The sequence below is a fragment of the Glutamicibacter sp. NPDC087673 genome, assembly GCF_044743255.1.
Taxonomy (GTDB): Bacteria; Actinomycetota; Actinomycetes; order Actinomycetales; family Micrococcaceae; genus Glutamicibacter.
The window spans coordinates 1-42,724 of record NZ_JBIUWB010000012.1; the positions used below are offsets into that span (position 1 = coordinate 1).

The 42,724-nt window shown below is 61.4% G+C and carries 38 protein-coding genes, 1 pseudogene and 1 riboswitch; of the genes and pseudogenes, 24 read left to right on the forward strand and 15 right to left on the reverse strand.

The genetic code is table 11. The features are described from left to right. The 3 genes from ACIOTL_RS17765 to ACIOTL_RS17775 all read left to right on the forward strand — a co-directional run. On the forward strand, positions 1-1,584 hold a 1,584-nt coding region (locus ACIOTL_RS17765; RefSeq protein WP_400344156.1), incomplete at its 5' end, for an LPXTG cell wall anchor domain-containing protein. A 116-nt stretch (positions 1,585-1,700) separates the two neighbouring features. Next, positions 1,701-2,456, forward strand: coding sequence for a DUF5819 family protein (locus ACIOTL_RS17770; RefSeq protein ID WP_332498790.1), 756 nt, complete (start codon positions 1,701-1,703; stop codon positions 2,454-2,456). Further along, positions 2,447-3,520: an HTTM domain-containing protein gene (locus tag ACIOTL_RS17775; RefSeq protein WP_332498789.1), complete on the forward strand. Its 1,074-nt coding sequence runs from the start codon at positions 2,447-2,449 to the stop codon at positions 3,518-3,520. Before ACIOTL_RS17770 ends, ACIOTL_RS17775 begins: the two co-directional genes overlap by 10 nt. Before the next feature lie 101 nt (positions 3,521-3,621). Here the strand turns inward: ACIOTL_RS17775 and ACIOTL_RS17780 are convergent, their stop codons facing one another. The 3 genes from ACIOTL_RS17780 to ACIOTL_RS17790 all read right to left on the reverse strand — a co-directional run bounded on the left by ACIOTL_RS17780 (position 3,622) and on the right by ACIOTL_RS17790 (position 6,796). Beyond that, complete coding sequence (locus ACIOTL_RS17780) at positions 3,622-5,004, reverse strand: NAD-dependent succinate-semialdehyde dehydrogenase (RefSeq protein ID WP_332489117.1); 1,383 nt, start codon at positions 5,002-5,004, stop codon at positions 3,622-3,624. Positions 5,005-5,276: 272 nt separating this feature from the next. Continuing rightward, entirely contained in the window at positions 5,277-6,338 is a 1,062-nt protein-coding gene (mgrA, locus tag ACIOTL_RS17785) for an L-glyceraldehyde 3-phosphate reductase (RefSeq protein WP_332489116.1), read from the reverse strand. A 296-nt stretch (positions 6,339-6,634) separates the two neighbouring features. Next, positions 6,635-6,796: a hypothetical protein gene (locus ACIOTL_RS17790; protein WP_166650864.1), complete on the reverse strand. Its 162-nt coding sequence runs from the start codon at positions 6,794-6,796 to the stop codon at positions 6,635-6,637. A 150-nt stretch (positions 6,797-6,946) separates the two neighbouring features. Between ACIOTL_RS17790 and ACIOTL_RS17795 the strand changes: the two genes are divergently transcribed. Both ACIOTL_RS17795 and hrpB read left to right on the forward strand, forming a co-directional pair. After that, positions 6,947-7,732: an alpha/beta hydrolase gene (locus ACIOTL_RS17795; protein ID WP_332595056.1), complete on the forward strand. Its 786-nt coding sequence runs from the start codon at positions 6,947-6,949 to the stop codon at positions 7,730-7,732. Further along, entirely contained in the window at positions 7,729-10,287 is a 2,559-nt protein-coding gene (hrpB, locus tag ACIOTL_RS17800) for an ATP-dependent helicase HrpB (protein ID WP_400344162.1), read from the forward strand. Before ACIOTL_RS17795 ends, hrpB begins: the two co-directional genes overlap by 4 nt. Positions 10,288-10,357: 70 nt before the next feature. Here the strand turns inward: hrpB and ACIOTL_RS17805 are convergent, their stop codons facing one another. Both ACIOTL_RS17805 and ACIOTL_RS17810 read right to left on the reverse strand, forming a co-directional pair. After that, the gene (locus ACIOTL_RS17805) at positions 10,358-11,590 is read right to left on the reverse strand and encodes an acyl-CoA dehydrogenase family protein (protein ID WP_365943118.1); all 1,233 of its coding nucleotides are present in this window, start codon (positions 11,588-11,590) and stop codon (positions 10,358-10,360) included. Between the two features lie 102 nt (positions 11,591-11,692). After that, positions 11,693-12,382 (reverse strand): TetR family transcriptional regulator, encoded by a 690-nt coding sequence (locus ACIOTL_RS17810; RefSeq protein ID WP_332489113.1) that lies wholly within the window; start codon positions 12,380-12,382, stop codon positions 11,693-11,695. Positions 12,383-12,543: 161 nt separating this feature from the next. Here ACIOTL_RS17810 and ACIOTL_RS17815 point away from each other — a divergent pair, with 161 nt between their 5' ends. Then, entirely contained in the window at positions 12,544-12,975 is a 432-nt protein-coding gene (locus tag ACIOTL_RS17815) for a DoxX family membrane protein (protein WP_105659096.1), read from the forward strand. A 104-nt stretch (positions 12,976-13,079) separates the two neighbouring features. Beyond that, positions 13,080-13,262, forward strand: coding sequence for a hypothetical protein (locus ACIOTL_RS17820; protein WP_105662724.1), 183 nt, complete (start codon positions 13,080-13,082; stop codon positions 13,260-13,262). Positions 13,263-13,340: 78 nt separating this feature from the next. Here the strand turns inward: ACIOTL_RS17820 and ACIOTL_RS17825 are convergent, their stop codons facing one another. The 3 genes from ACIOTL_RS17825 to ACIOTL_RS17835 form a co-directional block, all read right to left on the reverse strand. Further along, positions 13,341-14,795 (reverse strand): DHA2 family efflux MFS transporter permease subunit, encoded by a 1,455-nt coding sequence (locus ACIOTL_RS17825; RefSeq protein ID WP_105659094.1) that lies wholly within the window; start codon positions 14,793-14,795, stop codon positions 13,341-13,343. 61 nt (positions 14,796-14,856) lie between these two features. Beyond that, positions 14,857-15,855 (reverse strand): PhzF family phenazine biosynthesis protein, encoded by a 999-nt coding sequence (locus ACIOTL_RS17830; protein WP_286134418.1) that lies wholly within the window; start codon positions 15,853-15,855, stop codon positions 14,857-14,859. 95 nt (positions 15,856-15,950) lie between these two features. Beyond that, positions 15,951-16,496 (reverse strand): hypothetical protein, encoded by a 546-nt coding sequence (locus ACIOTL_RS17835; protein ID WP_286172315.1) that lies wholly within the window; start codon positions 16,494-16,496, stop codon positions 15,951-15,953. Positions 16,497-16,707: 211 nt separating this feature from the next. Here ACIOTL_RS17835 and ACIOTL_RS17840 point away from each other — a divergent pair, with 211 nt between their 5' ends. Further along, on the forward strand, positions 16,708-17,802 hold the full coding sequence (locus tag ACIOTL_RS17840; RefSeq protein ID WP_133834859.1) for a mechanosensitive ion channel family protein: 1,095 nt from the start codon (positions 16,708-16,710) through the stop codon (positions 17,800-17,802). Between the two features lie 69 nt (positions 17,803-17,871). Here ACIOTL_RS17840 and ACIOTL_RS17845 read toward each other — a convergent pair whose 3' ends face one another. Continuing rightward, a complete protein-coding gene (locus tag ACIOTL_RS17845; RefSeq protein ID WP_286134416.1) occupies positions 17,872-18,516 on the reverse strand; it encodes a YqaJ viral recombinase family protein in 645 nt (214 codons plus the stop codon). Between the two features lie 64 nt (positions 18,517-18,580). Beyond that, positions 18,581-18,841, reverse strand: coding sequence for a thioredoxin (locus tag ACIOTL_RS17850; protein ID WP_133834858.1), 261 nt, complete (start codon positions 18,839-18,841; stop codon positions 18,581-18,583). Between the two features lie 132 nt (positions 18,842-18,973). Here ACIOTL_RS17850 and ACIOTL_RS17855 point away from each other — a divergent pair, with 132 nt between their 5' ends. The 3 genes from ACIOTL_RS17855 (at position 18,974) to ACIOTL_RS17865 (ending at position 22,288) form a co-directional block, all read left to right on the forward strand. Then, positions 18,974-19,717 carry an ABC transporter ATP-binding protein gene (locus ACIOTL_RS17855; protein WP_332489111.1) on the forward strand — a complete coding sequence of 248 codons (744 nt, stop codon included), beginning with the start codon at positions 18,974-18,976 and terminating at the stop codon, positions 19,715-19,717. Further along, entirely contained in the window at positions 19,714-21,039 is a 1,326-nt protein-coding gene (locus ACIOTL_RS17860) for an FtsX-like permease family protein (RefSeq protein WP_133834856.1), read from the forward strand. Before ACIOTL_RS17855 ends, ACIOTL_RS17860 begins: the two co-directional genes overlap by 4 nt. Before the next feature lie 190 nt (positions 21,040-21,229). Then, positions 21,230-22,288: an ABC transporter substrate-binding protein gene (locus ACIOTL_RS17865; protein ID WP_400344168.1), complete on the forward strand. Its 1,059-nt coding sequence runs from the start codon at positions 21,230-21,232 to the stop codon at positions 22,286-22,288. Positions 22,289-22,294: 6 nt separating this feature from the next. On the opposite strand, the gene ACIOTL_RS17870 is transcribed toward ACIOTL_RS17865, so the two are convergent. Continuing rightward, positions 22,295-23,095 (reverse strand): MBL fold metallo-hydrolase, encoded by an 801-nt coding sequence (locus tag ACIOTL_RS17870; RefSeq protein ID WP_400344170.1) that lies wholly within the window; start codon positions 23,093-23,095, stop codon positions 22,295-22,297. A 20-nt stretch (positions 23,096-23,115) separates the two neighbouring features. Here ACIOTL_RS17870 and ACIOTL_RS17875 point away from each other — a divergent pair, with 20 nt between their 5' ends. Genes ACIOTL_RS17875 through ACIOTL_RS17885 form a run of 3 tightly spaced genes read left to right on the forward strand, consistent with a single transcriptional unit; the run spans position 23,116 to position 27,179 of the window. After that, the gene (locus tag ACIOTL_RS17875) at positions 23,116-24,165 is read left to right on the forward strand and encodes a FecCD family ABC transporter permease (RefSeq protein WP_400344172.1); all 1,050 of its coding nucleotides are present in this window, start codon (positions 23,116-23,118) and stop codon (positions 24,163-24,165) included. Further along, a complete protein-coding gene (locus ACIOTL_RS17880) occupies positions 24,162-25,268 on the forward strand; it encodes an iron ABC transporter permease (RefSeq protein ID WP_359195781.1) in 1,107 nt (368 codons plus the stop codon). The genes ACIOTL_RS17875 and ACIOTL_RS17880 overlap by 4 nt, the downstream gene beginning before the upstream one ends. 3 nt (positions 25,269-25,271) lie before the next feature. Beyond that, positions 25,272-27,179 carry an SIP domain-containing protein gene (locus ACIOTL_RS17885; protein ID WP_400344175.1) on the forward strand — a complete coding sequence of 636 codons (1,908 nt, stop codon included), beginning with the start codon at positions 25,272-25,274 and terminating at the stop codon, positions 27,177-27,179. Positions 27,180-27,254: 75 nt separating this feature from the next. Here ACIOTL_RS17885 and ACIOTL_RS17890 read toward each other — a convergent pair whose 3' ends face one another. Then, complete coding sequence (locus tag ACIOTL_RS17890) at positions 27,255-27,647, reverse strand: MarR family winged helix-turn-helix transcriptional regulator (RefSeq protein WP_181148955.1); 393 nt, start codon at positions 27,645-27,647, stop codon at positions 27,255-27,257. A 191-nt stretch (positions 27,648-27,838) separates the two neighbouring features. Between ACIOTL_RS17890 and ACIOTL_RS17895 the strand changes: the two genes are divergently transcribed. Further along, positions 27,839-29,683 (forward strand): ABC transporter ATP-binding protein, encoded by a 1,845-nt coding sequence (locus ACIOTL_RS17895; protein WP_400344177.1) that lies wholly within the window; start codon positions 27,839-27,841, stop codon positions 29,681-29,683. On the opposite strand, the gene ACIOTL_RS17900 is transcribed toward ACIOTL_RS17895, so the two are convergent. Then, on the reverse strand, positions 29,680-30,165 hold the full coding sequence (locus tag ACIOTL_RS17900) for a MarR family winged helix-turn-helix transcriptional regulator (protein WP_105659082.1): 486 nt from the start codon (positions 30,163-30,165) through the stop codon (positions 29,680-29,682). The two genes, ACIOTL_RS17895 and ACIOTL_RS17900, sit on opposite strands and share 4 nt — an antisense overlap. 142 nt (positions 30,166-30,307) lie before the next feature. Between ACIOTL_RS17900 and ACIOTL_RS17905 the strand changes: the two genes are divergently transcribed. Then, positions 30,308-30,883 carry an NADPH-dependent FMN reductase gene (locus tag ACIOTL_RS17905; RefSeq protein WP_400344180.1) on the forward strand — a complete coding sequence of 192 codons (576 nt, stop codon included), beginning with the start codon at positions 30,308-30,310 and terminating at the stop codon, positions 30,881-30,883. 123 nt (positions 30,884-31,006) lie between these two features. Then, a complete protein-coding gene (locus ACIOTL_RS17910) occupies positions 31,007-32,116 on the forward strand; it encodes a glutathione S-transferase family protein (RefSeq protein WP_133834850.1) in 1,110 nt (369 codons plus the stop codon). Between the two features lie 69 nt (positions 32,117-32,185). Here the strand turns inward: ACIOTL_RS17910 and ACIOTL_RS17915 are convergent, their stop codons facing one another. Then, positions 32,186-32,494: a hypothetical protein gene (locus tag ACIOTL_RS17915; protein WP_400344183.1), complete on the reverse strand. Its 309-nt coding sequence runs from the start codon at positions 32,492-32,494 to the stop codon at positions 32,186-32,188. Positions 32,495-32,611: 117 nt separating this feature from the next. Between ACIOTL_RS17915 and ACIOTL_RS17920 the strand changes: the two genes are divergently transcribed. Next, entirely contained in the window at positions 32,612-33,541 is a 930-nt protein-coding gene (locus ACIOTL_RS17920; RefSeq protein ID WP_400344186.1) for an RNase H family protein, read from the forward strand. A 63-nt stretch (positions 33,542-33,604) separates the two neighbouring features. Here the strand turns inward: ACIOTL_RS17920 and ACIOTL_RS17925 are convergent, their stop codons facing one another. Continuing rightward, positions 33,605-35,053, reverse strand: a complete 1,449-nt coding sequence (locus tag ACIOTL_RS17925; protein ID WP_400344189.1) for an APC family permease — start codon at positions 35,051-35,053, stop codon at positions 33,605-33,607. Positions 35,054-35,318: 265 nt separating this feature from the next. On the opposite strand from ACIOTL_RS17925, the gene ACIOTL_RS17930 reads away from it, so the two are divergent. From ACIOTL_RS17930 to ACIOTL_RS17955, 6 genes and pseudogenes are all read left to right on the forward strand, one after another. Continuing rightward, on the forward strand, positions 35,319-36,491 hold the full coding sequence (locus tag ACIOTL_RS17930; protein WP_133834846.1) for a serine hydrolase domain-containing protein: 1,173 nt from the start codon (positions 35,319-35,321) through the stop codon (positions 36,489-36,491). Between the two features lie 35 nt (positions 36,492-36,526). After that, positions 36,527-37,315, forward strand: a complete 789-nt coding sequence (locus tag ACIOTL_RS17935; RefSeq protein WP_400344192.1) for an SGNH/GDSL hydrolase family protein — start codon at positions 36,527-36,529, stop codon at positions 37,313-37,315. A gap of 102 nt (positions 37,316-37,417) precedes the next feature. Next, a riboswitch (glycine riboswitch) is annotated at positions 37,418-37,515 on the forward strand. A gap of 164 nt (positions 37,516-37,679) precedes the next feature. Beyond that, positions 37,680-40,526: an aminomethyl-transferring glycine dehydrogenase gene (gene gcvP, locus ACIOTL_RS17940; protein WP_105659075.1), complete on the forward strand. Its 2,847-nt coding sequence runs from the start codon at positions 37,680-37,682 to the stop codon at positions 40,524-40,526. Between the two features lie 13 nt (positions 40,527-40,539). Further along, positions 40,540-41,667, forward strand: coding sequence for a glycine cleavage system aminomethyltransferase GcvT (gene gcvT / locus ACIOTL_RS17945; protein ID WP_400344195.1), 1,128 nt, complete (start codon positions 40,540-40,542; stop codon positions 41,665-41,667). Between the two features lie 60 nt (positions 41,668-41,727). Beyond that, entirely contained in the window at positions 41,728-42,108 is a 381-nt protein-coding gene (gene gcvH / locus ACIOTL_RS17950) for a glycine cleavage system protein GcvH (RefSeq protein ID WP_105659073.1), read from the forward strand. Next, positions 42,108-42,724, forward strand: a pseudogene (locus ACIOTL_RS17955) (serine hydroxymethyltransferase); the annotation flags it as partial. The gene gcvH and the pseudogene ACIOTL_RS17955, both read left to right, overlap by 1 nt.

Below are 42,724 nucleotides of genomic sequence, written 5' to 3' on the forward strand. Positions count from 1 at the left end.
GCGAACACCGATGTGAACACTGCGGATAACGCTGATGCGAACACCGATGCGAACACGGATGTGAACACTGCGGATAACGCTGATGCGAACACCGACGTGAACACTGCGGATAATGCTGATGCGAACACCGATGTGAACACTGCGGATAACGCTGATGCGAACACCGATGTGAACACTGCGGATAACGCTGATGCGAACACCGATGCGAACACCGATGTGAACACTGCGGATAACGCTGATGCGAACACCGACGTGAACACTGCGGATAACGCTGATGCGAACACCGATGTGAACACTGCGGATAACGCTGATGCGAACACCGATGTGAACACTGCGGATAACGCTGATGCGAACACCGATGCGAACACCGATGTGAACACTGCGGATAACGCTGATGCGAACACCGATGTGAACACCGATGTGAACACTGCGGATAACGCTGATGCGAACACCGATGCCAACACGGCGGATAACTCGGCTGAGAACACTGGCGACAACACTGCGGACAACACTGAGCACCCGATCGTCAGCGTTGTGCCTGATTCCGTTACGGAAGGCGACGAAGTTACCGTGATTGGTGACAAGTTCACTCCGGAAGGCAACGTCAAGGTAATCATCCGAAACTCAAATGGTGAAGAAACCCCAGTACATGAGGGCGAAGTCATCGTTGATGAAGATGGTCGATTCGAGTACAAGTACGATACCGATGGCTTGCCTGAGGGTATCTACACCGTTGAAGTGACGGACGAAGAAACCGGAAAGACTTACACTGAGTACTTCCAGGTAACTCCGGACGATGCCGCTGAGAACGAAGTTCACATCGATATCACCCCTAATCGTTTGGTCAAGGGTGAATCGGGAATCGTAACGGGTAAAGAGTTCACCGCAAATGGCGAAGTCAAGATCGAGCAGAGCCAGCTGGGCGACACCAGCTCGGACGTAGCCAAGATCGCTGCTGCTGCCATGCCTGAAACCGTTACCGCTGACGACAAGGGCGACATTAGCTTCGAGGTCGACTCGACTGATTTGGCACTTGGTAGCTACTTGATCGTTGCAACTGATGTTGAAAGCGACGCATACGGGTTCACGACCTTCACCGTTGTGGCTGACGATTCGACTGACGTGAACACGGCCGACAACACTGCGGATAACGCTGATGCGAACACCGATGCGAACACTGCGGATAACGCTGATGCGAACACCGATGCGAACACTGCGGATAACGCTGATGCGAACACTGCGGATAACGCTGATGCGAACACCGATGCGAACACTGCGGATAACGCTGATGCGAACACCGATGCGAACACTGCGGATAACGCTGATGCGAACACCGATGCGAACACCGATGCGAACACTGCGGATAACGCTGATGCGAACGCCGGTGCCAACACGGATGCAAACACCTCGGATAACTCGGACTCTAAGTCGGATGACTCTAAGGGATCCAAGAAGGATGACTCCAAGAAGGATCGCCTTGCGGATACCGGTTCTAACGGAGCCCTCTGGATCAGTGCAGGTGCACTAGCACTTGTACTGCTCGGAGCTGGTGTGGCTGTCTTCGCGCGAAAGCGTTCAGCATAGTCGAACTGCAGTAATTTGAAATAGGAGGGGCATCTAAACGATGCCCCTCCCATTTCGCTTTCAAGTAGTCTTTGCAACAATTCACGGGTGTCGAAGAATTTGGAGACAATAGCCTGATGAGGCAACAGAAAACTAAGCCCAAGCTGTTTACAGTGTTGGTGCTTTTAATTGCGGGTGTAGCCGCGTTAGGGCATATCGGAGCCACATTGGCGTTCACGGGTCCTTCAACACCCATCAAGTCATCATTACAGCCCGAATTGAACAAGTATTTTCTAGGGCCGTTAGATCAAGGCTGGAGCCTTTTTGCTCCTGGGCCCTATTCGCAAGATGAATATTTCACAATGCGTGTATGTCTTTCTAGCGCGGAAATTTGTGCCAAGGGTAGCCAACACGGTGCGAAATTCTCAGAGTGGCGCGACGTTACAGACGAAGAAATGGAAAGTCGTGCCGGCAACATGTTTGCCAATCGTGAGACAAAACAATCCAAATCTATTCACGGACGGCTATGGAGTGCGGCTTCGGATTTGACTGCGGATTCTCGAGCGGAAATCTCTAGACCCTTTATTCAGGGAACGCCCGTTTTTGGTGTGGAACTCAACTCAGCGGAGGCCCGCGAGAAGTATTCTGCAACAGAATTGAGCAATCTTCGAGCCTATAAACGTATGGAAGATACGGCCGTCGGATTCGCGTCACTCTACGCAATAGAACAGTGGGGCGGAGCATCAATGGTGGAAATTAAGCTCCGACGTGAACCAATTGTTCCGTTTGCTCAGCGGAGCGATGAGAACGCAACAACAAAACCTCGCGAAACCTACATCGGATGGCGAGATACCAAGGAATTTAGTCAAGCGGCGGTGTCGGTATGGAGCTGAAACGTGAAACAAGCAGTGCTCCTTCGATCAGCCAATGGATTTCTAAGAATCGCGATTTCGTCCCCAAAGCACTGAACTGGGTCTACGGGTGGTTTACCGAAAACCGGCATGCACCATACGGTCTTGCAGTCATGCGCATGTCGTCGGGACTCTTCATTCTGGGTTGGTTAATTGCCAACATACCAGTCGCAGCTAAGATCTGGGGACCTGGTTCCGAGTACCTTGAACCCTACCGTTCTGTACTTGGGTACCAGTGGCCTTTGGATATTCTGCGTGACGCGGGACTCGGGTTCTTCGTCTTTTGGTACGTGATGGCCATCGTGTTGGCAATCGCATTTGTAGTTGGTTGGCAAACTAGATTCGTCACGCCGCTCTTCTTCATTTTTTATACGGCGATTAACGCACAGAATACGCCGGTTTCGGATGGCGGAAATTATTTCATCCGTATCATGCTGATCTATCTGATTTTTGCTGACTTGTCCAAGCACTGGTCTGTCGATTCTTGGCTACGTAAACGCGCGAGGAAAACGAAGAAAGAATTCGAAGCCGTTACGGTGCTGCACAACCTTGCGTTATGCCTGGTCGTAGCCCAACTTTGTATTGTCTATCTTGAAGCTGGTCTGTACAAGGTTCAAGGCACACTTTGGCAAAACGGTACAGCTATGTACTACCCGGTTAGTTCCGAGGCGTATGGTGTCTTCCCTTGGCTTAGTGATTTGATCACTACGAATTCGTGGATCGTTGCCTTGATCACCTATGTGACAGTGCTTGCTCAAATTGCATTCCCATTCATGCTGTTCCATAAGATCAGCCGGAGAATTGCGCTGATTACTATTCTTGGGATGCATATCGGCATCGCAGTTGTTATGGGCCTGCCTTTCTTCTCAGGAATTATGGCTTCCGCAGACGCTGTGCTGGTGTCTAGCGCGACCTGGTTGACGATTCAGCGCTGGTTCTCAGCGTTGTGGAGGGGTCGGTTCCGTGCGAAGAAGCCGTCGCTGACGGTCTCCGAACAGAACGAAGTTGGCGTGGGATCAGGCGAGAAAGTCTCTTCCAACGCCTAGGAGAAGAAGCACTAGAAAATAAACTTAGGGGCGAACCGTTTTGGTTCGCCCCTAAATTTATGTATCTCTTAGTTCAGGCAGCCGTTGCGGGCCTACCCAGATTATTCGCCTACGTAGAACAGGCGCTTGTTCACGAATTCGTCCATGCCCAGCGGGCCAAGCTCGCGGCCGAAGCCCGAACGCTTCACGCCGCCAAATGGCATTTCTGCACCCTCTGCGCTGGCTGCATTCACGTTGGTCATGCCGGACTGCAGCTTCTGAGCCACCCTGGAGGCACGCTCGACGTCGGTGGAGTGCACCGAACCGCCCAAGCCGTAAATGGTGTCGTTGGCCAGCTCAGTGGCTTCCTCGTCGCTGGATACCTTGTAGACCACTGCTACCGGGCCGAAGAGCTCCTCGTAGTAGGCACGCATCTCCTTGGTGATGCCGGTGAGCACCGCAGGGGAGTAGTAGGCCGAAGGGCCGTCGTGCAGCACGCCGCCGGCGTGCAGGGTAGCGCCCTTGGCCACGGCGTCCTGGACCTGCTCGTGCAGGGACTCTGCCGCCTTGCGGGAGGACAACGGAGCGAAGGTGCCCTCGGCTTCCGCCATCGGGTCGCCAGGCCGCAGGCCTTCGGCACGCTTGGTCAGTTCGGAAACGAACTCGTCATAGATGTCTTCCATGACGATCATGCGCTTGTTCGAGTTGCAGGCCTGGCCGGTGTTGTCGATGCGGTAGCCCCAAGCGGTATCCACGATGCCCGGTACGTCATCGGAGTCCAGGACAACAAATGGATCCGACCCGCCCAGCTCCAGTACGGCCTTTTTCAGGTTGCGGCCGGCCTGCTCGCCGATAATGGCGCCAGCGCGCTCCGAGCCGGTCAAGGAAACACCCTGGATCCTGGAATCGGCGATGATGGTGGAGATCTGGTCGTGGGTGGCGAAGAGGTTGTTGTAGACGCCGGCCGGCACGCCAGCCTCATCCATGATTTCCTGGATGGCCAGTGCTGAACGCGGGCAGGACTCGGCATGCTTCAAGATGATGGTGTTGCCCAGCATCAGGTTAGGTGCCGCGAAGCGCGCTACCTGGTACAGCGGGAAGTTCCACGGCATGATGCCCAGCAGCGGGCCAACCGGGCGCTTCTGAACGACGGCCTTGCCGCCGGAGAAGGACTTGATCTCCTGGTCCGCTGCCAAGGCTGGTCCCTCGGTGGCGAAGTACTCGAAGATCTCCTGGCAGAATTCAGCTTCGCCCACGGCCTCGGACAATGGCTTGCCCATTTCGGTGGTCATGATCCTGCCGAGTTCTGCTGCGCGCTCGGCGAAGAGCGTGCCTACCTTGGAAACAATCTTGGCGCGTTCGTTGATGTCAACGTCCTGCCATGATTCGTAGGCGCTCTGCGCGGCAGCCAGCGCCTGTTCGACTTGCTCATCGGTGGCCGCGGCGAATTCCTCGACGACTTCACCGGTTGCCGGGTTCAAGACCTTGTAGGTTGGGGCGCTCATCAATGCTCCTGTCGTATGCACAAAAGTGGTCAGCGTAAGCCGTGTGGATCTAACGCTAGCGGACTCCACGCAATAAATGAATGTAATTCACTTCATATTGCGTCTACTCCGAGCTTATCCGCAGAAACAACATTCAGCCACCAAGGAACAGCAGGTATTTGGCTTGAGCAGAAGTTGCAGACGGAAGCGAATGAAAAAGCCGCGGTTTCCAAGACTTGTCTTGGAAACCGCGGCTCAAGAACACAGGTATTACCTGTGTGATCAGTGGATTACTAGCCGATAGCGGAAGAACGCCACCAGTCGATTCCGGCATCGCCCTGGGCGATCTTGGCAATCTGGGCCAATTCCGCCTCGGAGAACTCAAGGTTGTCCAGCGCGCCCAAGTTCTCGTCGAGCTGCTTGGTGGACGAGGCGCCGATCAATACCGAGGTTGCCGCGCCATCGCGCAGCAACCAGGCCAGGGCCATCTGCGCCAGCGACTGCCCGCGCGTCTGCGCAACCTCGTTCAGGTTGCGGACCTTGGCCAGGTTCTGATCGGTCAGCTGGGCTTCGAGCGAACGGCGTCCGCCCTGGCGAACCACATCAGTGGTTTCCAGGTACTTATCGGTGAGCAGGCCCTGGGCCAGCGGGGTGAAGGCAATGGTGCCCATGCGTTCCTTTTCCAGGGTTTGCAGCAGGCCGTGCTCTACCCAGGGGTTCAGGATGTTGTACGACGGCTGATGGATTACCAGCGGGGTTCCCAGGTCCTTGGCGATTGCGGCAGCCTCGGCGGTGCGTTCTGCCGAGTACGAGGAGATGCCCACGTAGGTGGCCTTGCCCTGGCGAACCAGGGTATCCAAAGCGCCGATGGTTTCTTCCAGGGGAGTCTTCGGATCGAAACGGTGCGAATAGAAGATGTCCACGTAGTCCAGATTCATCTTCTTCAGCGAGGCTTCGCAGGAGGCCAGCAGGTACTTGCGCGAGCCGAAGGTGCCGTGCGGGCCTGGCCACATGTCGTAGCCGGCCTTGGATGAGATGACCAGTTCGTTGCGGTAGGGCTTGAAGTCCTTTTCCATCATGCGGCCGAAGTTCTCTTCGGCTGAACCTGCCGGAGGACCATAGTTGTTGGCCAGATCGAAGTGGTTGATGCCGTTATCGAAAGCGTGGCGCAGGATCTCGCGCTGGGAATCGAATGGACGGTTATCGCCGAAATTCCACCACAGTCCCAGGGATAGCGGGGGCAAGCGCAGGCCGGAATCGCCAACGCGGCGGTAGCCGAAGTGCTCATAGCGGTCTGCGGCAGCAGTGTAGGGACGATGCAGTTCCGGGATGGACGGGAGGCGTTCGTATTCCACGAGGCACCTTTCTGCCAGGTCAAGCGCTGGCGAGCGGAAATCGATTTGACGTCATTTTCCACAATAGGCCAGAGCCTGAACTAAATAAATAGCGCAAAGGTGAATCCGCTGTGTGCGTAAAGGTTTCGTGGATTTGGATTAAATGATGAACCGACCCGCCAGGCCAAGGAGGTAACGCCAGTGCGGATCGGTTCATCTAGATCACTCGCACCTTGAGAAGGTAATAACCACACTAGGAGCTGAAACTTGAAAGTAGCTGAATGCGAGGTGTGCGGTCTCTTGGGAAAAGGCTTTTGCTAATAATTCGAGGGCGGATCCGAAGCCGGGAATGACTCGTCTTCCCACTCTTCGACGAGAGCTTCATCGTGCTCGTCATGGCGCTTCTTTTCTTCTGCGGCCAGTCGCAGCTTTTCCTCTTCAGCGCCACCGGGCTGCCCAGCAGCTGATTGTTCAGGCATGATCTTCCTCCCAACTTCCGTGGGCCACCCCCTGCGGATGGCTGGACCCTGTGTCTTCAGTGTTCACCTATTAGCCGCGGATGTCGAGGGCGGCGGCCAACACTGATTTCGCCTTCACCGTCAATACAGGATTTAATCGAAGGCATGCCGATGATCAATAATCCCGCAGATGGTTCCGAAATCTTCTTTGACGATGACGGGGCTGCCGGGGAGCCGATTCTCTTCCTCCATGGCTCCGCCCTGTCCCGGTCCATCTGGAGAGGGCTCGGCTACACCAAGGCGTTGGGCCAGGGGCACCGCACCATCCGCATGGACCTGCGCGGGCATGGCAAGTCGGCCAAATCCCACGACGTGGCCGACTACACCATGGACAAGGTGGCCGGCGATATCCGCGCGGTGATGGATCACCTGGGCATCGGACGTATTCACATTGTCGGCTACTCTTTTGGCGCACGCACCGGGCTGCACATGGCCATGCACCACCCAGAGCAGGTGATCTCGCTGATCATGCTCGGCGGCACCTACGAAATTACCCCCGGCGAAATCGGGAAGCTCTTCTTCCCCGGCTACCTCGAGGTCCTGCGCAATGGCGACATCGAAGGATTCGTCACCGGGCAGGAAAAGAATGGACGCCTGGATCCAGCAACCCGCATGGCCTTCAAGTCCAACGACCCGCTGGCCCTGGCTGCCTACTACGAGGCGGCCGAGACCCTGCAGAACATCAACCTGTCCGAGCTGGGCAAGATCAGAATCCCGACCTTGCTGCTGATCGGCACCCGGGACCAGCCGCGCTTCGACCAGAACAAGATCATGGTCCGCACCTTGCCCAACGCGCGCATGGTGGCCTTGCCGGGGCGAACCCACGGCAGCACCCTGTTCCCGATTGAGCCTGTGGTCAAGGCCATCGAGTCCTTCTGGGCTGGACGCCAAGCATGAGTTCGGCCCGCTTCGACCTGAACAGGATTGCTTCAGGGCTGGCTTTCGGTCCCAGCAGGGAGGAACTCCATGAATCCTTGGCGGCTAATCCTGCCCAGCCGTTGGTGATCCAGGCGCCACCGGGATCCGGCAAGACGACGATAGTTCCACCCACGGTAGCCAACGCCCTGGACCAGGCAGGACTGGCTGGCAAGATCATCGTGACCCAGCCACGTCGTGTCGCTGCCCGGGCTGCTGCCCGTCGCCTCGCCCAGCTTGATGGATCGGTTCTGGGGAAGCGCGTTGGCTTCGCCGTGCGCGGGGAACGGCAGTCTTCGGCGCAGACCCGCGTGGAATTCGTGACCGCAGGCCTGATGCTGCGCAGGTTGCTGGCCGATCCGGATCTTGCCGGTGTGAGCGCGGTGATCATTGATGAGGTCCACGAGCGGTCGATCGATACGGATTTGTTGCTGGCGATGGCCAACCAGGTCAGCGAATTGCGTGATGACCTGTCGCTGATCCTGATGAGTGCCACCTTGCACGCCGGGGAACTCTCGGCGCTGCTGGCCCGTGGCCATGCCGCTCCAGTGCTCAGCGCCCACACCGCGCAGTATGCCGTGCAAGAAGCTTTCGACAGCTTCGCCGGAATCCGGAATACCGAACGCGGACTGAATGATGACTACCTGCGCCACGTTGCCGCCGTCGCGGTACGCCACAGCGCGGAAGCCAACGCAGCAAGCGCAACCCCGGTGGACACCTTGGTGTTCGTCCCCGGGGTACGGGAAGTCGACCGCGTCTGCTCGCAGATTGCTGCCTCCGGAGTGCAAGCCCTGGCCTTGCACTCGCAGATCTCTTCCAAGGAACAAGACCGGATCCTCAGTGAGCCGGAGGCTGGCAGCGCCCCGCGGATCATCGTCTCCACCTCCATTGCCGAATCGTCGGTGACCGTGCCGCGCGTGCATCTGGTGGTGGACGCCGGCTACGCCCGCGAGCCGCGCCGAGACAGCTCGCGTGGTTTCTCGGGGTTGATGACCGTGGTGGCCAGCCGTTCCGCGGCCACCCAGCGGGCGGGCCGGGCAGGACGACTCGGGCCGGGCAAGGTGGTGCGGACCTTGGACCCCAAGTCCTTTGCCGCCGCCCCGGCGCACTCCACACCGGAAATCCGCACCGGCGACCTGGTCGCCGCCGGCTTGTCGCTCGCGGCATGGGGGACCCCGCGTGGCGAGGGGCTGGCCATGTGGGAAGCGCCGCCGGCTAGCGCCATGGCCAGCGACGAGCAGATCCTGCGCAGCCTGGACGCGGTTGACGGCACCGGGCAGATCACCGCCCTGGGCGAGCAGATGATGAAGGTTCCAGCAGACCCGCGTGCCGCCCGCGCGTTGCTCGAAGGCAGCCGGATTTTCGGCACCCGGGCTGCCTCGGATGCTGTCGCATTGCTGGCCAGCTCGGAACGCATTGCCAGTGCGGACCTGAATGAATTGCTTGCCGCGGTGCGCCGGAGTTCGCATCCGGCGCACCGTGCCTGGAAGCATGAAGCGCAGCGCCTGGAAAAGCTCCTGGGCAGTGCGGAAAACCGCACCGGGCGGCAGCCTGCACCGGCAGCTGCGGCCCTGGCAGGCGTGTGCGCTTTGGCCTACCCGCAATGGATTGCGCGCAAGGTCGGCCCGGAGGAATACCTGTTGGCTTCGGGGACCCGGGCAACCTTGCCGCGCGGCAGCCAGCTGATGCATGAGGAATTTCTTGCGGTCGCCGAGGTCTCCCGCGCCGGATCCAAGGCGGTGATCCGACGGGCCGTTGGCATCGAACTTGGCACTGCCGTCGACCTGTTGCCGCAGATGCACCAGAAGCGCGAAGTGGCGGAGCTGGTTGACGGCAGGATCACCGCTCGCCAGATCGAGAGCTTTGGCGAGATCGAGCTGGCGGCCCATCCGGTCAAGGCCACCGCAGAGCTGGGCATGCAGGCTGTTGCCAGCGCCATAGCTACGCAGGGGATAGCCTTCTTCGGCACCCATGAAAAGTTTGATGCTTTGCGCCGGCGGATGGCCGTGGCCCATCGCCTGCTCGGCGAACCCTTTGCCGCGGTGGATGACCAGGCCCTGATTGCCTCGGCGGGCAACTGGCTGCAGCCGGTCTTGCGGCAGGTAGCCGCCGGCAAGAACGCTGCCAAGGTTGACCTGTATTCGGCATTGCGGACCTTGCTGCCGTGGGAGCATGCCCATGATTTTGATTCGCTGGTGCCCGAACGGCTCCAGGTGCCTTCGGGATCAAGGATTTCCGTGGCCTATCCCGAGGTCGGTGAAACCGGTCCAGCGGTCGTCGCCGTGAAATTGCAAGAATGCTTCGGGCTCGATGAGTCGCCGCGGCTGGTCAAGGGCAAGCTTGCCGTCCAGTTCCACTTGCTTTCGCCCGGTGGCAGGCCGCTGGCGGTGACCGATGACCTGGTTAGCTTCTTCAATGGGCCCTATGCCCAGGTGCGGTCTGAAATGCGCGGGCGCTACCCGAAGCATCCTTGGCCGGAGAATCCATGGGACCACGTGGCAACGGCAAAGACCAAGAACCGATTGGGCCGGCAGTAGGCAAAAGCACGCCGGGGCCGGGGCCCGGAAGAACGAGCCAGGTCCCGGCGTGCTTTCCGGCGCCCAGGTTCTAGGCGAACGCTGAGAAGCCGGTGATGTCGCGGCCCATGATCAAGGCCTGCACGGTTTCGGTGCCTTCATAGGTGTGGATTGCTTCCACATCGGCGAAATGGCGGGCCACGCGGTTGCTGGTCAGGATGCCGTTGCCGCCGAGCAGGTCGCGGGCGTTCGCTGCGATGGCGCGTGCGGTGCGGGTAGCGGTGTACTTGGCCAGCGACGCCTGCGGGCCGGTCAGCTCACCGGAAGTTTCGCGCTTGGTCGCCTGCATGACCAGAACCTGGATAGTAGCCAGTTCGGACTGCATGCGGGCCAGGCGCTCCTGGACGATCTGGCTGGCGGCCAGCGGACGCCCGAACTGCACGCGCTGCTTGGCGTAGCTCACGGCCGACTCGTAGCAAGCGGTCGCGTGGCCCACGGCAGACCAGGCGACACCCAGCCGGGTGGCGAACAGGACCCGTGAGGTGTCCTTGAAGCTCTTGGCTTCGGGCATCACATCGTGGTCCGGAACGAAGACGTTCTCCATGCGGATATGCGCCTGCCAGATAGCGCGCAGGGAGAGCTTGTTTTCGATGGTGGTGGCCTTGTAGCCTTCGGCATCCTGGTGCACGATGAATCCGCGGACCTTGCCCTCGTCGTCGCGGGCCCAAACGATGCTCACGCCGCCGACCGAGCCGTTGCCGATCCATTTCTTTTCACCGCTCAGGCGGTATCCGCCCTCGACCTTGGTGGCACGGGTTTCCAGCGAAACCGAATCGGAACCGTGAGTTGGTTCAGTCAGCGCGAAAGCGCCTGGAAGTTCGCCGCGCAGCATGGGGATGGCGTACTTCTGGATCTGCTGGGCATTGCCGCAGTACAGCACGGAGCGCAGAGCCAGACCGCCCTGGACGCCAACAATGGTGGAGACCGAACCGTCGCCACGGGCCATCTCCATGTTGACCAAGCCGGCAGCCAGCGGGCTCATTTCCTCGTAGCCTTCCAGATTCAGGCCATCGCGCAGCAGATCCGCATCGCCGAGCTTCTTGAGCAGATGCAGCGGGTAGTCGGCCTTGTCCCAGTACTCGTGGATGTCGTCCTTGACCTCGTCGAGGATGAATGCGCGGGCCTTGGCTCGCCACGCGTTGTCCGCTTCGCCTACTTCGGCGAAGATTCCGGTCGGATCGATATTGACGTCTCCGGACCACAGGTCGTATTCGGGTTCGACAACGCCGGCGGGAAATTCAAAACCGGTCTCCAGCTGGGACATTTCAGATGCTCCTAATAGCTACGGTGAAAAAGCTTCACTCCTAGACTAGTGGAACGCAGTGCCATGTCAAGAAACTTGGTTTCAAGAGTTGGGTGGAATCGATTAGTTTCCGTGCTCTTTGAGCGCGCGGGAGACGGCCTGGAGAATCGCCTGCTCATCGGCGCCGGCATCCAGCACGGAAACCACCACGCTGGGGGCCGCAGGCTTGGGGGCGGCCGCTGCCTGTCCGGGGTCGAGCAGATCTGCGAAGCGGTTCAGGAACTGGCGCACATCGTTCGCCAGCTTGGTGCGGTCCGTGCTATGCGCGTCTTTCAGCCAGCTGCGCAAATGATCGTTGTGGATCGCAACCAGGCCAGCGCTAACGCCCAGGCACAGCGATTTCTCCGTGGCGCTCTTTGCCAAATCGCGACGGTTCAGGAACCCGTAAAACGCCCGTTCATAGCGGTGAGTGGAGACCAGCTCGCGCTCTCGCAGCGACGGCACCGAGGAGAGCAGCTTGTGGCGCAGCTGGGCGCCTTCTGGGTTGACCGTGTACTGGTCGAAAACCACATGCGCGGCATCGATGAGCGTAGTGATTGCATCAACCGACGAGGCGGCCAGCGTGGTCTCGACGTGTGTAATGATCATTTCCTGGTCGGCGAAGACCATATTCTCTTTCGACCCGAAACGGCGGAAGAAAGTGGAACGGGAAATGCCAGCGGCAGCTGCCAGCTCGTCGACGCTGGTGGCATCGAAGCCCTGGGTAATGAGTAGATCAAGGGCTGCTGGGGGTACTGCGGAAGAAGCGATCATGATTCACGAATTTAGCACGATTCAAGCTGGGAAATTCTTGGGTTCAGCTATGCGCGCCGCGCAAATGATTGTGAACTACTGCGCCCATGACTACGCTGAACATCAGGGCGTTCCATGCCGGAACGCCATTCTTGGACGAAATGAAAGAGAAGTGAGGGCCCATGGGAATCTCGATTGCAAACGCCGCGCTACGTTTGGTCAGTGGTGCGTTCATTCTCAACAGCGGCATCAACAAGTTGCGCATCGATGAAGCCAGCGCCGCAGGCCTGCAGCAGATGGCAGCCAACGGCGTGCCTCAGCTGGCCGAGCTGGAACCGGCAGTTTTCGGCAAGGCCGTATCCATCGGCGAGATCTCGCTGGGTAGCGCCTTGCTGCTGCCGCTGATCCCATCGCGGCTGGCCGGCTTGGGCCTGGGCGCATTCTCCGGTGTGCTGCTGGCTTCCTACCTGCGCACTCCGGGCATGACAGAATCCGACGGCATCCGCCCAACCGCGGATGGCACCGCCCTGGCCAAGGACGTATGGCTGGCAGGTATCGCTGTGGCATTGATTCTTGGTCGCAAGGGCGCCAAGAAGATCAAGAAAGCAAAATAAGCGGACGGAATCGCTTGAGCAAAACACTCGGCACGCCGTAAGTTGATCTTGGAGACTGCGGTTTTCAGCGGCCACATTTGAACTACAAGCTAAGAGGAGAACCAATGGGTTTCTTAGATGATGCAAAGAAGAAGCTGGGCGAGGCAGTCGAAAACGCGAAGGACTTCGCAGGCGACGCTACCGAGAACGTGAAGAACTTCGCAGCGGACGCCCAAGAAAAAATCGGCGAGAAGGTCGATGAATTCAAGAACGGCGATAGCAACGAAGAACCTGAAGACAAGGTCTAGCGACCACGAAGCCAGCGCCTGATCCAGCGACTTTCGAGTCCCGGACCAGGCGCTGGCTCCGTTAAGAGCTGCCTCTGGCTAGTGGCGCTGCGCCTTCTTGCCATCGCTGAGGAACGCTACAACGAGCACAGCAGCCACGCCGATGAAGCCCGGCAGCATCAGTGCCTGTCCCAGGCCAACAGACGTGGCTTCCATGATCACCGCAGGATCCTTGGAATCTGCCTGCGCGATCTGTGCCGAAATGCGGGCATCCATCATCACCGCGATCAGCGCAGAACCAAGCACTGAACCGATTTGCCGGGTGGTGTTGTAAATCCCTGAACCGGCACCCGCATCACGCGCGGTCAAGTCCTTGGTGGCTGCCAGCGACAGCGATGGCCAGATCATGGCTGAACCGATGCCTTGAACCGCTGAAGGAATCAGCAGCATCCACAGCGGGATATCGGCGTGCATCATGAAGGCGTAGACCACCGTGGCACCGCCAAACAGGAAGAACCCGGGCACGGCCAAGATCCGCGGGCTGAGCTGATTGACCTTCTTTCCCAGCTGCGGCGCGAGGAAGATCGCCACGAAAGCCATCGGAGAAATCATCAACGCGGATTCGGTGGGAGTCAGGCCTCGGACATTCTGCAAGAAGAACACCATCGGCAAGGCGATGGTCGCGATGGTCAGGCCCATGAAGGTGATCGCGACATTGGCCAAGGAGAAATTGCGGACCTTGAACAATCGCAGCGGAACCAGCGGTTCAGACGTGGTCTTGGACTGCCACCAGATGAAGGCTCCCATCAGCACCGCGCCGATGATAATCAGATGCCACGAATTCAGCGGGCCAATGAATGGTTCCCAATTGGTGGCATCGCCTTCCTGGATGCCGAAGACCAAGCAGAACATGGCCAACGCCGAAAGGATGACGCCGAACCAGTCGAAGGAATGCGCTTGGGATTCAAGGGCTGGCACGAATTTGAAGACCATGGTCAAGCTGACTACCGCGATGGGCAAGTTGATGAAGAAGATCCATTCCCAGCCGATGGAGTCCACCAGCAGACCGCCGGCAATCGGACCGATCAGCGAAGCGATGCCCGCCACTGCACCCCATAGGCCCATGGCTGCACCGCGGTGCTGATAAGGGAAGAGGCGGGTAATGAGCGTCATCGCCTGAGGGGAAATCATCGAAGCGCCAAGGCCCTGGACGGCGCGCGCCGCCACCAGCGAGCCGAGGGAATCGGACAAGCCGCACCACAGCGAGGCCAGCGAGAAGACCACCATGCCGATGAGGTAGATATTGCGCGGACCGAAGCGGTCACCGAGGCGCCCGGTGACCAGCAGCGGCACCGCGAAGGTGAGCAGGTACGCGCTGTTGACCCACAAGATGCTGGAGATATCGGCGTCCAGCGACGTCATGATGGAGGGCATTGCGGTGGACACGATCGTGGTGTCCAGCAGGATCATGAAGAAGCCGATGACCAGTGCCCAGAGGGCACGCCAGGCGGCTTTCTTGTCGAAGTGTGTTTCGGGATTCGCAGTTTCAGGCACTGGTCAAGGCTAGTCCCTATCAGCCCTGTGCGGAACGGATAGCGAAACTATGCATAGGAAATCAGTCGAAACTCACATCGCCCGAGATGCGGGTGGCGACATCGCCACTGACCCAGACGCCTTTTTCGGTAGCTTCAATATGCAAGATCGCTTCGCGGCCCAAACGCGTGCCCTGGCGCACGGTATAGCGCTGGGGTGCATAACCGGTCTGCGTCAGCCAGATGCCGAACGCAGCATTCAGCGAACCGGTGGCAGGGTCTTCCGGAACAGCCTCGCCGGGAATGAAGGCACGGACCTCATAGTCCGCCGGAGGCTGCAGCACCACATTGCGGAAGCGCTCTTCGGAACGCTCAAAATCAGAGAAGTCCAGCGGACGCAGCTCTTCGCGGGTACCGGAAACGCGCGGCATGACCGATCCGCGCGGTTGCCACACGCTCTGCGAAACGCTGGCTGCGGTGTAGGGGCCGATGACGCCTACTTCCAATCCCTGCAGCGCCTCATAGTCAGGTTCGATGCCCAGCACGATATCGGCGTCACGCAGCACCAGGCCCGCAGGATGCGGACCGTTGACCAGCCACTGGTGGTCCACCACGTCTTCTTCGCGAATGCCCAGCCCGGCAATCGCCCATTGCAGGACATCTGGTTCCAAAGGGCCCGACCTGGTCAGCGGGGGTGCGAGGAAGGCCAAGCGCCGCGAGTGGCGGTCGCTGCTTTCCCGTTCCACACGCACCGGAATCAGTCCGGCACCGCATTGCTGGATCAGATGGCCTGCGGGACCAGCCTCGCCACCGGACTCCAGCCAAGCATGAGCCGCGCCCAGCGTCGGATGGCCAGCAAAGGGCAGCTCGGTGCTCGGGGTGAAAATGCGAATGGCGTAGTCCGCTTCCTCATCAGTGGGCTCGACGAAGAATACAGTTTCCGCAAGATTCATCCACTGCGCAAAGTGCTGCATCTGGTCATCGCTCAGGCTGTCGGCATTGAACACGACTCCCAGGCCATTGCCGTTGAAAGCAGTGGGTGCAAAGACATCAACCTGCTGATAAGAGAATGTGCGCGACATACTTAGCATGGTGGCACATTAATCAGCAGGTTGACCCGGTGTTACGTGGTACGTCACGCAAAAAGTTGCGAACGCATCAAGGAAATGAACCTTCTTTACCAATGGTGCGCAACATCGATGACCAAGCGTGAACCGTCGCCAGGTCCAGGCAGTGCGAACACGCGCATGGGCAGCCGTGCCCTGGTCGAGAGCCCCACTTTGGTTTGGCCTTCAAAGCTGCCCAGCCACACCAATTGGCGGAACGTCGTGTAGCCCAGATTCTTCACTTCGGCGCCCGGGTTGAAATCCTCGGTTGCCGGGGCCTGCACCAGGATTTCCAGGTTGGCACCGCCAGTGGTGTCCACCTGCAGGCCGGAACCGATTCCGGTCAGTTCGCTGACATACCTGGCTGAATGGCTGGCAGCTGGTCCTGCGAGATCGATGACCAGCCGGTCAAAGCACAGGTGCCGTCCGGTCCGAAGATTTTCCACTGCGGAATGCGTGGACAAGGAGCTGGTTTTGGCCAAGGATCCCCAATAAACCGTTGGGCAGGAAGCAGACGCGAGGGCGGCCGGAGCGGGGGCCGCCGCGGAAGCGGGCGTCACCACGAGCAAGGCTGCCGCCACCGTGCCTAGAACGATTCCAATTTTTCCGTTGCGCATATGGATCACCGTCTCTCTTGGTTTGCGCCCGCAGGCAGAGCGGACTGCCAGTGAATCAACTAAAGGCCTGGAATGCGGCAAGCGCAAGGGCAGAAAAGAATTGGAACCACTCTGAGACGCTTCTGCAATGGAGCCGGAGAACTCCCGGGCCGTAGGGCGGAAGGCAGGTTCCACACAGCATTTATTTAGCGCCATATGACATGCTTTAAACATGTCACCTACCCCCGTTGAACCCATCGGCGAAACCGTCGAGGAAGTCATTACAGCCTCAAGCTTCCTCCCCGAATCGTTGCAATTTTGGGTTGTCCTGCTCATCGGTGCGCTCGTAGCCGCAATCCTGGCGTTTGTTTTCAGCGGCGTTGCCCGCCGCGTGCTGCGCCGGATCGGCGTGGACGAAGCCGACGTGAAAGCCACCAGATTCCCGTTCTTCGGCCTGGTTACCTCGATTATTGCCAAGTCGGCCTTCGCAGTCTTCTATCGAGAACGCACTTGGTACAACCCCTGGCAGTTCGCCATCCTGATCATTCTGGTCTTCTTCCTCACCTGGTTCATCATCAAGCTGGTGCGCGTGATTGAGACCGGCATGATGGCACGCTTCGAGGCGAGATTCGGTCCAGGGCGCAGGCTGGCCAAGGTCCAGACGCAGGTCGGCCTGATGCGACGGGTACTGGTTGCGGTGCTCTGCATCATTGCAATCGCCGCGGTGCTGCTGACGATCGAGCAAGTCAGGGCGCTGGGCGCCGGCCTGTTGGCCTCGGCTGGCCTGGCTTCGGTGGTCGTTGGCCTGGCCGTGCAGTCAACGTTGGCGAACGTATTTGCCGGTTTGCAAGTGGCCTTTACCGACTCGATTCGCGTGGACGACACAGTGGTAGTCGAGGGGGAACGCGGCACGGTAGAGGAGATCACCCTCTCCTACGTCGTGGTGCACCTGATCGACGGGCGCCGGATGATCCTGCCATCGACCTACTTCACCACGACGCCATTTGAGAACTGGTCGCGGCGCAGCACGGAGATCTCCGGAAACGTAGCACTGCAGCTGAAGCTCAATGCGCCGATTTCCTACCTGCGCCAGCGTAGCAGCGAACTGCTTGAAGCCTCCGACTGGTGGGATGGCCGGGACAATGAGCTGCTCGTGACCGACGCGCAAAACGGCTTGCAAACAGTGACCATTTATTTATCCGCGCGCAACGCCGGGGACCTGTGGAACCTGCGCAATATGCTTCGGGAGAAGCTGCTGGCCGAGCTGGTGGAAAACTACCCTGATTGCCTGCCGGATCCCCGGATGATTCCAAGCAACCCGGTCTAGCGGCATAACGGAAGCCGCTGATCCCAGTACTGTGAACTGGGATCAGCGGCTTTTGCCGTTTCCGGGGACCTAGAGCCGCAACGCAGCGGGTCCGTAGTCGTTGTAGCGCTCCTGGCGGGCCGTCGCTTCGCGCAATGCCGAGATGAGCGACTCGGCCTTGCCGATGAGATCCTGGATCAAGTCATCGTCACGTTCCACCCAAAGGTATTCGGGAACCGCGCGCACCGGCACGAAATTATCGTGCTCTTCCCAAACGAACAACGTGCGTTCGGCCCCGATCACATGCTGCTGCCAGAGCACCTGGCGCAGGTAGCTCTTGGGGATCTTCTTGAAGGGCTTGTTGGTGGTCTTGATTTCAGCCAAAACCGGAACTCCCGATGCATCGAAACCCAAGCCATCGGGAGTCGCCAGATGGAGTCTCGAATGCTGCGAGTGGAAGAGCTGGGAGGAGGGGAAAATATTGAAATTCTCTTGGACCCAGGCAGCGATGACCGGTTCGCGCTTGCGCCCGTGATCGGTGTAGGGATTGCCGGAGAAGCCATTGCCGTAGAGCTTGTCCCATGCGGCGTTCTTGATGGACTTCTCGGTGGACAACTTGGCCACGTCCGTTGCGGTGATGCCCTGGGCCCGTGCGCGGAGCCACTCAATGCGGTTGGAAGAGTCGGCTAGAACACGTTCGAAGCATTCATGTTGGACGCCGGGCACAGTAATCACTTGACCTATTCTTCCCCATGAATGGGCAAGAACCGTGCACCTTGGGCTTCGAGCTGGCGTGAGACTAGTCGCTGGCTTCAGCGATAGCGGTCAACAGCTGATTGATAGTCGGTGTCTGGCTGGCACGGAATTTCTCCGTGCCTTCCTGCAATAGCCGAATGACCGGGGTGCTGGTGATTCCCATTTCCTCGCCGCGCTCAACCTGCTCCACGACATTGATCTCTTCGACCTCCAACGCGGGCAGCAGTTCCTGCACGCGGGCGACAGCCAGCCGCGTGCGCACGCACGGTGCGCAGAATGGTTGCGTATACAGTTCCAGCTTCATCTGTTGCCTACTGCTCCTGCTGTCGTCGTGAACCAGCTGCCGGCTGCTCCTACCGGGGGATGAGCCTGGCCGGAGGCTACTTGGAACCCTGCGCTGATGTGCGCGGGTGCCATTTGTTGAAAACATTGGGTCATGCTTGAAAATTCCCTTGGCCATCCTCCCGTACTCGCCGCTCACGGACTCTACCGCAGCTTCGGTTCCACCACTGCACTGAACGGCGTCGATCTGCAGATTTCACTGGGCCAGTCCCTTGCCATCATGGGCCCCTCGGGTTCCGGAAAATCCACGCTGCTGCACGCCTTGGCCGGTATTGAACTTCCCGACGCCGGCAGCATCATGCTGAACTTCCCGGGCCGTGCACCGGTGGATATCCAGGGGCTCAAGGATAAGGCGCGCACCAGGCTGCGCCGTGAATCCTTCGGCTTCGTCTTCCAATCCGGACTGCTGATTCCCGAGCTCACTGCCGAAGAGAATGTGGCCATGGCCTTGATGATCAACGGCGTGCCACGCAACGCCGCCATTTCCAGTGCCGGGGCGGCCCTGGCGGAACTGGGCCTGGCAGGAATGGAGCAACGCCGCATCGGCCAGCTCTCCGGCGGGCAGCAGCAACGAGTAGCCATTGCCCGCGCGCAGGTCACCGGGGCGATGGTGGTCTTTGCCGATGAACCTACCGGCGCGCTGGATTCAACCACGGGCTTCGAAGTGCTGGAGATCTTGCTGCAATGCACCGTCGGTGCCGGAAAATCCCTGGTGATGGTGACCCATGATCCCAATGTCGCCGCGCGCTGCGACCGTGTAGTGCAGCTGCAGGACGGCCAGCTGATCAGCGACAGTCTGCACCCATCGGCCACCGTGGATGGCGGTGCCCAGAAGTGAATATCCTGCACCTGTCATGGATGCTTGGCCGGCCGGCGAAGTCCCGGCTGGCACCACTGATCCTGACCGCCAGCGCCTACGCCATGGTCAGCGCGATCCTGCTGATCGTGCTGGGAGGCGCCTACTCCTTTACCAGTTTCGAATCCGCGGCCCAGGGGATGTACCTGCCATTGGCAGCCTTCGCCGTGGTGCTTCTGGTAGTCCCATTGCTGGTGCTGGGATCGGCCGCTGCCCGGCTCTCCGCGCGGTCCAATGACCGCGCCCTGTCGTCCTTGCGCTTGCTCGGCGCGACCGGGGCGCAGATCGGCCTCGTGGCCGTGCTGCAAGCCGCCGGCACGGCGTTGGCCGGCGCACTCGCCGGAATCGTGCTCTACCTCCTGGCCGCACCATTGGCTTCGCTGATTCCGTTCCAAGGTGCGCCGATCGGTTCGGCCATCTATTTGCCGCTGTGGGTGCTGGCGATAGCAGTAGTCGCTGTCGTGCTCCTCTCGGCAGGCAGTGCAGCTGCCGGCTTGCGCAAATTGGTGATCACCCCGTTGGCGGTGGCAACCCGCAGCACGGTGCCCACCCCCAGCTGGCTGCGCGCGGTGATCACCCTTGCCGGCATTCTGGTGCTGTACATGGTGTTCTCCAACATGGGCCAGTTCGTGCAGTCCATCGCCGCGATCATCGCAGTGGTGGTTGGCGGTTTCGGCTTCGGCCTGCTGGTGATGAACCTGGTCGGTCCGTATCTGGTGGCGAAGGTGGGCAAGGCCAAGCTGCGCAAGGCCAGAACTCCGCAAGAGCTGCTGGCAGCCCGCATGATCCTGGAAAGCCCTGCCGAATCCTGGCGCCAGGTATCCGGGGTTGCCATGGCTTCGTTCGTCGCGGTGGTGGGCGGCAGCGGGGCCGCCTTGATGGAGCTGACCGGAAGCGAACTCGATCAGGGCACCTGGCTGGAGCATGTGCCGGCCGATGTCACCACCGGCGTGCTGGTGACCTTGGCGATCAGCTTCATCTGCGTGGCCGCTTCGGCGGCGATCTCCCAAAGCGCCAGTACCCTGGATCGCGCTGAGCTGTATCGCGGGCTGAACCGGTTGGGCATGCCCTACGAAACGATGAACGCCGCGCGCACCAAGTCGATCATGATCCCGGCGCTGGCTGCCTCGATCGGTTTCGCCATCGCCTCCACGGTGCTCGTGCTGCCCCTGGCCGGGGCCGCCATCCTGCTCAAGCCGCTGACGGTCATCACGGTAATTGTCTCCGTGTTACTCGGCTTGCTGCTGGTGCGGGGAGCAATTTTGGTGGCTGATCCGCGGAAGCTGCTAGCAACTAGAGAATAAAGTCTCTGGTCAGCCCACCGAAAAAACCGCCCGATTTGGTTAGGGTCACTTCAGGGTCGGTGATTAGGGACGTTTCGTGTTGCGTAATGCGCAGAGAAACGCGTATCGTGGCATACGGCCCGGATAGGCTTGCCTAACCTAGCTAAACAAAACGTTGACAGAACCTCGCATAGTCTGGAATCACCGACCCATGAAAAATTCACGTCGCGCCGGAATTTTCGCCGCTTCAACTGCCATCCTCGCCTTGGGCCTAACCGCCTGCGGCGCGTCGAGCAACTCAGCGGATCCGTCGGCTGACACTTCAGCCAAGGCCGCAGAAGACTTCACTCCGGTCACCATCGAGAACATCTATGGTGAAACCACGATCGAAAAAGTCCCGGAACGCATCGCGACCATCTCGTGGGTCAACGCAGATACCCTGCTGGCTCTGGATACCGTGCCGGTCGGCATGGACACCGACACCTACGGCATGAACGAGAACAACTCCACCGCATGGAAGGACGCCGCTCTGGAAGAGCAGGGCGCTTCCATCGGCTCCGAGAAGGCGCCCGTGCAGTACAAGGTGGGCGATGACATCGACTACACCGGCATCGCCGCCAGCAAGCCCCAGGTCATCTTCGCTCCATACTCGGGGTTGAAGAAGGAGCAGTACGAGAAGCTGCAGGAAATCGCTCCGGTCGTTGGCCCCATCGAGCCTAACTACCTGACCAGCTGGGAACAGGTCACCGAAGTTGCCGGCCAGATGCTGGGCAAGGAAGAAGAAGCCGACGCCCTGATCGAAGAGATCGAAGGCAAGCTGGCCAAGGTCGGCGAAGACAATCCAGCGCTGAAGGACACCACCTTCATCGCAGCTGACCTCTCGGCGCCGGATACCGCCTACATCTACTCCGAAGGCGACACCCGCCCGCGCTTCCTGAGCGCACTGGGCATGACCCAGGCCGACTACGTGCAGAAGAACGCCGCCAAGGACACCTTCTTCTTCACTGTCTCCCCGGAAAAGGTCAACGAGTGGGATTCGGACATCGTCTTCGCTTCGGCTGTTGCGGGCAACACCATGGAAGACGTCGTCAAGGGCCAGCCGCTCTACGGCCAGATCCCTGCCGCGAAGAACGATGCCGTGGCACTGCCAGGCACCGATGAAGCAACCCTTGCAATCTCCGCGGCTTCGCCGCTGTCCATCGAATGGGCACTGGATAACGTAGTTCCCGGCATCGTGAAGGCTGCCGACAACGCAGCTGCCGCGAAGTAGCTCCGGCTAGGGATTCACTGACAGATAGTGCAATTGGGCTTCCAGGGAATGGGTAGCTGCGCCCACCAAGCGCGCATCGAGGTCGGGGTAGACATGCTCCAGCAATTCAGCTGGCTGCGTGTGGACCCCGGCCTTGCCGAGTTTCTGCAAAGCCGCACGCACCTGGTCCAGCCGCGCATGCCGATGCTTGATGTACATCTGCAGCAGCGGATGCGAGGAATCATGCTGCTCGCCGTGCGCCGGATGCAAAGCCATATCGGGCAGCGCGAGCAGCCGCTGCAGGGAATCCAAGTAGTCGGCCAGTGTGCCGTCCGGGTGTTCCAAGATGGTGGTGCCCCGGCCCAGCACGGTATCCCCGGTGAACAAGTGGGCAGCCCCGCCCTGGCGGATGAAGCACACCGAGTCCGAGGTGTGGCCAGGGGTGAAGACCACCTGGATGCTGGCCCCGGCGGCACTGATCGTTTCGCCATCGGTGAAGACCGGGGCATCCCGGCAGTACTGCTCCAGCATGGCACGCACCGGCGCACCGGTCATCCGGTAGAGCGCATCGATGCCTCCCGTGTGATCGGCATGCCGATGGGTAATGAGCACCAGCTGGATGTCGAAGGCCGTCAAGGCCTGCAGATGGTCCTCGTGCTCAGGGCCCGGATCAATCAGGACGACCGGAGTTCCAGGAACAAGTTCATCCACAGCAGGGTCGAACAGCAGATAGGAATTAGTCCCGTCCAACGTCATTTCAGAAGGGTTCTGCGCGCGAAGCAGGCCGATGCCTGGAGCGATAATAGTGGGCAAGGGAAGAAGAGCCATAGCAATGAGTGTAGGAACCAATGACCGCGACTGAAAGTATTACGCGCCAAGCACCGGGGGCCAAGTCGCCAAAAGCCGGCCGGAAGCTCGGCGCCTTGCTGCTCCTTGCCCTGTTGCTCGGGCTGGCGCTGTTCGCTTCGCTGCTGCTGGGCGCGCGAAACGTCTCGATGGGCACCGTGCTCGATGCCATCTGGAATTTCGATCCCTCCAATGGCGACCAGGGCGTGGTCGCGTCCCGTTTCGCCCGCACCGTCGGAGCCATCGTGGTTGGCGCTGCCCTGGGTTTGGCAGGCGCCGGATTGCAGGGCCTGACCCGCAACCCGCTGGCCGATACCGGGATCCTGGGCTTGAACGCCGGATCCTCCATGGCCGTGGTGCTGGCGATCGCCTTCCTGGGCGTCAGCTCCCTGGCTGGAATCATGGTGGCCGCCTTCCTCGGCGCTGCTGGGGTGATGGCCCTGGTTTATCTCGTGGCCAACGTGGGCCGTGAAGGCGCCACGCCCATTAAGCTTGCGCTGGGCGGTGCCGCCATGGCTGTGGGCGTGGGCGCGATTACCAATGCGATCCTGATGATTTCCGATGCCACCATGGACCGTTTCCGCATGTGGCAGATCGGCACGTTATCCAGCAGCGGCATCGACACCTTCCTCGGGGCCATTCCCGTGGTGGCCGCCGGCGCACTGATCGTGCTGTCCACCGCCAAGGTATCCAATGCAGTGTCCATGGGCGATGACACCGCGATCGCCTTGGGCTTCAACTTGAACCGCGCCCGGCTGATCGGCTCCATCGGGGTGGTCATTCTCGCTGGCACCGCCACCGCCGTGGCCGGGCCCATCGCCTTCGTCGGCCTGATGATCCCGCATGCCGTGCGCTTGCTGGTCGGTTCCGACTACCGCTGGCTGATGCCAGCGAGCCTGATCGCCGGGCCGATCCTGCTCTTGCTGGCTGATACGGTGGGACGAATCATTGCCCCGCCCAGCGAGATCCAAGTAGGCGTCATGTGCGCCATGCTGGGTGGACCGATCTTCATCATCATGATGCGCAGCGGCATGAAGTCGGTGAGCCTGTGAGCACGAGCGAAATGGCAGCAGCGAACATGACCCAGCCCCGCAGCACCACGGAAACGGCCGGACCGGCGACGGCCCCGGCCTCGAAAGCCGCACCGGCGCTGGCAGCCCGCCGCAGATCCCGGGTGCGCCGCACCGCATTGTGGATGGCCCTGGCCCTGGTGCTCGCCGTGGCGGCCTACCTGTTCTGGGGGCGGGACCGCCTTCCAGCTGCCGAAGTCTTCCAGGTGCTCAGCGGTGAAAAGGTGCCGGGCACCAGCTTCATCATCATGTCCGACCGCCTGCCGCGCATTGCGGTGGGTGCCCTGGCCGGTGCGGGCTTGGGCATTTCCGGTGCCTTGTTCCAGCGCTGGCTGGGCAACCCGCTGGCCAGTCCCGACGTGATCGGCGTGGGCTACGGCGCATCGGCGGCCGCGGTTTTCGCGATGATCACCCTTGGCTATACCGACTGGAAGCTCAACGCCTTCGCACTGGCCGGCGGGCTGCTGGTCGCTGCATTGATCTACTGGCTCTCGGCCTCGGGCAAGCGGACCGGTCCCCGGCTGATCCTGGCGGGCCTGGCCATCGGCGCGATGCTCCAGGCGCTGATCCAGTACCTGCTGACCCAGGCGCAGGTGAATACGGCCAGCGATGTGATGCACTGGCTGACGGGTTCGCTGGCCTCGAGCAACTGGGAGAATGCGCTGCTGCTTTTGGCGTCCCTTGGCGCCATCGGCATCCTGTTGCTGCCCCTGGTGCTGCGCCAGCTGAAAATGCTGGAGCTGGGCGAGGACACCGCGGCGGCCCTGGGGCTGCACGTGGGCTGGGCCCGGGCGATCTTGGTCTTTGTTGCGGTGGCCATGGGCGCCTTGCCGATTGCGGTCACCGGGCCGATGGCGTTCGTTGCCTTCCTGGCCGGCCCGATTACTGCCGCGCTGACCCGCGGCCCGATCAACATCCTGCTTTCCGGCCTGACCGGGGCAACGCTGGTGACTGTTGCCAATTTCTTTGCCGCGAACCTGTTCGCGGATCTTTCGCTGCCGGTGGGCGTTATCACCGGCGCATTCGGTGCACCCTTCCTGATTTGGATTCTGGTGCGCGCAAACTCAACTGGAAGCGGGGCATAACCCATGGCCACTTTGCAGGCAAGCGATCTGACCCTGGCCTATGACAAGGTCACCATCGTCGACGAGCTGTCGCTGGATATCCCTGCCGGGCAGGTGAGCATCGTCGTCGGCGCCAATGGCTGCGGCAAGTCCACCCTGCTGCGCGCACTGTCGCGGCTGCTCAAGCCAGCCGGGGGCCAGGTGCTCCTGGACGGGGCGGATATCCACTCCAAGCCGGCCAAGGAAGTCGCCAAGACCTTGGGCTTGCTGCCGCAATCGCCCACCGCTCCGGACGGCATCACCGCCCGCGAGCTGATCAGCCGCGGCCGCTACCCGCACCAGGGCCTGTTCAAGCGCTTCTCTGCCGAGGACGAGACAGCGGTTAATCGCGCCATGGAGCTGACCGGCACCACCGAGCTGGCCGACCGCTCGGTGGACGAGCTCTCCGGCGGTCAGCGCCAGCGCGTCTGGATCGCCATGGCCCTGGCGCAGGAGACCGACCTGCTGCTGCTCGACGAGCCGACCACCTTCCTGGACGTGGCGCACCAGCTCGAAGTCCTGGATGTGGTCAGCGAGCTGAACCGCAGCCGCGGGATCACCGTCGTGATCGTGCTGCACGATTTGAACCTGGCCGCCCGCTACGCCGACTACCTGGTGGCGCTGCGCCACGGCAAGATCTACGCTGCCGGCCATCCCAACGATGTGGTCACCGAAAAGACCGTCAAGGATGTTTTCGGCATGCCCAGCCGCGTGATCCCCGACCCGGTGGGCGGCACTCCGCTGGTGCTTCCCATTGGCCGCCACCGGGTGCTGCGCACCGAGCAGGTGCTGGCTTCCCAGGGCATTTTCCGTACCGAAGCTTCTGCGAAGAAAACTGCGATGAAGCAGGCGGCAAATGTGAAGCAAGCTGCCCAAGCAGCCGCCGCGCTTGATCCGCAATCGGAGCGCCCGGCCCATGAGCATGTGCCGACGTTGGCCTTTGATACCACTGTTGTCAATAGCCAGCAGCTCGCGCCATCCTTCCGCCGGGTGACCGTCAGCGGCGAGGACCTGGAGTACTTCGGCACCAACAGCCACCCGCTGGATATGCGCATCAAGCTCTTGCTGCCACCGGCCGGCGGTACTGCGTTGACCGACGAGATCGCCTCGATGCGACCCGGGGCGATGACCAGTCCTGCCGAGCAGCAGGGCTGGTACAAGCGCTGGTTGTCGATTGATCCCGATACCCGCGGCCACATGCGCACCTATACCGTGCGGGCCTTCCGCGAAGCCGGGCACCGGGACAATATCGGGGCCACAGCCGAGCTGGATATCGACTTCGTGATGCACGGGCACATGGTTGACGGCCAGCTCCAGGGCGGGCCGGCTACGGAGTTCGGCGACCGGGCCAAGGTGGGCGACCAGCTGTTGCTGCTGGGCCCGAACAAGACCCTGAACGACTCCAGCTACGGCGGCATCGAGTTCCGCCGCGGCGAGGCAACCCGCGTGGTGCTTGCCGGTGACGAAACCGCCGCCCCGGCGATTTGCGCCATCCTCGAAGCCTTGCCCTCCAACGTCACCGGCCATGCGCTGATCGAGGTCCCGGAGACCACGGATATCCTCGGTGCCTCCACCCGCTCCGGCGTCTCGGTGCAGTGGCTGACCCGTGGCAGCCATGAGCATGGTGAATTGCTGCAGTCGGCCTTGCGCCAGGTAGTCGCGATTCCAGCAGCCGGCGTGGTCCATACCAACGCCGAGCCGGAAGATATCGATGTTGATGCGGACATCCTGTGGGAGACGGGCCAGGAAAATTCCGCACCGTTCTACGCCTGGATTGCCGGTGAAGCCGGCACGGTCAAGGAAATGCGCCGTTATCTGGTGCGCGATGCCGGAGTGGACCGCAAGCAGGTAGCCTTCATGGGCTACTGGCGCCGCGGGAAGACCGAGAACTAGCCAGCAGCGGCAACCAGCGCCCGAGGCCCCGGCACGCGTATGCCGGGGCCTCGGGTTCTATCCGCTAGCTGGCAGCTAGTTTTCTTTCGCCGGATTCTTGCAAGCGCCGCGCACCGGCCGCGGGTTCTCGCGGTCCAGGATTGCCAGCAGCCGGGTGAGCTCGGCGCGGTCCTCGTCGCCGAGCTTGTCGAAATAGCCGTCCATGCTCGAACGGCGCAATTCGGCGAGCTCGCCGAGCTGGGCGCGGCCCGTGGCACTGAGCGCAATCAACGTGGCGCGGCGATCGGCCGGATCGGGGGTGCGCACGACAAGCTCCTTGGCTTCCAGCTGGTCGACTACCTCGGTGGTCGAGCGCGCGGCGATGTGCAGCTGTTCTGCGAGCTGCGAGTTGCGCAGCCCGATCCTATCGGCGCGGGACAGCAAGGTCAGCACCCTCGATTGGTGCGGAGTGATGCCCAGGGGAGTCAAGCTGTCCCTCCATCTGCCGCGAAGCATGCGTGAAGCGTGGAGGAAAAGATCTGCCAAGTCAGGCTTGGGCTCTTCGTTCTGCATATGTTCAAGGATAGTGTGTTTCTGGGAACAATTTCAAGATGCAACCACATAGTGAGGTTCCCTCTGTTATTCTGGACTTGAGAAATCCAGAGGTAGAGGGGGAGTCCATGATTGCAATGGGAATGCCGGGGCCGCATCCGGGCGGTGGCGGGCAAGGACGGTCCGGCAACGCCGCCCGGGACAAGCAGCGGCTCACCGAGCATCCGGTGTCCCTGGCTCGCATCGCCGCGCTCTTCCGGCCCCATCTGGGGTCGGTGATTGCGGTCATGGCGCTGATCGTGGCAGCGTCGGTCATCGGCCTGGCCCAGCCGTTCATCATCCGCGAACTCATTGATGACGCGATTCCCAACAGCAATATCCGATTGCTGCTCTTGGGTGCCGGGGGACTGGTGCTGATCTCCCTGGCTACCGCGATTCTGGAAGTCGTCCAGACCTGGCGGGCAACCCTGATGGGCCAACGCGTCATGCATGGCCTGCGGACCGGGCTGTTCACGCACCTGCAGAAGCAATCCCTGGGATTCTTCACCAACTCGCGCTCCGGGGACGTGCAGTCGCGCCTGGTCAACGACGTGGGGCAGATGCAATCGGTGATTACCAATTCGGCCACGAGCATTGCCTCGAACCTGACCACCGTTGTGGCCACCGCCTGCGCGATGGTGGCGATCTCGTGGAAACTGAGCTTGATCTCATTGGTCGTGCTGCCGCCAGCGGTGCTGCTTGCCAAGCAAACCGCGAAACTGCGCCGCGCCGTGACAGGAAAGCGCCAGCGCGAGATGTCGAACCTGGCTTCGCTGATCGACGAGCGCCTGAGCATCTCGGGGGTCCGCCTGGCCAAGATCATGGGCACCGGAGCCGCTGATGCGGCGGCCTTCGGAGAGTCCAGCCACAAGCTCATCGACCTGGAAATGAAAAGCGCTTTGGCCGGGCGTTGGCGCATGGCCACGATGAGCATCATTTTCGCGGCCATCCCCGCAGTGCTGTACATCGTGGCGGGGCTGCCCGCCACCGGGCAGGGAATGAGCATCGGCACCTTGGTGGCCTTTACCGGGCTGCAGGCCGGAATCTTCCGTCCGGTCATGGGCATGATGCAGATTTCGGTCCAGTGGGTCTCGGCCTTGGCCTTGTTCAGCCGCGTCTTCGAATACCTGGATACGGACCAGGCGCTGCCGGTACCCCAGCGGCCGCGAGCGGTCGAACCCGGGAAGCTGCGTGGCGAAGTGCAATTGCGCAATGTCAGCTTCCGCTACCCCGAGGCGGACCGCGCCACCCTGGAGCAGCTGAACCTGACCCTGGAGGCGGGAACCATGACCGCGGTCGTCGGTTCCACCGGTTCGGGAAAGTCCACCCTGGGATCCTTGCTGCCCCGGCTGCTTGACCCCACCGAGGGCCAGGTATTGCTCGACGGCATTGACCTGAAGGAATTCGACCCTGAAGGCATCGCCCAGGCGGTCTCCGTCGTTGCCCAGGAAAGCTACCTGCTGCATGCTTCGATTCGGGAGAACCTCCTGTGGGCAGCGCCCCAGTCCACCGAGGAAGAGCTCTGGCAGGCGCTGGAAGCCGCGCAGATTGCGCAGCTGGTCCGCAGCCTGCCGCAGGGCCTGGAAACCCAGGTGGGGCAGCGCGGCCACCGTTTCTCCGGAGGCGAGCAGCAGCGGCTGGCTATTGCCCGCACCATGCTGCGCAAACCCAAGGTCTTGGTGCTCGATGAGGCGACCAGTGCCCTGGATACGGTCACCGAAGCTTTGGTGCAGCGGGCGCTGGACGAGCTCGCACTGGGGCGAACCACCTTGCTGATCGCGCACCGGTTGAGCACCGTGATGCGAGCGGACCGCATCGTCGTGCTAGAAGCTGGCCGGATTGCCGAAGCGGGAACTTTTGACGAGCTGGTCCAGCTTGGCGGGCAATTCGCCCAGCTGGTAGCCAAGAGCGAACTGGCCGAACGAGCCAGCTAGCACTGGCCATCTTTCAGTCCCTGCTTTTCCAGCGAGGCCAGGATCTTCGGCAGTGCCGATTCCAATGCCGTGCGTTCAGAGGGGCTCAGCGAATCGAAAATGGTTTCACGCACGAAGCTCACGTGGGTTGGTGCGGCTTCCTCAATGGTCTTGCGCCCCTGGGCGGTGAGCGTAATCTGGTGCCCGCGGCGGTCGGTCTCATCTGAGCAGCGGCTGACCAGGCCCTTGGCTTCCATGCGGCGCAGCAGGTGGGAGAGGCGCGAGCGGTCCCAGCGCAATGCGGTCGCCACGTCGGCCGGGCGTAGACTTGGTTCGGTTGTTTCCGAAAGCACAGCCAGCACCGAGTATTCACCGGAGAGCATGTTCGAATCGCGCAGCAGCTGGCGATCCATGCCGCTGGGGAACTGCCAGAGGAACTCGCGTATGGTGCGCCAGAGGTCCTGCTCGCTGTCGGTGAGCCAGCGGGTCTCTTCGCTCTTCATTCTCTTTCCTAACCATGTTGTCCCCAGGGAGGGGCATTCAAAATATTGTTGACGTATCAATCATCTCCTGTATAGTGGGATTTAGCAAGAGAAGATGACGTGTCAACTACATTGTTGGCCGGAGAACTCCAAGGAGAGCAACTTGTCGAAGATCGCTATCGTTACCGGTTCCACCCGTCCAGGACGTGTCAACCAGGGCGTCGCTCAATGGGTGCTGGCCAGGGCCCAGGAATTCGGTGGTGCCGACTACGAGCTGGTGGACATCGTTGATTTCAACCTGCCGATGCTCGACGAGCCGTTCCCGGCCGCCTACCAGAACTACCAGAACGGGCACACCAAGGCCTTCGCCGCCAAGATGAGCGAATTCGATGGATACATTTTCATTGTTGGCGAGTACAATCACTCCGTCCAGCCTGCATTGGCCAACGCACTGAGCTACCTGAATGCAGAGCTGAATAACAAGGCCGCTGGCATGGTCGGATACGGCTCCGCCATGGGCTCGCGTGCCGTGGAGCACCTGCGCGGGATCCTCTCGGAACTGCAGATCGCCCACGTGCAGAAGACCGGCATGTTCTCGCTATTCTCCGACTTCGAGAACTTCTCGGCTTTTGCTCCGACCGAACGGTCGGCCAACAGCGTGCAGCCCATGCTTGAACAGGTGCTCGCCTGGAGCAAGGCGATGCGCACCGTGCGCGAAAACGCCTCGGTCAACGCCTAGACCGGGTCGAAATCGGCGGGGAGTGGAAAAGTGCATTGCGCCATTTCCATACCTGCCCAACTGCCATAGTCTCGAGGTGAATGGTTTATGCACGGGACTTCAAAATTCTTTGGAAGGAATGCGATGAGCGAGGAATATTCGACCAAGGGCGCCTACGTCACCGGCGGGGAATTCACCCGGGACACCAATTACATCCAGGACCGCATCGTCGCTGATGCCAGCGCCGAGCACTATGGCGAGGGAAACAGCCACAGCAAGATCGGGCATCCCAACGCGGGGCTTTCGGACGGGGCCCGGCTTTGGCCGGTGGAAGCTGGCCGCTACCATCTGGTCGCAGCCCGCGCGTGCCCCTGGGCCAACCGCACCCTGATCGTTCGCCGCCTGCTGGGCTTGGAAGACGCGCTGTCCGTCGGACTGCCCGGCCCAACCCACGACGCACGCAGCTGGACCTTTGACCTGGACCCCGGGGGCAAGGACCCTGTCCTGGGTACCGAGCGGGTCCAGGAGAACTACTTCAAGCGCTTTGCCGACTATCCACGCGGCATCACCGTGCCGGCAATCGTCGATATCCCCACCGGTGCGGTTGTCACCAATGACTACCCGCAGATCACCTGGGACATGTCCACGCAGTGGAAGGAGTTCCACCGGGAAGGCGCCCCGGACCTCATTGCGCAGGACCAGCTCGATGAGATGCTTCCGCTGATCAAGCGGATTTTCACCGAGGTCAACAACGGCGTCTACCGTGCCGGGTTCGCCGGGGACCAGCAGGCCTACAACGATGCCTACGACCGGTTATTCGCCACCTTGGACTACCTCGAAGACCGGCTGGGCACCCGCCGCTTCCTGATGGGTGATCACATCACCGAGGCCGATGTCCGGCTGTTCACCACGCTGGTGCGATTCGACCCGGTCTACCATGGCCACTTCAAGGCCAACCGCAACAAGCTCATCGACATGCCGAACCTCTGGGGCTATGCGCGGGACTTGTTCCAGACCCCGGGTTTCGGCGACACCATCGACTTCGAGCAGATCAAGGCGCACTACTACGTGGTTCATGAGGACATCAACCCGACCCGGATCATCCCGAAGGGGCCGGAGTTGGCGAACTGGCTCGAAGCGCCGGGCCGAGATGAGCTGGCCGAGAACGGTCCGTTCCTGAACGGTACGGCACCGGGCGAAGTCCGGGCTGACGAGCGAGTCCAAGCCGGGCACAACCCGTTGTACCCCGCCTAGGCGCGCTGGCGATCCACGGCGGATCGGCTCAGGAGCCCGCTATTTCGAGGGGTCCTGGGCCGATCTGTCCTATTCGAAATCGAAGCCTTGCCCCTCGCAAGCTTCCTGGAAAGTGGCCAAGTCAATAATCCGGGGATCCCCCGATTCATCGGCGGCCACCGCAGCGCTGATCTGTTCGGTGGAAGCCTTCGCCCCATGATCAGCGGCTTTCTGCATATTCGTTGCGCCGATGCCCTCGGGGTCAACCAGGCCCCCGCCAAAATGCACGCAGGCGGTATGGCCCTCGGGATCGAGCTGGCGCAGCTCGTCGACCGAGGGGCCAGCGCATGCGGACGGGACCAGAACCAGGGTAGCCAATACAGGCAGGATTTTCTTCACATCCCAATCCTAGGCCTGGACCTGGCTGGATGCTGTGATCCATTGTGCAAGTATTCGCTGGCGACATGGCCCAATGCATGGAACCGAGTGCGGGCGTCAACGTGGCAGGATTAAAGCATGACGATCATTGCAGCTGCGGATGGATCAGCCCTAGGAAACCCCGGACCGGCAGGTTGGGCCTGGTATGTGGACCAGGACAACTGGGCCGCTGGCGGTTGGGACCACGGAACCAACAACATGGGGGAGCTCCAAGCGGTGCTCGAACTCTTCCGGGCCACCGAGCACCTGCCAGAAGAAGAACTCAGAATCCTGTGCGATTCGCAGTATGCGATCAACTGCATCAGCAAGTGGATGCCGGGTTGGAAGAAGAAGGGCTGGAAAAAGGCCGACGGCAAACCGGTCTTGAACCAGGACATCCTCAAGGAACTTGACCGGGCCATTGCCGGGCGCAAGTTTACCTTCGAGTGGGTCAAGGGCCATGCCGGACATGAGCTGAATGAAGCTGCTGACGGCCATGCGCGTGCGGCTGCCACCGCGCATCAGCAAGGCTCTGCAGTAGAGGCCGGACCGGGCTACACTGCCGGCGGCGGCCCCGTGGCTTCCAATGCTCCAGCGGCTTCCCATGCTCCAGCGGCTGAAGATGCCGTGCTGGCACCCGGCGGGCAAACCGCCGCCGCACCGGAACCCGGCGTGGACATCGCGGCCACCGTCTTCGAACTGGAACAAGGTTTCCTCGACCCGCAGATCCGCACCAGTTTCGCGGAACTCAACGACTTCCTGCATCCGGGCTACCAGGAAGTGACTCGCCATGGCGGCCTGCTGGATGTGGCCACGGTCCGGACCATGCTGGAATCCGGGGCGAGCCTGCCCAGCACCGGTGCGGTGCAGGTCCTTGCGGCCCGGGAAGTGGATGCGCAAATGGTGCTGCTCGCTTACCGCATGAAGCCTGCAGAGGGTCCGGTGCTCGTCGTATCTTCCTGGTGGCAGAGCACCGAAGGCGGCCTGAAGCTTCGTTTCCGCCAGGAAACGGTCGAGCAGACCGCGTAGAAAACACGCTTAAAGCAGTGATGCCCGCCAAATGGCGGGCATCACTGCGTTAACGGGCTGGGATCAGTACTGTCCCGGGCGGGTTTCGATGACGCCCTTCTTGTAGTTGATCCGGTTGACCAACCAGGTCACGGCCCACAGCAGCACGCCGATGACCAGCAGCAGGCCGGCAATCTCGTACTGGACCCAGTCCTCACGCGAACGAGCCCACGGGCCGGCAAGGAACAAGCAGAAGAACACGCCGAGGATCGGGATGATCGTTGGAGCGCGGAACGAATCGGGTTCCGGCTTGTCGCGGCGCAGTACCAGCAGGGCTACGTTGACTACGGCGAACACGCACAACAGCAGCAGCGCGGTCGTGCCGCCCAGCGAGCCGACAATGCTGCTTCCGTTGCTCAGGTTCACGTAGACCACCAAGGCGATGGCCAGTCCGGTGCTGAACAGGATCGCAGCCCATGGCGAGCGTCGGGTCGAATGCACCTTGCCCAGGAACTGCGGCAGCACGCCTTGGCGGGCCATGCCGTAGAGCAGGCGGCTAGCCATCAGCATGTTCATCAGCGCGGTGTTAACCACCGCGAAGACGGTCAAGAACGGGAAGATCGCGTCAACCGGCAGGTTCGGCAGGCCGATGCGCACAACATCCAGCAGGATGCCGGCATCCGGGTTCTTAGGGTTCAGCAGATCGCCGGTCGGAATCACCATGATGACGGTGACGGCCACCAGCATGTAGATCAAGGCGCAGATGCCCAGGCCGATGAGCATGATCTTCGGGAAGGTCTTGTTGGGATTCTTGGTTTCCTCAACCAGGTTCACCGAATCCTCGAAGCCCACCATCGCGAAGAACGCAATGGCAGTACCCATGGTCACGGCGGCGAAGACGCTGCGGTCGGTCGGGGTCTCGAAGACCACCAGGCGGGAAATGTCACCCTGGCCCGAGGCGATCACCGCGAAGCCGATGCCGATGATCGCGGCCATGATGGCCAGCGAAACTATGGTCAGCACGAGGTTGAACTTCACGCTCTCGCCTACGCCGCGGAAGTTGATCACGGCGAGGATCACGATGATTGCAATAGCTGCCCACATGCCCGCTTCCGGGGTGTTGGGAACACCGTCGACAAACTGGCCAATGCCAATGAGCAGGTTGCGCCCCACCAAAGTGGCCGAGGTGGCGGCACTGGTGATGCCCGAGCAAGCCACGGTGAACGCCACCAGGAAGGTGACGAAGTGGATGCCGAATGCCTTGTGGATGTACAAGGCGGCACCGGCCGCGTGCGGGTATTTGGTCACCAGTTCGAGGTAGCTGAAGGCGGTGAGGGTCGCGATCGTGAAAGCGATCAGGAACGGCAGCCAGGCGGCTCCGCCCACCTGGCCGGCAACTTTGCCGGTGATGGCGAAAATTCCGGCGCCGATGATATCGCCCATGATGAGGAATAGCAGCAGCTTCGGGCCAATCACCCTGCGGAGTTCTGTTTCTTTGCCGTCGGTAACGGCCGTGTCACTGTTCACAGTCATGCGATCGAGATCATCTCCTTCAATTTTGTAGGCAAACATTACAACTTTAGGGTCAGCGCATGAAGTGGGCAAACCGGTTTCAAGGCTGGCTCACAGAACTTGGGGTCCAGCGGTAGTGAAATGTCGATTAGTGGCTTAAACAAGCCAATGCTGTGAGCTGACGTACCTATATGCTAGGTGTCGGGTCAGCGTGTGGAACTACCGGGCCATGGGATCGAAGCGGTTAGGGTTAGTTGACGAGAGACAAGCACTTTGAAGGATTTAGATGCAATCGGTGATCACTGAAGAGTTCGCGCCCCTGGCGGAAGCACTAGAGGCGCGAGCCGCTGAGGAAGAAGGCTATTCGGCGCAGCTGGCCGTGTACCACCGCGGCGAATTGGTGCTCAGCCACAGCGTCGGCGAGCACCTCTCTGGTGACGCGCTGACCTGCGTCTTCTCCTGCACCAAGGGCCTAGGCGCGCTGGTCGTGGCACTGCTCGTGCAAGATGGGCTGATCGATCCGAACGCGCCAATGGCCACCTACTGGCCGGAATTCGGGGACAACGGGAAATCCCAGCTCACCGTCGGCGAGGTGCTCAGCCACCAAGCGGGAGTGCTCGGCGTGCCCGGGGGCGTGCCCAGCGAGATCCTCCTGAAATCCGCCGAATACGCCAAGGTGCTCGCTTCCATGCCAAGCGTCTGGCCGCTGGGCCAGCACATTGTCGGCTACCATGCGATCACCCTGGGCGTGCTCATGGAAGAACTGGTACGCCGGGTCACCGGCAAGGAACTGAAAGACGTCTTCGAGGAGCGCATCCGCAAGCCGCTGGGAGCCGAAGCCTACATCGGCCAGGACCCCGCGCTGGAATCGCGCTACCGCGATGTACTGCCGGGCGCTGACGCCGCACCGGAATTCTTCGATCCGTTCTCCCCGGCCGGGCTTTCGGTGAACTCGGCCTCCGGTTTCGCGCTGGAAAACGGCCCGGTCTACAACTGGCACGAACTGGCCAACGCGCCGCAGGTGCGCGAACTGGGTCCCGCATCCATGGGCGCGGTCGCCAATGCCCAAGGACTGGCCGCAATCTATGCCGCCTCATTCGGTGCAGTGCCGGCACTGGGCGCCACCCGCGGATTCCTCACCGCCGACACCTGGTCCCAGGTTTCCACCGAGCTGGTCTACGGCCATGACCGGACCAACGGGCTGCTGCAGGCCTTCGCCCTGGGGTTCATGAAGGCCACCGCGCGCAACAACTATGGGTCGATTTTCGCCTACGGCCATGACGGTGCGAACTCCTCGCTGGCCTTTGCCGATCCGGCCCACCAGCTGGGCTTCGGATTCATCCCCTCGCGCAATGAAGGCGCCAAGGAGATCTCCACCGGGGTCAAGCTCAGCCAGCTGGCCCGCCAGCTGATCATGCAGAAGAACATGTCGGCCCAGGCTGCCGGCAGCAACGCGTAGTAAACCCATCGGGAATGGAACGAAGCAGGAGCGAAGTGAAGAAGTTTGTGGCACTAGGTGACTCGTTCACCGAAGGCGTTGGCGATGTGGATCCGACCCGGCCCAACCAGGTCCGCGGCTGGGCGGACCGGGTTTCGGAAGTGCTCTGCGCCGAAGGCGAATGGGAATACGCCAACCTGGCGGTGCGCGGCAAGAAGATCGGGCAGGTGATCAACCAGCAGCTGGACCAGGCGCTCGCACTGGCCCCGGACCTGGTCACCATCTATGCCGGCGGCAATGACATCCTGCGCCCGAAGGCGGACCTGGATGCGCTGATGCGCGGCTATGAAGGCATGGTGAGCCGCTTTGCCGAAGCCGGAAGCGCGGTCGTGCTGTTCACCGGTTTCGACACCGTGGAATCACCGTTGTTCTCCAAGACCCGTCCGCGCACGGCCATTTACAACGAGAAGGTTCGCGAAATCGCGGACGAGTACGGTGCGGTGATCGCCGATTACTGGCGGTGGCGAGAATTCTCCGATCTGCGCTACTGGGCGGTGGATCGGCTGCACATGAACGAGCTGGGCCACACGCTGATGGCTTCGAAGGTCCTTGACGTGCTCGGCACCCATCGGATCACCGAGGGAAACTGGTCCTCCAGGATCCAGCAGCCGTCCCTGCCGGAACTGGCCGTGAACTCGCGCGGCGAAAAGCTGAAGCAGGAATTGGGCTGGGCCAGAGAGCATTTGGCTCCGTGGGTCAAGCGCCGGATCACCGGCACCTCGTCGGGTGATTCCTTGTCAGCGAAATATCCTGATTACATCCGTTTAACTGCCGACGCCAACTGAACGCATTTATGACTTTTCCGGACCCCGCTCCTGTTTGACCTTGGGGGCGGGGCAGGTAACATGGTGGTGTGCTGCAGGTCTCCGGCCGGCAGCGCGCGCCATAGACGGATGGCGGGAGAGTCCCGTTCACACCATGGACGGGCGCCGTAGGAGCAATTCCTCCCCAGGAAACTCTCAGGCACCCGTACCGCCATCATGAGGCAACTCTGGAAAGAAACCGGCCCGTTCCGGTTCACCGAAGGTGCAAGTGCCCGGCTTGGTTTGCTGGATGCGTAAAACTCTCAGGTTATGCAACAGGGATGGGGAGGTAAAAAGACCTTCCTTTGGCATGCGCCAAGACAGATCCCATGGAGATACCAGCACCATGACCATCACGCAGACTTCGGCACGAGCGAATACTGAATTCGTTTCACGCCATATCGGCCCACGTCCTTCCGACGTCACCACCATGCTTCAGACCCTGGGCTACGACAGCCTGGAAGAACTGATCGACACCGCCGTTCCGGCAGACATCCGCCAGGACTCCGCACTGGATATCCCAGACGCCCTGAGCGAAACCGAAGCTCTAGCCCACCTGCGTGCGCTTGCCTCGAAGAACGTCATGAAGACCCAGATGATCGGCCAGGGCTTCTACGACACCATCACCCCAGCCGTGATCCGCCGCAACATCGTGGAAAACCCAGCCTGGTACACCGCTTACACCCCGTACCAGCCGGAAATCTCCCAGGGCCGCCTCGAAGCCCTGCTGAACTTCCAGACCATGGTCATGGACCTGACCGGCCTGCCCATCGCCAACGCGTCGCTGCTGGACGAATCCTCCGCCGCCGCCGAAGCCGTGCTGATGATGCGCCGCGCCAACAAGAAGAAGTCCAAGGGCAAGACCGTGCTGGACTCCAACATCTTCCCGCAGACCCTCAAGGTCGTGCAGGGCCGCGCTGACGCGCTGGGCTTCGAAGTCGAGATTGCCGACCTTTCCGCAGGCTTGCCAGAGGGCGAGATCTCCGGCATTGTCCTGCAGCAGCCTGGCAACGACGGCTCGATCGCGGACCACGCTTCGATCATCGCAGCCGCCAAGGAAGCCGGCGCCATGGTTACCGTGATTGCCGACCTGCTGGCCCTGACCATGATCACCCCTCCGGGCGAGCAGGGTGCCGATATCGCCGTGGGCAACACCCAGCGATTCGGCGTGCCGCTGTTCTTCGGCGGACCGCACGCTGCCTACATGGCCGTGGCCGATGGCCTGACCCGTTCCATGCCAGGACGCCTGGTGGGCGTTTCGGCCGATGACGCCGGAGTCCCTGCCTACCGCTTGGCCCTGCAGACCCGCGAGCAGCACATCCGCCGCGAAAAGGCCACCTCCAACATCTGCACCGCACAGGCCCTGCTGGCCATCTGCGCTTCGATGTACGCGGTCTACCACGGCCCAGCCGGCCTGAAGCAGATCGCCTCGCGCGCCAACAACCACGCCCGGGTGATCGCCAGCTCGCTGGTTTCCGGCGGCTACACCCTGGCATCGGATTCCTTCTTCGACACCGTTGTGGTGAACGTCGAGAACGCCGATGCCATCATTGCCAAGGCCATCGAAGCAGGCATCAACCTGCGCAAGGTGGGCGAGACCCAGGTGGGCATCTCCACCGACGAGGCCACCACCTCGGGCGTAGTCAAGACCCTGCTTGAGGTCTTCGGCGCAGAGCTCTCGGCTCCGGAAGGCTTCGAGATCCCGGCAGGGCAGGTGCGCACCAGCGACTTCATGACCCACCCGATCTTCAACACCATCTCCTCCGAAACCCAGATGATGCGCTACCTGCGCCGGCTCTCGGACCGCGACCTGGCCCTGGACCGCACCATGATCCCGCTGGGTTCGTGCACCATGAAGCTGAACTCGGCCGCCGAAATGGAATCCATCACCTGGCCGGAATTCGCCTCGATCCACCCCTACGCGCCTGCAGCGCAGACCGAGGGCTGGCGCGAGCTGATCACCGACCTGGAAGGGCGCCTGACCGCAATCACCGGCTACGCTGGCGTTTCGATCCAGCCCAACGCCGGCTCGCAGGGCGAATACGCGGGCCTGCTGGCCATCTCGGACTACCACCGTTCGCGCGGCGAAGGCCAGCGCGATCTGTGCCTGATTCCGGCCTCGGCCCACGGCACCAACGCCGCGTCGGCAGTGCTGGCCGGGATGCGCGTGGTGGTCGTGAAGACCGCAGCCGATGGCACCATCGACGCGAATGACCTGGATGCCAAGATCGAGGCCAACAAGGACGTCCTTGCAGCCATCATGATCACCTACCCATCCACCCACGGCGTCTACGACGCGGACGTGCGCGAGGTCTGCGACAAGGTCCACGCCGCCGGCGGCCAGGTGTACATCGATGGCGCGAACATGAACGCCATGGTTGGCTTGGCCCAGCCAGGCAAGTTCGGCGGCGACGTGTCGCACCTGAACCTGCACAAGACCTTCTGCATCCCGCACGGCGGTGGCGGCCCAGGCGTAGGCCCAATCGGCGTTGGCGAGCACCTGCTGCCATTCCTGCCAGGCGATGCTTCGGGCACCTACTCCGAGCGTGACGGCGTGCCGGTGGTGGCGACCGCTTTCGGCTCGGCCGGCGTCCTGCCGATCTCCTGGGCCTACATCGCTATGATGGGCGGGGACGGCTTGACCGAAGCCACCAAGCACGCGATCCTGAACGCGAACTACATTGCCAAGCGCCTGAACGAGCACTTCCCGGTACTGTTCACCGGCAACAAGGACCTGGTTGCCCACGAGTGCATTCTGGACCTGCGTGAACTGACCGCCAAGACCGGGGTCACCGCCGAGGACGTGGCCAAGCGCCTGATCGACTTCGGTTTCCACGCGCCGACCCTGTCCTTCCCTGTGGCAGGCACCCTGATGGTGGAGCCCACCGAATCCGAGGACCTGGCCGAGATCGAGCGCTTCATTGAAGCGATGATCACCATCCGCCAGGAAATGGACGAGGTCCTCTCCGGTGCCTACAGCATCGAGGAGTCCCCATTGCGCAACGCTCCGCACACGGTCTCCGCCGTGGTCAACAGCAAGTGGGACCGCAAGTACTCGGTCGAGCAGGCGGCCTTCCCGGTTCCGGCGCTGAAGTTCGACAAGTACTTCCCAACCGTGGGCCGCATCGACGGCGCCGGTGGCGACCGCAACCTGATCTGCTCCTGCCCGGCTCCCGAAGCCTTCGAAGACTAAGGAAGAGTTAGAGATGACTGAGACTACCCAAGCACTCAAGCACACCGCGCTGCACGCGCAGCACGAAGCTCTCGGCGCCAACTTCACCGACTTCGGCGGCTGGGACATGCCGTTGAAGTACGGATCGGAACTGGCAGAGCACAAGGCCGTGCGCTCCACCGCTGGCCTGTTCGACCTGTCCCACATGGGCGAGGTCTACCTCTCCGGCCCGGAAGCCGGCAAGGCGCTGAACACCGCCCTGGCAGGGAACCTGAGCATCATGAAGGTTGGCAAGGCGAAGTACTCGCTGATCCTTGACGCCGAGGGCAAGATCATCGACGACCTGATCGTCTACCGCCTGGAAGAGGAGAAGTTCCTCGTCGTGCCCAACGCCGGCAACGCCCCGGTGGTTGCCGCCGAGCTGGCTGCCCGCGCCGCCGGCTTCGACGTCGTCGTGGACGACGCTTCGGACCGCCAGTCGCTGATCGCCGTCCAGGGACCGAACGCCGAGGCGATTGTGCGCAAGCTGGCCGCCGACGAAGCAACCGCCCAGGCTGTCACCGAGCTGAAGTACTACGCTGCGGTGAAGGTGGTGCTCGGCGGCATCGACGTGCTGCTGGCCCGCACCGGCTACACCGGCGAAGACGGCTTCGAGCTGATCATCGAAAACGAGGATGCGGCAGCCCTCTGGGAAAAGAGCGTTGACGCCGGCAAGGACCACGAGCTGGTTCCTTGCGGCCTGGCCGCCCGCGACTCGCTGCGCCTTGAAGCCGGCATGCCGCTGTACGGCAACGAGCTGTCCCTGGAACGCACCCCGTTCGATGCCGGATTCGGCCCGGTGGTCTCCTTCAAGAAGGAAGAGGACTTCGTGGGCCGCGAAGCCCTGGAAGCGTTGCGCGGTGCGACCCCGCCACGCAAGCTCGTCGGCCTCAAGGGCCTGGGCAAGCGCGCCGGCCGCGGCGGCTACGCCATCGTCAAGGACGGCGCAACCATCGGTGAAATCACCTCCGGCCAGCCTTCGCCAACCCTGGGCTACCCGGTTGCACTGGGTTATGTCGACGCCGAATTCGGTGCAGTGGGAACCGAGCTGGAGGTAGACCTGCGTGGTAAGATTTTGCCTTTTGTCGTAGTCGAACTGCCGTTCTACACCCGAGCCAAGTAACGTTAAACATCAGTAGGGCTAAGCAAATCGCCCGCTAATTCCCTTGGGAGAGGAAATACCGTGAGTAAAGTTCTTTCGTCATTGCGCTACTCGGCCGAACACGAGTGGATCGATGCATCGTCCCCAGCAAAGATCGGCATCACCCAGGTTGCCGCCGACGCCCTGGGCGACGTGGTCTACGTCGATCTGCCAGAGGTCGGCGACTCCGTTACCGCAGGCGAGACCTGTGGCGAAGTCGAGTCCACCAAGTCGGTTTCCGACCTGTACTCGCCAGTGACCGGCACCATCGTTGCCATCAACGACGAGGCAGTGGACAACCCAGGCATCCTGAACGAAGACCCATACGGTGCCGGCTGGCTGTTCACCGTTGAGGTCGCCGAAGAGGGTCCGCTGCTTTCGGCAGCTGACTACGCAAGCGCGAACGGTGGAAACGTCGAGTAATGAGCAACCAGACTTTTGAATCCGTTGCCGCTGCAACGTTGACCCAGTCGCTGGCTTCGCTGGACCCGGAGATCGCGCAGCGTATTGACGCTGAGCTGGCTCGCCAGCAGCGTGGCTTGGAAATGATCGCTTCGGAGAACCACACTGCGCAGGCAATTATGCAGGCGCAGGGTTCGGTACTGACCAACAAGTATGCCGAGGGCTACCCGGGCCGCCGCTATTACGGCGGTTGCGAGGAAGTCGACGTCATCGAGACGTTGGCGATTGAGCGGCTCAAGGAGTTGTTCGGCGCGAAGTTCGCCAACGTGCAGCCGCACTCGGGTGCGCAGGCCAACGCGTCGGTGTACCACGCGCTGGTGCGTCCGGGCGATACCGTGCTGGGGCTGAACCTGAACCACGGTGGCCACCTGACCCACGGCATGAAGCTGAACTTCTCGGGCCGCTTGTTCAACATCGTTCCTTACGGTGTGGATGAGGAAACCTATGAGGTGGACATGGACGAGGTGGAGCGCCTTGCCATTGAGAACCAGCCGAAGATGATTGTTGCTGGCTGGTCGGCGTACCCGCGCCAGCTGGATTTCCAGCGCTTCCGCGAAATCGCGGACAAGGTCGGCGC

What these genes read in the sequence shown, in the direction of transcription:
- ACIOTL_RS17770 (WP_332498790.1), top strand. Translation starts at nt 1,701, where the DNA reads ATGAGGCAACAGAAAACTAAGCCCAAGCTGTTTACAGTGTTGGTGCTT.
- ACIOTL_RS17775 (WP_332498789.1), top strand. Translation starts at nt 2,447, where the DNA reads ATGGAGCTGAAACGTGAAACAAGCAGTGCTCCTTCGATCAGCCAATGG.
- ACIOTL_RS17780 (WP_332489117.1), bottom strand. Translation starts at nt 5,004, where the DNA reads ATGAGCGCCCCAACCTACAAGGTCTTGAACCCGGCAACCGGTGAAGTC.
- ACIOTL_RS17790 (WP_166650864.1), bottom strand. Translation starts at nt 6,796, where the DNA reads ATGCCTGAACAATCAGCTGCTGGGCAGCCCGGTGGCGCTGAAGAGGAA.
- ACIOTL_RS17795 (WP_332595056.1), top strand. Translation starts at nt 6,947, where the DNA reads ATGATCAATAATCCCGCAGATGGTTCCGAAATCTTCTTTGACGATGAC.
- hrpB (WP_400344162.1), top strand. Translation starts at nt 7,729, where the DNA reads ATGAGTTCGGCCCGCTTCGACCTGAACAGGATTGCTTCAGGGCTGGCT.
- ACIOTL_RS17805 (WP_365943118.1), bottom strand. Translation starts at nt 11,590, where the DNA reads ATGTCCCAGCTGGAGACCGGTTTTGAATTTCCCGCCGGCGTTGTCGAA.
- ACIOTL_RS17810 (WP_332489113.1), bottom strand. Translation starts at nt 12,382, where the DNA reads ATGATCGCTTCTTCCGCAGTACCCCCAGCAGCCCTTGATCTACTCATT.
- ACIOTL_RS17815 (WP_105659096.1), top strand. Translation starts at nt 12,544, where the DNA reads ATGGGAATCTCGATTGCAAACGCCGCGCTACGTTTGGTCAGTGGTGCG.
- ACIOTL_RS17820 (WP_105662724.1), top strand. Translation starts at nt 13,080, where the DNA reads ATGGGTTTCTTAGATGATGCAAAGAAGAAGCTGGGCGAGGCAGTCGAA.
- ACIOTL_RS17830 (WP_286134418.1), bottom strand. Translation starts at nt 15,855, where the DNA reads ATGTCGCGCACATTCTCTTATCAGCAGGTTGATGTCTTTGCACCCACT.
- ACIOTL_RS17835 (WP_286172315.1), bottom strand. Translation starts at nt 16,496, where the DNA reads ATGCGCAACGGAAAAATTGGAATCGTTCTAGGCACGGTGGCGGCAGCC.
- ACIOTL_RS17840 (WP_133834859.1), top strand. Translation starts at nt 16,708, where the DNA reads ATGTCACCTACCCCCGTTGAACCCATCGGCGAAACCGTCGAGGAAGTC.
- ACIOTL_RS17850 (WP_133834858.1), bottom strand. Translation starts at nt 18,841, where the DNA reads ATGAAGCTGGAACTGTATACGCAACCATTCTGCGCACCGTGCGTGCGC.
- ACIOTL_RS17855 (WP_332489111.1), top strand. Translation starts at nt 18,974, where the DNA reads ATGCTTGAAAATTCCCTTGGCCATCCTCCCGTACTCGCCGCTCACGGA.
- ACIOTL_RS17865 (WP_400344168.1), top strand. Translation starts at nt 21,230, where the DNA reads ATGAAAAATTCACGTCGCGCCGGAATTTTCGCCGCTTCAACTGCCATC.
- ACIOTL_RS17870 (WP_400344170.1), bottom strand. Translation starts at nt 23,095, where the DNA reads ATGGCTCTTCTTCCCTTGCCCACTATTATCGCTCCAGGCATCGGCCTG.
- ACIOTL_RS17875 (WP_400344172.1), top strand. Translation starts at nt 23,116, where the DNA reads ATGACCGCGACTGAAAGTATTACGCGCCAAGCACCGGGGGCCAAGTCG.
- ACIOTL_RS17885 (WP_400344175.1), top strand. Translation starts at nt 25,272, where the DNA reads ATGGCCACTTTGCAGGCAAGCGATCTGACCCTGGCCTATGACAAGGTC.
- ACIOTL_RS17895 (WP_400344177.1), top strand. Translation starts at nt 27,839, where the DNA reads ATGATTGCAATGGGAATGCCGGGGCCGCATCCGGGCGGTGGCGGGCAA.
- ACIOTL_RS17900 (WP_105659082.1), bottom strand. Translation starts at nt 30,165, where the DNA reads ATGAAGAGCGAAGAGACCCGCTGGCTCACCGACAGCGAGCAGGACCTC.
- ACIOTL_RS17910 (WP_133834850.1), top strand. Translation starts at nt 31,007, where the DNA reads ATGAGCGAGGAATATTCGACCAAGGGCGCCTACGTCACCGGCGGGGAA.
- ACIOTL_RS17920 (WP_400344186.1), top strand. Translation starts at nt 32,612, where the DNA reads ATGACGATCATTGCAGCTGCGGATGGATCAGCCCTAGGAAACCCCGGA.
- ACIOTL_RS17925 (WP_400344189.1), bottom strand. Translation starts at nt 35,053, where the DNA reads ATGACTGTGAACAGTGACACGGCCGTTACCGACGGCAAAGAAACAGAA.
- ACIOTL_RS17930 (WP_133834846.1), top strand. Translation starts at nt 35,319, where the DNA reads ATGCAATCGGTGATCACTGAAGAGTTCGCGCCCCTGGCGGAAGCACTA.
- gcvP (WP_105659075.1), top strand. Translation starts at nt 37,680, where the DNA reads ATGACCATCACGCAGACTTCGGCACGAGCGAATACTGAATTCGTTTCA.
- gcvT (WP_400344195.1), top strand. Translation starts at nt 40,540, where the DNA reads ATGACTGAGACTACCCAAGCACTCAAGCACACCGCGCTGCACGCGCAG.